Raw genomic sequence first — 55,483 nt, forward strand, 5'->3', positions numbered from 1 at the left:
GGGAATATCCCTCTGGGAGTAGCTGTCGCGTTGCCGAATCCAAAAATTCACAAGACCATCGATCCTACGCGGTCGTGCTTAAATGTCTGGTAGCGTTGTTTAGCGGGAAACCAACGCTACGGCCTCAGCTTCACAAGAGCATTGTCCGGCCGCTGCTATCGCCTACCTGCGACCATTATCGGGCGCTTCGAGCGGTCCATGAACCCTGTTGAAATCGGTGAAGGACATTACCGGCAAGGATGCAGCTTTCATCCGATGGCACGGCTCGGGGCCAGCGATAGCGGCAGCGGGGAAGCGCCTCATTGCCACCTTAACGCCACCCATGTTGTTCTCCTTCCCTGAAATATAGCTCAAGTATCCCGGCCCCGAAACGGGGGCGACATATGTGAGTATTGGGTCCTCAGGAAACAAGATGGCGTCGTCCGTGTCGACTATCCGTTCCGTGACGCTGCCCGCCGCATGTCCGATGCCTGATTGGCGAGGATTCGGGCTTCCGTCCGTTTGAAGCTGTCCGGCTGATTTGACTCAGCGCACTATCCACGGCCCCGGCGACGCGATCGGCAAGCATGCCGACGGCATGGCTGGGCTCTAAACGCGCCATACTCCAGTTGCAGTATCGTAGCTTCTTTGCCGTTCGAATTTCTCTCAGTCATGGCTTCGCACGATACCAAGATATGCTGCGAACGACACATCCACGGCGGGCTCAACCATTCGATCTATTCCGGCAAGCCGAAAAGTGTTTGCGCGCCTGCTATTCCTCCGAGCGGATGACTGCCCATGGCGATCATCGGCTCGGTAGTTTCTGCCTCGAACACTGTCGACGCGAGCACCGTCCGTCCCAACGGCTTGCACAGCCCTTCGATGCGGCTGACAAGATTTACAGCCTTGCCGATCGCGGTGAAGTCCAACCTGCCGGCAGTGCCGATGTTCCCCCAGAGTATCTCGCCGACATGCAGGCCAATGCCATATCCGAGCTCAGGGCCGCCATTGCGGCGCCGAGTTTGGTTGAGATGATCTATCCCGGCGCGCGTGGCCTTCACGGCGCGTACCGCAGCGTCACATGCGGCATTTGCATCGCGCTCGCCAATCGGGAAAATCGCGAGGACGCCATCACCTATAAACTTGAGAACCTCACCACCAAATGCGTGCACCGCGCCCGCGACGCAATCGAACCAGGCATCAAGTACCAATACGATCTCGTCTGCATCATGAACCTCGGATAGATCGGTGAAACCTCGAAGGTCCGCGCACAGAAGCGCAGCCCGTATCGTCTCTCCCTTTACTCGACGAGAATGACCGTTGAGCACATGTGCTGCACTGCGCTTTCCCAAATATGCTTCGAGCAATGCGCGTTTCGCGGACCGTTCTGCGAGTGCGGTCATCGGAGCCGCAGCAAACCGGGAGATTTGCCGCAGCAGCTCTGACTGCGCCTCATCCGGAGTATGATCGAACGCCCACACCAAAGTCGGTGCGACACCGCCCGCTCGCTCGTCGAACACCATCGCCCGCGTCGTGCCAAGCCACTCCCGCAGCACGAGCCGGGGATCGGCATTCTGGCGGTCGGCGCCTATGCCCAAAGCCTCGACCACTTCATTCCCAGGCGCTCGCCAGAGCCAGATGCGGCGTGAAATGATCGGGTCGGGAGCATCCTGCGCCAGCGCGCCGGCGATGATCGGCAGGCCGTCTTCCATCAAATGCGTTGAGAGCTGCAATAGAAGTCGCCCACCGTCGCCAATATGCGCGGCGTCGTCCAGAAGGAATGAAAGCGAGTTTGCGAGAAGCATCGGCAGAAGGTCACTCGGCACAGGCTTATGCTTACGCCTCGAACATCTTCTTGCAACTCCCCACATTCGCTTCAATCATGCACGGTATTCGATGCGGATGTGACCTGGAGTGAGCGATGGCGGAATCGGTTTACACAGAGATTGAGGTCGCCGCGCCACAAGCGACCGTGTTCGCGCTTTTGACGGATCCGGACCAGATCGTGCGATGGATCGGGACCGAAGCGAATTTGGATGCATCGCCGGGCGGTCTGTTCCTCGTCAATGTCGGTGGTCGCCATATGGCCCGCGGTGAGTTCACCGAGGTGATCCCGGTCCACCGTCTTGCCTACAGTTTTGGCTGGGAAGACAACGAGACCGTGCCGCCCGGCTCCAGCCATGTCGAGATCGACCTGATCGCGAGGGATGCGGGGACACTGATCCGCTTCACGCACAGCGGACTGCCGAACGCAAAGGAGCGTGACAGCCACCGAAGGGGATGGGAGCACTACCTCTCACGGCTGAAGATCACTGCCGATGGGGGACATGTCGATCCCGACGTGCCGATGAAGAATATGTGATTTTCATCTAAGGGCCGCGGATGCCCGTAATCCGAACCAGGCGCGGCATGCGTCAACGAGGCCCCTTTGACCTGCCGTCGCCAAACCGGCCGCTCGGGAAACCCAGCGACCTGCGGGCTGCCGCACCATTACAGCTGCCGGCGACGGATCGTTTCGGCGAGCTCGGCGAAGGCGTCCGCGATCCCGGTGCCGCTCTTGGCGCCTGCGTGGAGTTCTTGAAACTCAGCGCTTCTGGCGCAACGCCTCGGATTGAATTAGCATCCGTTCATCAAAGCTCCGGCCGCACTCCTGCAGGATGCGGAATGCGGAGCGCAGGCGAGCGAGGCCGGGCGCGGTCACATGCCGGGCGCTGATCCAAGCGCGACTGGGCATCCGAACTTCCGTTCGGCGGCAAGACGGCGTGGCCGGGAGGAGTCAGATGCAGAAGCTGCAATCACAAGGCGTCCATCACATCACGCTGGTCGGCGCCGATCGCCAGAGCTCCATCGATTTCTGGGAAGGCGTGCTCGGCATGCCTTTCATCTTCGAGCAGCCCAACCTCGACAAAGCCAGCGAAAGCCATCTTTATTTCGATCCGGGCGACGGCCGGCTGATCACCGTCTTCACCGACGAGAGCCGCACGCCGGTCAAGCGGCGCACGCCAACCGATACGGGCTGCGTCCATCACATCGCTTTCGCGGTGTCGCGCGTCACCTTTTTGCAGGCGGTCGGCCGGCTCGACGAGCGCGCCATCAAGCACAGCGGCGTCAAGGATCGCGGCTTCATGGACTCGATCTACTTCGAGGATCCGCTCGGCCTGCTGATCGAGCTCGCCTCCTACCGTTTCGAGCCGCCGGCGGGCTTCACCCATGCCGACGTGTTGATGCAGGCGCACAAGATCCGCGTCGCGCGCGGCGACTACGCAATAGCCGAGGTGCATCTCGCCGACGCGATCCAGGCGCTTGTCGAGCGCTCCCGCGCGACCTTGTCGGAAGACCGCGCTCCGAAAGATCCATACTGACGACAGGCCAAACAAAGGGAGGACACAATGGCAAAGACGACAACGAAGAGTGCGAAGAAGCCGGCCGCCAAGGCCGCTCCGAAACCAGTTGCCAAGGCCGCGACAAAGCCTGCAGCCAAGGCGTCGAAAGCGTCCGCCAAGTCGGCAACGAAAGCCGCCGCAAAACCTGCAGCCAAGGCATCCGCGAAGTCCGCGCGGAAGGCCGTAGCGAAATCAGCGAAAAAACCCGCGCTGATGCTCAGCATGCTGAAGCCGAGCGTCAACAATATGAGCGTACGGGTGTTTGCGCGCGCGGCCGGGCTCGACCATTCCGAGACCGACGTATGGGGCCACACGCGCTCGCCTGAATACATGGCGCGAAACCCGGCCCATTTGACGCCGATGATCGAGGACAAGGGCCTGCCGAGAGGTGTCTTGTGGGAAAGCTGCGCCATCATGCAGTACCTCGCCAACAAGCACGGGCTGGAGAAACTATATCCCAAGGCGCCGGCCAAGCGGGCAATGATCGACAGCGCCATGTTCTACCTGATCGGGACGCTCTACCCCTATGTGGCGCGCGCCACCTATCCTGCACTGAATTTCCCGCAATATGCCGGCGAGGTCGGCCACAGCGACGCTCATCCCGACAAGAAGTCGGAAGCCCAAAAGGCCGCTATAGAAGCGATAGCCGAGCCGCTGGAGGTGTTTCACAGCTTCTTCAGGAACGGCAAGCCGTTCATCGGCGGCAAGAACCCGTCGATCGCCGACATCCGTCTGGCGGCGACGCTCGAGTTCCTCGCCGTCATCGACTATGCGCTGCCCCAATGGGCAAAAGACTATATGACGGCGATCGAGAAGAAGCTCGGCAAGGCCTATGCCGAGCCGGCCGGCGATGTGCGCGGCTATATCGCCTATGTGCGGTCGCAGGCCAACGCCTGAGGCACGTGCAGGCCGGCGATCGTCCGTACGTTCTGCAGGAGCCGGTAACGATCTGGGGTAATTCTTTTTTACTCTCCCCTGTTTGCACGATGTGGGGAGCTTAAGGTTTCGTTAACCGAAACCCTTTCTACTGTATCCACCTCCAGCCCGCGACCACGGATGTACTGGCGCGGATGGAAAGCAAAGGTCGGCTGCTCGCCGGCCTTTTGCTTGTTGCAGCCCTGCCGAAGTTGCGGCCGACGGCGCTTCACGACGCCTGCATGGCTGATGAAGCGCGTTGCTGGCACCTTGTCATCGCCGATGTCGGCCCTACCATCGAAGTTAGTCACGTCCTCGAGGGCGGTTCAAGGACAGAGGCCCTGTCATGAAAAGCATTGCTGGAATGGTGGTGATTGCAGGCGCCATGCTGGCGGGCACAGCCGGTCAATCGAATGCAGCAACGCTCAACTCCATGCCCGAGGTCGGGGCTGCCATCCAGGCGTGCTGGACCCCGCCAGCGAATGCCGGGAACTCCACCGTCACCCTGAGCTTCAGCTTCAGGCGCAATGGCACGCTGATCGGCCGGCCCAAGCCGACTGCCATCCGCGTGGCCGGCGACGAGAAGGCGCGGCAAGCTTTTGTCGATGCGGCGATTGCGGCCGTGGACCACTGCCTGCCGTTGAGCCTTTCACCGGCGCTGGCTGAAGGCATCCCGGGCAAGGTGTTCACTCTGCAATTCAACTCGCCCAAACAAAAACAGCCTGCAACGCGGGTGCAGGCTTCGCCTTGATCTTTTCCGACAACCGGATTCTACTTTTCGGGATCTAGCGCATGTCGAGCAAAAGTGTGCAGCGGTTTTGCGACAACGACATGCATAAAACAAGAACCTAAGCGCGTCGCATGAGGCCCGGTCGACCGCGATGCGCTTTAGTGGCGGCTTCGTCTGGCCTCGACATGTCGCGCCAGTTCCGGCATTTCGAAGACATAGTCGCTCCAGGCCGATTCCGGAATCTGGCCGGCGAGATAGCACTCCAGCAAAAGCCTCTGCTCGTGGTCGAGCGGCCTCGGTGTGCGTTCATGGTCCAGCCCAAGTGAATGGAACAGATTCCTGGTCAGGCCCGCGACAGTGAAATGAATCGACATTTGCGGTCTCCTCCTTTGGCCGCTCAACGCCGAACTTGGGGCTAAGGTTTCAGCAACGGCCGGCCGGTAACGCCGGATTGATCGCGGTGCGGAACCGGCCGGGTGCTTCAAACTTCGCCGTGGCGCGAGTTCGCCGGCGTTGCTGCCGGTTCGTCTCAATCTTGAAATAAAAATGTAATATTGAATTTACGCCAGTGGATATAATACACTAGAACTAAAGTCTCTGGTGGCGGGGCGGTCTACTTCAATTAGGTAAAACTGATTTAGCCAGTACTTATCCATAGTCGACAAAGAAATCCTGTTCTCGGCGCAACAAGGACAATGGTCGCTCCAATGACACGCTTCTGGCTTCTCACGATTCTGATGCTGGTGTCGGCAATAGCCGTTGCGCTCGGCACGTCCTCCTCCTATGCGGATAGCTGCGGCGCGATCAGGAGCCAATTGCTTTCGGCGGGGCGTGGCGCCGGGACCAGCCCCGAGCTTGCCCAACTACGCCGGCAACTCGCCGCGATTCAAAGGCTGGAGAGACAGCGCCGATGCACGGCGAAAACGGCCGGGTTCTTCTTCAACCCCTGCGCCGACCTCGTAAGCAGCAAGGCGGAGGTGCAACGGCAGATCGCCAGACTGTCGAATTCGGGCAGGGACACCTCCGGCCTGAAGGCCAGGTTCGTCGCGCTGGGCTGCGCCGCCCCCGCTGCCAAGAAGCAGCAGGCGCAGCAAGACCAGCCGCCGGCGCAGCAGCGCACAGCACCCAAAACCCAGTCCGCAGGCGCAACAATGGGTGGCAATCGGATGCTGTTTTGCGTTCGCTTGTCGGACGGATATTTCTTCCCCGCGCCAAAATCGCAGTTCGCCAAGAACGACGATCTGAAGGAAACGGTCGATCAGTGCCGCTATATCTGCGACGATGCCGGCGTCGAACTCTATACGCTGAGCGATGCCACCCGCGAGACCGAAGAGATGATCGCGCTCGAGACGCAAAAGCCCTATGTGGAGCTTGCGACCGCCTTCAGGTACCGCGACGACGCGAACTTCAAGGCCTGCGACGTCAAGCGCTATTACCAGCGCGTCGCCGAACTCAGGGCACGAACCGTGACACCGGCCAACATGAGCAACGCCATCATTCCGTTGCCGACGGCAAAGCCGGATTTTGGCAGCGTCGCGGAAATTCCTGAATCCGGGATCGAAACCGCCGGTACCGCTCTCGCAGGGGCAAAAACGCCGGTTGCCGAGGTGCCAGGGGCTGCCCAGCATCAGTCGGTCGAAAGAGCGATCGGCGCGCGGCCGGTGAGAGTGGTCGGGCCGGCCTTTTTCCCGGCGGACTGACCAGGGCAGGCGATGTCCCGAGACGGCGAACGGCTGGCCGGATAGCCGCTTCAAGGCCTACAGCCGCACGTATCGACCGACGGCCGGTTGGTTATTCGCAGACCATGCGGGCCCGTTTGCCGGGCAGGCTGACATTCCTGCAGGTGAGCGGCTTCGCCGGCTCCGATGACAGCATGGGCGGGTTGGCGACGACCTTCCTTCGTGGCGCTGCAACGGAAGCTGCGCTCCTGCGCACCGCCGGCCTTTTCGGCGTTTGAGGCGCCACAGGAAAGACATCGGTCTCCAGCTGCGACTGTTCGGCTTGCGCCTGCGGAGAAGGCCGGTCCCAGAAACGGCGAACATCGAGCGGCTTGGGAATGATCACGGTGCCGTCATAGCTGCGCGCGCAGCCGGTTCCCAGAAGCAGCGCCAGGCACAGGAAGACAGGCAGAATCCGTCGAAACATCAGCAACACCCCTGCAAGCTTATAACGCTGCTTCGGCCCAACCGACAACCGGCGGAATAGTGCAGAGGGAGTAGGTAAGGTGAAGTAGAAATCGCCGCACTTCCAGTCGAAGGCCCCGCTCGAAAGATCGATCGCCGGGTCGGGCGCGGATGGAGGTCCAGCGCGAGGCGAATTAAAACCTTGCGATTCGTCACCGCTTCCAGCGTAAGGCCATGGTGCGATCGCACCATACCCAATGGCGCGCTCAGTCGCGACAATGGGATATTCGAAGTTCCGCTCCTCCAGTTACGGGCGGGAGCAGCGACCGCCGGCAAGAAACAGGGTCAGATTTACCCCAACGGACCTGTTTCGGCGATGGCGCGGCCATGACACGTTCTGGCTGCATGCAACGCGCTCCCGTCCGGCTTTTTTCTTCTCAAGGTCAGTGGCTGCTATCGTCGAGCGGACAAAGCCGGCCGGAATTCACGCAAGCTGCTGATTCCAGCGGCAAACCGCGGCCCATGCCGACAAAGCCCGCGGCCGTTCCTTCTTAACCCGGCTGGACGACGTTACCGGAGCGACATGAAACTGTCATGCGACTGTAATAATCGGGGGCTATTGGCCTCAGCGGGCGCCGGAGGAATGGCGCCGAGAGACCATATTCCGAACAGGAGCAGGCCACATGAGACATTTCATCCGCTCGGCGGCCGTTGCGATTGCAATGGCTGCGGCGACGACTACCCTCACCCTGTCCGCCGCGCTCGCCGCGGACATCTCCGGCGCCGGCGCCACCTTCCCCTACCCGATCTATGCGAAGTGGGCCGACACTTACAAGAAAGACACCGGCATTGGGCTTAACTATCAGTCGATCGGTTCCGGCGGCGGCATCAAGCAGATCAAAGCCAAGACCGTTACCTTCGGCGCTTCTGATGCGCCGCTGAAAGGCGAAGAGCTTGAATCGTCCGGATTGGCTCAGTTCCCGATGGTGATGGGCGGCATCGTTCCCGTCGTCAACCTCGAAGGCATCAAGCCGGGCGAGTTGGTTCTCGACGGCCCGACGCTGGCCGACATCTTCCTCGGCAAGATCACGAGCTGGGATGACGAGGCGATCAAGAAGCTCAATCCCGACGTCAAGCTGCCTTCGCAGGCGATCGCGGTCGTTCACCGTTCCGATGGGTCGGGCACGACGTTCAACTTCACATACTACCTCGGCGACGTCAGCGCGGACTGGAAAGAAAAGGTCGGCGTCGACAAGGCCGTGGAATGGCCCGTGGGCATCGGCGCCAAGGGCAATGAGGGCGTTGCCAACAACGTCTCCCAGACCGGCGGCGCGATCGGCTATGTCGAATACGCCTATGCCAAGCAGAACAAGCTCACCCACACCGATATGATCAACAAGGACGGCAAGAAGGTCGAACCCACCGCGGCGGCATTCTCGGCGGCAGCGGCCAATGCCGACTGGAGCTCGCAGCCGGGCTATGGCGTCATCCTCGCCAACGAGCCGGGCGCCGAGTCCTGGCCAATGACGGCGGCGACGTGGATCCTCCTGTACAAGAAGCCGGACGACGCGGCGACCACCGGCGAAGCGCTCAAATTCTTCGCCTGGGCATACGACAAGGGCGACGAGATGGCCGGCGAGCTGGACTACGTTCCGATGCCCGACAAGGTGGTCGAGAGCGTCAAGGCCATGTGGGCCAAGGAAGTCGTCGGCAGCGACGGCAAGCCGCTCTACTCGGCTATGTAATCTCCTCCAGGGAGGGCGTCGACGGCGCCCTCCCTGTTGCCTTCAATCGCGAGGACCCAATGACCATCGCTTCCGATGCCATGCTATCATCTGCAGCCCGGGCCAGGGAAGCTACGGTGCGGCGCTTCGCGCTCACAGACGCCATATTCCGCGGACTCACCCGCGCTTCCGCAATTCTTGTGCTGGTCATCCTCGGTGGTGTCGCAATCTCGCTGTTTGCCGGCTCATGGCAGGCCCTGTCGTCCTTCGGGTTCTCTTTCCTGACGACTGAAAGCTGGAATCCGGTAACGGAAAAATTTGGCGCGCTGGCGCCGATCTACGGCACGCTGGTCACGGCGGCCATCGCCATCCTGATCGCGGTTCCGATCGGCATCGGCATTGCCGTGTTTCTCACCGAACTCTGCCCGCGCCCGCTCAGGCGCCCGATCGGCATAGCGGTCGAGCTGTTGGCCGGCATTCCCTCGATCATCTACGGCATCTGGGGCCTGTTCGTGTTCGCGCCGTTCCTGCAGACGACGATACAGCCCTTCATCATCAACATCTTCCACGGCGTGCCGGGACTATCCAGCCTTTTCGCCGGCCCTCCTTACGGCATCGGCCTTCTGACCTCGGCGCTGATCCTCGCCATCATGGTGCTGCCCTTCATCACCTCGATCACCAAGGACGTCTTCGATACGGTGCCGGCGGTGCTGAAGGAATCGGCCTACGGCATCGGTTGCACGACCTGGGAAGTGACCCGGCGCGTGGTCATTCCCTATACCCGCATCGGTATCATGGGCGGCGTCATGCTTGGCCTCGGCCGCGCGCTCGGCGAAACCATGGCGGTGACCTTCGTCATCGGCAACGCCCACCGCATCAGCGCCTCCCTGTTCGCGCCGGGCACGACCATCTCGGCGACCATCGCCAATGAATTCACCGAGGCCGACGGCGATCTCTACACCTCTTCCCTGGTTTCGCTCGGCCTGATCCTGTTCGTCATCACTTTCCTGATCCTTGCCGCCGCCCGCTATATGCTGATGCGGATCGACGCCCGTACGGGAGCCTGACCGATGTCGACATCCTCATCGCTCCACAGCCGCCGCAAAGCCAGAAATTCGGTGATGATGGCGCTTTGCGTCGTCGCCGCCGGCATCGGGCTTGCCTGGCTGGCGCTCATTCTCGGTGCACTGGTCTATAAGGGCACAGCCGGGCTTTCGTTCGCGGTCTTCACCGAGATGACGCCACCGCCAGGCGAGGCCGGCGGCCTGCTCAATGCAATCGCGGGCAGCCTGCTGATGACGATCATCGCCGTTGTCGTCGGCACGCCGATCGGCGTGCTGGCGGGAACCTACATGGCCGAATATGGGCGTTTCTCGCGCATCACCACCGTCGTGCGCTTCATCAACGACATCCTGTTGTCGGCGCCGTCGATCATCATCGGCTTGTTCGTCTATGAGTTGATGGTGCGGCCAATGGGGCATTTCTCGGCCATAGCCGGCGCCGTTGCGCTTGCCATCCTGGTCATTCCGGTGGTCGTGCGCACCACTGAAGACATGCTCAACCTGGTGCCGAACGCGTTGCGTGAAGCCGGCGCCGCGATCGGCGCGCCGCGCTGGGTGGTGATCCGTTCGGTCGCCTACCGCGCCGCATTGTCCGGCATCGTCACCGGCATATTGCTGGCGATAGCACGCATTTCCGGCGAGACGGCGCCGCTGCTCTTCACCGCGCTCAACAACCAGTTCTGGAGCAGCAATATCAACGCGCCGATGGCCAGCCTGCCGGTGACCATCTTCCAGTTCGCTCTCAGCCCTTACGAGGAATGGCAGCAACTGGCGTGGAGCGGCGCACTCATAATCACCCTGACGGTTCTGGGCTTGAGCATCCTCGCCCGCAGCCTTACCGGACGCAGAGAGGACAGATGACACAGATGTTGTCCGCGGACATGACGATGACCGAGACGGTCGCCGAGAAGACGAAGATCGAGGTCAAGAACCTCAACTTCTACTACGGCCAGAGCAAGGCGTTGAAGGACATCACCTTGTCGCTGCCCGAGCGCAGCGTCACTGCCTTCATCGGCCCTTCGGGCTGCGGGAAATCGACGCTGCTGCGTGTGTTCAACCGCATCTACGAACTCTACCCGAAGCAGACAGCCGAGGGCCAGGTGCTGCTCGACGGCAAGAACATTCTCGACCGCTCGCAGGACCTCAATCTCCTGAGGACCAAGATCGGCATGGTGTTCCAGAAGCCGACGCCGTTCCCGATGTCGATCTACGAGAACATCGCCTTCGGCGTCAGGCTTTATGAGAATCTGGGCAAGTCCGAAATGGACGGCCGCGTCGAACAAGCGTTGAAGCGGGCCGCGCTGTGGGGCGAGGTCAAGGACAAGCTCAACGCCAGCGGCTTGAGCCTGTCAGGCGGCCAGCAGCAGCGGCTTTGTATTGCCCGCACCGTGGCGGTGAAGCCGGAAGTCATTCTGCTCGACGAGCCGGCTTCGGCACTCGACCCGCTGTCGACCGCCAAGATCGAGGAACTGATCGACGAATTGCAAGCCGACTACACGATCGTCATCGTCACCCACAACATGCAGCAGGCGGCGCGCGTATCGCGCCAGACCGCCTTCATGTATCTGGGTGAACTGGTAGAGTTCGACCGGACCGAGAAGATCTTCACGTCGCCCCGCGAGAAGCGCACGCAGGATTACATCACCGGCCGCTTCGGCTGAGCCGTTCCGATCACGCATATGAGGACAGGACCATGGGCGAACACACAGTCGCTTCTTTCGACGAGGATCTCGAGCAGATCAGCAAGCTGATCCGCGACATGGCCGACCTCGCCGGTTCGATGGTCGGCGGGGCGACCAAGGCCCTGTTGAATTCTGACAACGTGCTGGCGCAACGCGTCGTTTCCGACGATGCCATCATGGATGCGCGTCAACGCGAACTGGACGACCGCGCCATCACCCTGATCGCCAAGCGCCAGCCGATGGCCCACGATCTGCGCCATGTCGTCGGGGCGATCCGCATGGCCGGCGATCTCGAACGCATCGGCGACCTTGCCAAGAATATCGCCAAGCGTGTGAGTGCGGTCGGCCTTAGCGTCACACCGCGCGACCTATCGCATTCCATCGATGCGATGGCGCAGCTGGTGCTCATCCAGGTGCAGGGCGTCATCGAGGAGTATGCTGCAGGCGATGCGGCCGCGTTGGCCAAGCTACGCGCCGCCGACGAGCGCATCGACGTCAAATATACGTCGGTGTTCCGCGAACTGTTGACCTACATGATGGAAGACCCGCGCAACATCACCGCTTGCACGCATCTGCTGTTCTGCGCCAAGAATCTGGAGCGGATCGGCGACCATGTCACCAACATCGCCGAAAATGCGTATTATGTGCTGACCGGCGAGCAATTGCCGGTCAATCGTCCGAAGCAAGACGAAACGACAATGTCCGCACCGGCGACATGATGGGGGTGCCCAGCCGATGATCGCACCACGCATAATGGTGGTGGAGGACGAGGAGCCGTTGGGTGTGCTGCTCCGCTACAATCTCGAATCCGAAGGCTACCAGGTCGAGGTGGTGACACGCGGCGACGAAGCCGAGATCCGTTTGCAGGAGAATGTGCCCGATCTTCTGGTGCTCGACTGGATGATACCAGCGGTTTCCGGCATCGAGCTCTGCCGCCGGTTGCGGGTGCGCCCCGAAACCGAACGGCTGCCGATCATCATGCTGACCGCGCGCGGCGAGGAGAGCGACCGGGTACGCGGTCTTTCGACCGGCGCCGACGACTATCTGGTCAAACCGTTTTCGACACCGGAATTCATGGCCAGGGTCAAGGCGCTGCTGCGCCGCGCCAAGCCGGAAGTGCTGTCCAGCGTGCTGAAGGTCGGCGACATCGTGCTCGATCGCGAATCGCACAGGGTGTATCGCAAGAAGACCGAGATCCGGCTCGGGCCGACCGAATTCCGGTTGCTCGAATTCATGATGCGGCATCCGGGCCGCGTCTTCTCGCGCAGCCAGTTACTCGATAATGTCTGGGGCGAGACGATCTATATCGACGAACGCACCGTCGACGTGCATGTCGGGCGGCTGCGCAAAGCCGTCAACAACGGCCGCATGCCTGATGTCATCCGCACCATCCGCGGTGCCGGCTACGCGATCAGGGAAGATTGACCCGCCCAGTCAGGCTACGTTCTTTCTGACGCCGGGCCTCATTTGCGCGCCCGGCGCGAAAATCTGCTGGTCGACGAAGCTTAACGCCCGCATTGCACAGCCTTCGCGGATCAGCGGCAATTCGTTCGGCTCGGTATCGAAGGAGATCGAGCCCGAATGCTGGCCGCCGGCGGTCTGGGCGATGGCCTTCCGCAAGGCCGGCTCGATCAGATCAAAGGCGGCGGCACTGGCGCCGACCATTGCGACCGGTGCCGGATCGATCAGCGCGAACAGCGAGCCGAGACCGAAACCCAGCGCTTCGCCGGCCTTGCGGTAGGCTTCGCGTTCCGGCCCGTCCTTCTCGCGCGCCCGAACCGCCAGCGCGCGCATGTCGGCGTCGCTGACGTCGGCGACCGGTTGGCTGTCTTCGCTCATCTGCGTGGCGTTGCGCCAGATGGCGTAATTGCCGGCATAGGCCTCGATGCAGCCGCGCCGCCCGCAACGGCAGAGCGCGCCGCCCGGACGATGGATCATGTGGCCAAACTCGCCGCCCGAGGAATGCGTGCCGGTGAACAGCTCGCCCTTCAACACCAGCCCCATGCCGATGCCGTGCGAAAGCAGGATGGCGATGAAGTCGTCGCGATAGCGATCCGGATCGCGCCAGCGCAAAGCCACCGCCATCATATTGCAGTCGTTCTCCACCGTGGCCGGGATGCCGAATTCATCTTCCAGCATGTCGGCAAAGGCGATGTCCGTCTGGGGCGTGATCGGCGACCACAGCATGGCGCGTGCAGGGGAGTCGGTAATTCCCTGAATCGCCAGGGCGATGCGGGCGACACTGCGGACGTCAAGATCTGGATCGTCCAGCCGGCGCCGGACGATGGCCATGCATTCGCGGATCAGTTCGTCGCGCGGCATGGTCAGCGTGTCCAGCCGGCGCTGTTCCTCGGCGACCACCTGCCCCGCATAGTCGATGATGGCGGCCGACAGGAAATTCAGCGACAACACCACGGTCAGCACCGCCGCCGCTTCCGGATTGAGGGCGAGGCCGACCTGCGGACGACCGCGTTTCAACGAAACGGGTTCGCTTGCCTTGCTCTCGGCGAGGATGCCTTCCCGTATCAGGTCGGAGGAGATCGCCGATATGGTCGAATGGCTGAGGCCGGTGGTTGCGGCGATCTCCGTACGCGATGGCTGGCCGGCCCGGCGCACGGCCGAGATCACCATCGCCCGGTTGCGCCGGCGCAAATCGTCATGGCGGATTCCGACCGACATCGTTTTGCTTTCCTCCCGGTTTGCCGCGGCCGCTCATGAACCGGAAGCCGTCGGTAATGCCGACAAATAGTGTCGGATGAGGCAAATAGTGTCAGATGCAGGTGGCGCTGTCATCGTTTATTCCGAAGCTCGAAAAAAGTCGCAGCAACATCAAAATCCATCAGAATCGATGTTGACAGCAGCGGGAGATCGGGCCAGTATTTTTTCGAGGCTCGAAAAAATTAGCGCCTCTAAGCTGGCCTTTGGGGCCAATTGGTCACGCCGTACGCGGCGCAGGGAGGATATGATGAAGAAATTCACGACCGCCATTCTGGCGGGTGTCGCCATGACGCTGGCGCTTGCGTCGGTGGCGCAGGCTAAAGACAAGGTCATCGGCGTTTCCTGGTCGAACTTCCAGGAAGAGCGCTGGAAGACCGACGAAGCCGCAATGAAGGCGGCCATCGAGGCTGCCGGCGACAAGTATATCTCCGCCGACGCACAGTCCAATCCGGGCAAGCAGCTCACCGACGTCGAGAGCCTGATCTCGCAGGGCGCCAACGCACTGATCATCCTGGCGCAGGACGCCTCGGCGATAGGGCCGGCCGTGCAAAAGGCGCTGGACGAAGGTATTCCGGTTGTCGGCTACGACCGGCTGATCGAGAACAAGGACGTCTTTTACCTGACCTTCGACAACAAGGAAGTCGGCCGCATGCAGGCCCGCGACGTGTTCAAGGTGAAGCCGGAAGGCAACTATGTCTTCATCAAGGGCTCGGGCGCCGATCCGAATGCCGATTTCCTTTTTGCCGGTTCGATGGAAGTGCTGAAGGACGCCATCGACAGCGGCAAGATCAAGAATGTCGGCGAGGCCTATACCGACGGCTGGCTGCCGGCCAACGCCCAGAAGAACATGGAACAGTTCCTGACCGCGAACGACAACAAGGTCGATGCGGTGGTCGCCGCTAACGACGGCACTGCCGGCGGCGTCGTCGCCGCACTGACGGCGCAAGGGTTGGCTGGATCGGTTCCGGTCTCGGGCCAGGACGGCGACCACGCCGCGCTGAACCGCATCGCGCTCGGCACACAGACGGTCTCGGTGTGGAAGGACGCGCGCGAGCTCGGCAAGAACGCCGCCGAGATCGCCTCGCAATTGGCCGACGGCAAGCAGATGACCGACATTGCCGGCGTGAAGGATTTCACCACGCCCGGCGGCAACACCGTAAAGTCCCTGTTCCTGACCCCGGTCGCCATCACCAAGGACAACCTCAACGTCGTCATCGACGCCGGCTGGATCAAGAAAGAAGAGGTCTGCGCGGGCGTGGCGGCGGGCGCTGTTCCGGTCTGCAACTGATCCGAGTTTCCGAGAAGTCCGAACGCCGCGGCCGCTTGCCGCGGCGTTTTTTCAAGAAAGAATTGTTTTTCCGCTTCCGGCGGATAACTTCTAGGCTGCTTCCGGCATCCGCGGCAGACGGCAACCCGGCGGGAGAAACATCATGACCGACACGACTTCCAACACGCCGGTCGACAGCTCGACGGCAGACCGGGCGCGGGAATCGGAGGCCGGCGTCGTTGCCCGATTTCTCAAGGCAACCGAACTCGACACGCGCATGCTCGGCATGGTCGGCGCGCTGCTGGTCATCTGGGTCGGGATCCACATACTGTCGGGCGGGCTCTTCCTGACGCCGCGCAATCTCTGGAACCTTTCGGTGCAGACCTCGTCGGTGGCGATCATGGCGACCGGCATGGTGCTGGTCATCGTGATGCGTAACATCGATCTTTCCGTCGGCTCCGTGGAAGGCGTGATCGGCATGGTGATGGGCGTGGCGCAGGCCGAATTCCTCGTCCGCATCATGGGATTTCAGCTTGGCAGCCCCTGGCTGTGGGTCATCGCACTGGCCGCCGGCCTGGTGCTCGGCCTGGCTATCGGAGCGTTTCAGGGTTTCATCATCGCCTATCTCCAGGTTCCTGCCTTTATCGTGACGCTCGGCGGATTGCTGGTCTGGCGCGGCATGGCATGGCTGATCACCAGCGGGCGCACCGTTGCGCCGCTGGACAGGACCTTCCAGCTGATGGGCGGCGGACCACGGGGCTCGATCGGCGCCACCTGGAGCTGGATCGTCGGTGTCCTCGCCTGCGCGGCCGTTGCCTTCATGCTCTTCAACGGCCGCTCGCAGCGCAAGCGCTTCAACTTTCCGCTGCGCCCTGTCTGGGCGGAAAGCTTGCTCGGCGTGATAGCCTGCGCCGCCATCCTCGGCGCCGTGTGGATCGCCAATTCCTATCCTTGGCCGGTCGGCATCGTACGCCAATATGCCCAGCAGAACGGCATCACCGTTCCCGAGGGCGGGTTGTTCATCGCCCACGGCATCGCCATACCTGTGCTGATGGCCGTGGCCGCGGGCATCGTCATGACCTTCATCACCAGACGCACCCGTTTCGGCCGCTATGTCTTTGCCATAGGCGGCAATCCGGAAGCGGCCGAACTCGCCGGCATCAACACACGCTGGGTCACCATGAAGGTGTTCATGATCATGGGCGTGCTGGCCGCGATCAGTGCGGCGATCGCATCGGCGCGCCTCAACGCGTCGACTAATGCGCTGGGGACCCTGGACGAGCTGCTGGTCATCGCGGCGGCCGTGATCGGCGGCACGTCGCTCGCCGGCGGCTCCGGCACGGTGCTCGGCGCCATGCTCGGCGCGCTTTTGATGCAGTCGCTGCAATCCGGCATGGTGCTGCTCGGCATCGATTCGCCGCTGCAGAGCATCGTTGTCGGCGCCGTGCTGGTGGTCGCGGTGTGGCTCGATACCGTCTATCGCAAACGGGTCTAGTGAGGAGAACGAGCATGGCAGACAGGACCGCTCCCACGGGCACGCCGCTGATCGACATGCGCAACATCTCGATCGCCTTCGGCGGCATTCGCGCCGTCGACGATGCCTCGGTCGATCTTTTTCCGGGCGAGGTGATGGCTTTGCTCGGCCATAACGGTGCCGGCAAATCGACGTTGATAAAAATCCTGTCCGGCGCCTACAAGCGCGATGCGGGCCAGATTTTCGTCAACGGCGAGGAGGCTTCGATCTCCAATCCCCGCGACGCCAAGAAGTACGGTATCGAGACGATCTACCAGACGCTGGCGCTGGCCGATAATGTCGACGCGGCTGCCAACCTGTTTCTCGGCCGTGAGCTGATGACCGGCTGGGGTACGCTCGACGACGTCGCCATGGAGGCTGAGGCGCGCAAGGTGATGGGCAGGCTCAATCCGCGCTTCCAACGCTTCAAGGAGCCGGTGGTAAAGCTTTCGGGCGGCCAGCGGCAGTCGGTTGCGATCGCCCGCGCCATCCTGTTCAACGCCCGCATCCTGATCATGGACGAGCCGACAGCGGCACTCGGGCCGCAGGAGACGGCACAGGTCGGCGAACTGGTCAGGCAGCTCAAGGCCGACGGCATCGGCATCTTCCTGATCAGCCATGACATCCATGACGTGTTCGAGCTTGCCGACCGCGTCTGCGTCATGAAGAACGGTCGGGTTGTCGGCACGGCGCGCACGACCGATGTCACCCAGGACGAGGTGCTCGGCATGATCATCCTCGGCAAGTGCCCGCCCGGCGCCATCCCAGGGCCGGGCGCCCTGAAGATCGCGGCCTGAACGAGAATTAGCCGGCTAATCACAAGTCGCCAAAATGTGCCAGCAGTCACCATGCTTTGGCCTCCCCATTGTGTTGGCGTCGGGAGTTGCCCATAAAGATGCCGAACCGTCCACGGGACGTATCGGCAATTGAAGAAACTCTTTCCGACCGTAGCTTTCATCGCCGTCGCGCTGATCAGCCTGACGATGGCGGGTTTTGCCTATTTTGCCACCCAGGAAGCCGCCCGTATAAAATTCGAGGCGACGGCGGACGACGCGCTTAACCGGATCGAAAGCCGCATCGACCTGGACCTGTCGCTGCTGCGCTCAACCCGGGCATTGTTCGATGCGCGCAATGGCGGTATCTCGCAAGGCGAGTTCAAGGCTTTCTTCAACGCGCTCGACATCGACAATAATTTCGCCGGCCTGCGCGGCATCGGCTTCCTCCGCCTGGCGAAAACTGAAAACGAGGCGGCGGTCGAGCGCGATATCCTGCACGATCACGGCGCAAGCCATCCGATCTATCCCGACACGAACTTGCCGTGGCGTACGCCCATCGTGCTGTTCGAGCCGCTGGACCCGTCCAATAAATCCAGCATCGGTTATGATATGTTCGCCGGGCCGGTGCGGCGCGAGGCGATCGAAAAGGCGATGGTCGACGACCAGCTGCACGCCAGCGGGCTCGTGCAGCTCGGCAAGGATACGGGTGCCGCGCAGACCTTCACCGGGTTCCTCGTCTTCGTCCGGCTCAATGTCGAAACCGCGCCGGACGCCGTCAACGCATCGAGATCTTCGACTGCCGGCTTCCTCTATGCGGCCTTCCGCTCCCGGGACCTGTTCCAGGCTGCGCTCAGCCGGGCACCTCTGTTGCCGGTCAACACCGAAATCTATGACGGCGCTGTGAACAGTGACAACCTGCTGTTCCAGTCGGAAACGCCGCCTGTTTCAGCCCTTGGCGACAGGCTGCTGATCACCCGCAAGATCACCGTTGCCGGTCGGCCGTGGGTCGTCCTGTTCAGGCCGACAAGTGCTTTCTCGCAACCTTCCTCGCGTGCCATTCCGGTGATGCTCGGATTGTTCGGGCTACTGCTTGCGGGCGCCATCGCGCTGGTGGCCCGCTATCAGGAGCGGGCCTATGAGGCGGTCTCGCTGCTTCACGAAACGACCGAAAAGAGCCTGCTGGAAAAAGACCTGATGCTGCAGGAGATGAAGCATCGCATCAAGAACTCGATCACGCGGGTGCTGGCAATCGCGCGCCAGACAGCATCGCACACCGCCGACGTCCAAGAGTTCTCGGCATCATTTTCGGCTCGGCTGCAGGCGATGGCGGCTTCCCAGGACATGCTGACGCGCTCACGCTGGCAGAAAGCCGATCTCGGCGACCTGCTGCGCATCGAGCTTGGCCAGGTGTTCGGAAGCGAGCTTCCTGAAGGGCTGTTGTCGGGACCGGAGGTTCTTCTCGACGAAAAGACGACGCAGGCACTCGGCCTCGTCTTTCACGAACTGGCGACGAATGCGCTGAAGCATGGCGAAACCGGCAATTCAGTCGGTGCGCTCAAGGTCGACTGGTCGCTCGAAGGCCGCGGCGGAGCCCGGACATTGGCTCTCAACTGGCGCGAGGCCGGGCAGAGGAAGCTCGAGACACCGGCGAAGAGCGGTTTCGGCACCAGACTGATCGATCTCAACGTCACACGCGAGTTGCGTGGCACAATCAGGCGCGATTTTCACGAAAACGGCTTGAACGTGGAAATCAAGGTTCCGCTGCCGGCTTGAAACGCCGTCTCGTGAGCCGCATCGCGACAGCGCTTTGGAAGTGCAAACGCGGAGACAGGTGGTCTGCCTCCGCGTTTGCTGTTCGCCTGGAACTCGAAACTAGTTGCAGCGAGCTGTGTAGATCCGGCCGTGACGATCTCTGTATTGGCAGTAGCCATTTTGCAGGCGGCGAACCAGCAGACCGCCAATCGCACCAGCGCCAGCGCCGATCAAAGCGCCCTTGCCGCCGCCGACAGCGCCACCAATAAGCGCGCCGCCCACAGTGCCGATACCCACGTTCTCTTCCGTGGTGGTGCAGCCGCTGACCGCAACCACGGCAACCATGGCAATAATCATCTTCCGCATGGAGTCATCCTCACTTTGTCCTCACTTTAACAAGCTCCAGCCGCCATCTAGCATGAAAGTGCGGCCTCTGCGCGCACGATTTCATTGTTGATTAAGATAGTCTTTTCGGACGTGCGCCGTTCGATGCTACCACGAACTCGGAAATCTCCAAGGACGCATCGAGCGTGGCGTCGGGATGCACATTCCAGATAATCCTGTCATAGCCGTCCTCGAGCGCAGGATCGACGGCAAGACATTTGGCGCCGACATGTTGGGCTTGGCCCTGCCGGTCGATGACCGCGAACGGGGGCGCGCCGCCGTGCACTCGGCCGCGGTTTCAAAGGAATCAAGCAGAGGCGAGCTCGATCAGATCAACTGGGACGCGGCGGTCAGGACGATCGCGGCCATAAGCGCAAAGGCGGCGAAGCGAAGGGGCAAAGCACGAGGCGCGGGCGCTGCGGACACGTCGGGATCCTGAAAACCGCCCATCGAGACGCGAGCGGCCTGTTCCAGTCTGTTCAAGTCGGCAGCCGTCAAGGCCCATTCCTTTCATATTGTGCCAAACTCAATCAATGTCCGCTGAATCGGCACGTTCGGACAGGATCGGACTTTATGGTGAACAGTCCGTTAAGGCGGGGTGATGCAGCCAGCCTTCTTCCTGCGGCCGCCGTTCGTTCAATCCGTCTCGAAATTGCCGTGAGGAACGACAAGACGGTATTCGAGGCGGTTCCCGGTGATCTCAAGTGTCGCCGTTCCATTCAACGAAGTGGGCACGACGCGTTCAAGTGCGACGCTGCCAAAACGCTTCTCGCTGCGTTGATTGTCGTTGGCTCCGATCACTTCGGCCCATGTCAGCGACAGCGCAGGCTCGCCAGCGGAAGCGGCCGTCAGATCGGCCGTCACCTCGACGAAACCATCGCTGCGCGACAGCGCGCCATAGCTGACCGAATTGACGGCGAGCTCATGCATGGCCAAGCCGATGTGCAAGGCAGCATTGGGATTGAGATATGGATTTGCGCCGCGGAAACGCAGGCTGTGCATGGGGTCCGCGCCGTACCTTCCGACCTGACCGGAAACCAGCTCGCGCAGCGCCGCTCCCCGCCAGTTGGATGACGTAACTAGGTCCTGCGAGGAGGCCAGCGACTGCAATCGGCCCCGGAAACGCGTCAGGAAATCGTCAATGCTGCCGGAATAACGCCCCGTCTGGGTGGCGATGCTCTGGATGATGGCCAAAAGGTTCTTGGAGCGGTGACTGACCTCGCGCAGCAGCGCCTTCAGCGTCTGCTCCCGGCGTTTCTGCTCGGTTGTTTCGACCATGGTGGTCACGACGCCCTGCACCGCGCCGGTCTCGCTGCGGTCGGCGTCGATCCATACCTGAAACCAGCGGGCGCCATCATCGGCCGGCACGCTGAGTTCGAGATGTTGAGGATTGCCGGAGACGATGACGTCGTGCTTGGCGGCGCCGATACGCTCTGCCTGCGCCGGCGGCAAGATGCCGTTGTTGTCGGAGGCATCAGAGGTCCATGGTGCGCGCATGTTGCGCGCCCACACCGTCTTCATCTCGCGATCCTGGTATAGAACGGAAATCCCGGCATTGTGCAAGGCGTGGAGAAGGGCTCGGCCAAGCTGCATTCCGCTTTCGGCGGGATGCAGAGCGATGATCTCATCCCTCTGGCCGCGGTCTTTCATTTTTCCGACTCTGGAACGCATCGGTAATTTGCTCAACCCACGTCGGGCTGAACGGCTCACGGAAAAATGGGTTCCAAAAGGAGCTTCGGATCGAGCCCTAAAAAGCGGTCCGCCGAGCGGCATCCCGTTGGAGGACACTGCCCGGCGGTGGCTGGAAACCGTTTGAGGGGTGCGGCTTCCAGTGTTCGCTTGAATGGCCGCTTGGCATTCACGCCCGTCTGATCAGGCCGGCAATAAGCGATATGATCAGGAAGGCGAGAAAGATGAAGAACAATATCTGCGCTATGCCGGCCGAAGTGCCAGCGATGCCGCCGAAACCAAGCGCACCGGCGATGATCGCCACGACGAGAAATACGAGCGCCCAGTAAAGCATGATCCATCTCCTTCCAATGCTGCGGTGAAAACGTGATTCGCCTCCGTTTGTTCCACCATTTCCCGAAAAAGACGATGCTGAAAATCGTTACGGCCCGAATTGCTGCGGTGTGTGCGAAAAGGTTCTCGTCAGGTTCGGCAGCAGTTGGCTGTCGTGTGTTAAGTCGGCGTCACGCCCCCATCCGGTCCAAGGGGAGTGGCTATCCCACACCCTGGCGGCCGCAACTCGGTCGCCAGCTGTTTTATGCCGCGGCCTTCGCGTGCCGGTCAAAGAACAGGGCCTGGCTGATAAGAGCCTTGACCATATCCGGGTTGAATGGCTTGGTGACGAGGAAAGCCGGTTCCGGCCGCTCGCCGGTGAGCAACCGCTCGGGAAAGGCGGTGATGAAGATCACCGGCACCGAGGTGGACGACAGGATTTCATTGACGGCCGCGATGCCCGAACTGCCGTCGGCGAGCTGAATATCGGCAAGCACCATCTTTGGCCGCGCCTTGCCGAACATCGCCACCGCCTCCGCGTGGGTGCGCGCTGTTCCGACGACGCGGTGGCCGAGGCTTTCGACCATTTCCTCGATATCCATGGCGATCAGCGGCTCATCCTCGATGATCAGCACGTCGGTTGCCACCTGACGGGAGATCTCGTTGCTCGCCTGAGCGAGAAGTTCTGAGAATTCCTGTTCGTCGACGTCGAGAATCTCCGCCGCCTCGTCTTCGCTGAAGCCTTCGACGGCGACCAGCAGAAAGGCCTGGCGGGGACGAGGCGCGATTGCATTCAGATTGGCCGCGGCGCGCTGCTCCCATGCCGATTGGGCATGCTCCTGCGGAACGCGAATGGCCACCGAGGTGAAGAGCTTGGCAAAGACCTTGTAGAGTGCGATGCGGTCGTTCGATGCGTCCGGAAAGATATCGACATCGGCAATGATGGCCTCGAGCATTGCGGCGACCAACGCGTCGCCGCTCTCCTGCGATCCGGATACCGCGCGCGAGAAGCGGCGCAGGAACGGCAGGTGCGGAGCGATGGTTGCTGATAGGCTCATATCGGACGTCTCCCTCATATGACGTGATTACATGTTACAGCTAAAAACGGTTCGCAAGCCCAAAGTTAAAAACGCGGGTTGTGCGAAAAAGTTCCGGTCATGCGGAACTAAGTATGCGGGCTGGCGTTTAGGGCGGGGTTGGGCAACCAGACGAGGCTGCCGCTTGCCTTGCGTTATGTGTTGAAGGGCGGCTTAAGGCTGGGACAAAGGGCGAAATGAAGAACATGACGAAAGCTACCACGGCTGGCGTTGGCAACGGGCGCCGGGCTGCTTCCCGCGACCCGCTTGGGCCGAACTCGGAAATCGGCCGCAAACTCAAACAATATTACGACGAGCTGGTCTCCGACAATGTGCCGGATCGCTTCGCACAACTGCTCAGCCAGTTGGAAAAGGCCGAACCTGTACAGAAGAAGGACTGAGGCATGGCGGCCGTCTCCCAGGGCTTCAAGACCGACTTGCTCGGCTCGATCCCGAGCCTGCGGGCTTTTGCCGTGTCGCTGACGCAAAATGCCGACAAGGCCGACGACCTGGTGCAGGAAACATTAGTCAAGGCCTGGGACAAGCATGAAAGCTTCCAGCCCGGCACCAATCTGAAGGCATGGCTGTTCACGATCTTGCGCAACGAATTCTATTCGCAGATGCGCAAGCGCGGCCGCGAGGTGCAGGACAGCGATGGCGTCATGACGGCCAGACTTGCCGTTCATCCGGCCCAGCACGGCCAGCTTGACCTCGAAGACTTTCGCGGCGCGCTCGAGTTGCTGCCCGAAGACCAGCGCGAAGCCATTATCCTCATCGGCGCATCGGGCTTCTCCTACGAGGAAGCGGCCGAGATCTGCGGCTGCGCCGTCGGAACGATCAAGAGCCGCGTCAGCCGCGCCCGCACGCGGCTGCAGGAAATCTTGAAGATCTCCGGTGAAGACGAGTATGGCCCGGACGCAATTTCGGCTCAGGTAACGGGGTCGACGGCAGCGTGAAGCGTGGGCGTGTTCGAGCCGCTCCGCGCCCTCAGCGCCTGCAGGCCGCTGCCACTGCCTCGACGAGATCGTCTCCCGAATAGGGCTTGGTGACCAGTCTGACGCCGGGAAAGGATTTCTTGATCTCGTCCATATCCGACTGGCCCGAGGCGAAGACGAACGGGATGCCAGCTTCACGCAGCCGTGAAGCAAATTGAAGCGTCGAAACGCCGCTCAGCATGAGGTCGACGATGGCCACGTCGAACTGCGCGGCAACGTCTTGCTGTTCGATCTCAGTCAGATCACGGGCGATGACCACATCGAGCGCGCCGTAGTCGCGACAAAGCTGCTCGATATCCATGGCAATCAGGAACTCATCTTCCAGGATAAGAATCCGCAAACCGTCAAGCGATGGGCCCACGCAGCAATATCTCCTTAAATGCGCCTCTATCTTCAAACCGGGGAAAGTCATGATCGCTATTTGGCATGCTGTCATTTAAAAAAGACATGCCGGCGGATGCGTCGGCCGCGGCCCTTGCAAGGCATTTGCAACGAGCGCTGCCGGAGATAGGGTTAGAAGAGGTTCGTGCCGGAACCTTGGGGTCTGTTGGGCGTTTTCGACCGAGCAAAAGCAAGGAGAGTGAAGCAATGGCGACTGCCGCAGGAAAGGCCGCGAACGAAGCCCGCACGAATTCCGATATTGAGGCCGACATCGCACAACTGAAGGCCGACATCGACCAACTTACCAAGCTGTTGGCCAAAACTGGCGAACATGGCTACGGGGCTGCGCGGCGCGCCGCCGCCGAGGGCGTCGAGCAGTTGCGAACCCAGGGCGAAGCAGCCTTCGACAGCCTGCGCAGCAACGCCAAAGACATCGAGGCGCAGCTGATAGCCCATATGCGCGAAAAGCCTGTGACTTCGCTGGCGATCGCCGCAGGCGTCGGGTTCCTCTTCGCACTCCTCGCGCGCCGCTAGTTCTGCACGCATGGGAATGCTTGCATCGCTGATCTCGGGCCTCGCCTCGGGCGAAACCATTGCGGCGATACAACGCGCGCGCGTCGCTGCGATGGTCTATTCGGTCGCAGCACTCGCGGCGCTGTGCGGCCTCGGCTTCCTGGTCGGGGCAGCCTATATCTGGACGGCGGCCCGCTATGGACCGATGGCAGCGTCGTTGAGCTTCGGGATCGGCTTTCTGGCAATCGCCGGTCTCATCCTGCTCGTCTACCGGATGTCGGCCGGCTCGCGCGCCAGACGCCGGGCGAAGCGACGCAACGCCGACATGAAGGCGGTCGGCATCGCCGCAGCACTCGCCGTGCTGCCGGCGCTGCTCAAGGGCAAAGGTGGCGTGGCGAAGGGCGGATTGGGCGCCATTCTCGGCCCGGCGATAGCACTCGCAGCCTACGCCATCTACCGCGAGAACGTGAAGCCCGACTCCGACGATCCGGATACCGGCAAAGGGAAATAGTTCGGAAGCGGATAGTTCGGCCCAAACGATTCTGGCGCCCGGTCGAAAAATCCTCGCGTCACAAATCGTCGAGCGGCATCGATATTTCCGCGATTACGCCGTCGGGCCGGAATTCATGGGTCACCTCGCTGGAAATGACCTTGGCCAGGCTGCGGCGGATCAGGATCGAGCCGAAGCCATGGCGTTCGGGCGGCGCAACCCGCGGGCCGCCGCTTTCACGCCAAGCCAGCAACAGACGTCGTGCACCCTTCCTGCCTTGCACCTTCCAATTGAGATCGACCTTTCCGGAAGAAACCGAGAGCGCCCCATGTTGTAGTGCGTTACTTGCCAGTTCATGCAGGATCAGGCCGAGTCCGACTGCCTGGTCGGGTGAGAGCAGGACATCGGTGCCGGAGATCGCCATGCGCGATTGTCCAGCGGTTTGAAACGGCTTTACTTCGATCTCCACCAGCTCCCGAATGCCGATGCCGCGCCACTCGCGGTCCGACAGCAGGCTGTGCGCAACGCCCAGCGCCTGCAGCCTGGCGCTGAAAGCTTCAAGGAATTCGCTTGGCTGACGGGCATGGCGAACGGTCTGCGTCGCCAGCGCCTGTACGGTTGCCAGAGTGTTCTTGACGCGGTGATTGAGCTCGCGCAGCAACAGCCGTTGACGTTCGTCGCCAAGCTTGCGTTCGGTGATATCGTAGTTGACGCCGAAGATCAGCGTCGGCTTGCCCTCGCCGTCGCGCTCTATGACGCGGCCGCGCGTTGCGATCCATCGCGGCGGTTCGAGGCCTTTGACACGGTATTCGCCAAAATAATCGTCGCTGCCGGTCAGCGCGTCGCGAAAGCGTGTTTCGGTCTGATGAACGTCGCGCGGGTCGATGGCGGTCAGGATGTCGCGCGCTCTCAGCCTGTTCGACTTGGGCAAGTTGAACAATTCGGACAGCAGGACATCGCAGTCGATCATGTCGCTGCGGATATCCCATGCCCAACTGGCGAGCGAAGCTGCATCGAGCGCAATAGCGCGCCGCTTTTCCTCTCGAGCCAGTGCGGCCTCAGCAATCGCTGCGCTGCGGGTTGCATCCTTCAGCGTGAACAGGCTCGCGGCGAGGCCAGCTAGCGCCGACAGTTGGTCGAGCTGGACAGAAGAGGGACGTGCGTGCGGCTTCCGGTCGAGCACGCAGAGCGTGCCGATCAGTGCGCCGTCGACTACGATCGGCACGCCGGCGTAAAAGCGGATATGATGCTCGCCGGTGACCAGCGGATTGGCTTTGAACCGCGGATCCGTCGCCGCGTCGGCCACCACCATCGGCACGTCGCCGGCTGCGATGGTATAGGCGCAGAACGATGTCTCGGTTGCGGTTTCGGTCTCGTTGAGGCCGATACAGGACTTGAACCACTGCCGCTCGGCATCGACCAGCGTGATCAGTGCGACAGGCGTTTGCATCGCCGAAGCGGCAAGACCGCTGATACGGTCGAAATCAGGGTCGGCAGCCGTATCCAGCGCGTCGAGGCCGTGCAGCACGGCAAGGCGGTCCGCAGCGCCCACCACATGGCGAATATCGACCGGCAGGCCCGGCTTTGTCTGGCTATTGTCGTCCACTACGCCCCCAGTGGCCGGCCCCGCTGATTGATCAGGCCAACCGGCCCGTTTGCCGCCTTGTCGAGCCGGAACTTTCGCAGCGGGGAGCCGTTACCAGCCAATGCCCTGCTAGCTACGCCTGCCGGCGCCAAATATGGAGCCAGACCATGCCAAAAATCGTTCCTGAAAACAAAGCCCGTCAAGGGCGGCGGGGTCAGCATGTCCTTCGTATCCTGATCGCCGCGCTGTTGCTGGCTTTTATCGCCTGGGGCGTCGCCGAAATCTACGGCTGGATGATCGAGACGCCTAAGACCGAGCAGGGCAACACACCCAGCGGCTAGACTCTCTCCATCTCTCGTGCCAACCCGCATCACGCAACCCCACATCACGCTACCTCACGTCAGGCAACCTTTGCCTCGGCGGCGCGCGCCGGGACGAGAACATTCAACGCGCGCGGATGGATTTCGACGGTCGTCTCGCGATCGAGCTTTACCAGTTCGCCGTCCATGACGGCCTGAACTTTCCTGTTCGTCGAATGGATTTTCAAAACGGCGCGGTTTGCCTGATGGATTTCGACATGCTCGTTGCCGCGCCATTTCCCACGGGCGACGTCAAAGAGGAACCTGATCAATTCGCCGCGCCGCCGTGCCACGGTGACATAGATGCCCAGCACGCCGCCTGCCGGATCGTCGGCATAGGGCAGGTGGCCCTCGCCGAACAGATTGTTGGTGATGCCGATACCGGTGATCCGGGTTCTAATCTCGGCCTCACCGACCGTCAGCGTTACGTTCATCGCCGGTGGATTGTTGATCGTTGCCCAAGCGGCTCGCACCGAGGCACGCATCTTCCCCAGCCGCGAGCCGAATTCCATCTTCTGGCGCAGTTGCACCATCCTGGCGTGCATGCCGATCGAGAATTGATGCACGAAAGGCCGGCCGTTGGCTGTTGCAATGTCAATCGCCATCACCTCGCCGTCCGCAAACGATTTCAGTGCCGCATCGAGGGTCTGCGGAATACCGAGGCCGCGCGCAAAAAGGTTCATTGTGCCAGCCGGCAGAATTGCCAGCGCCTTCTCCCCGTTCATCAAACGGGCTGCCGCGGCCGAAATGGTGCCGTCGCCGCCGCCCGCCAGCACGACGTCGATGCCGCGCCTGGAAGCTACGCCGTCCAGCGTGGCGACGATATCCTTGCCGGCGACGATTTCGATATCGATCGAGTGGCCGGCAGTCTCAAGCGTGCCGCGCATCCGGCTGGCGAAGGCCTCAAGATCGATGGTGCGCAGGGTGCCCCCGTCCTTGTTCAGCACCGCTGCAAACCGCATGGCCGTTCCATTTTCCAGCACCTATCGGACCGGGGCGGGGCCCCAGCCGGGAGTGGAACGGGGCGGCCGAGAAAATGTTCCGTTCGACCAGCGCGGCGAATCCGAGAACCATTGACATCGCACAGGGTGCACCGCGGGTTTTTTCGGAACAACAGTGTGGTCACAACGTTGTGAACATGCAGAAGACGCTGCGCCCGCAGTGACGCCAGGCGGGCAGGGCGTGCACGAAATCACCGACGAGGAGACACTAAGATGATCCGCACCCTTTTAACCACGACAGCAGTCGCAACATTGATTGCGACGGGTGCATTTGCGCAATCGGCGACGACCCCGGCGCCGGCGCAACCACCCGCCGCCCAGGATACCGCTCCGGCGATACGTGCCGAGGGCAGCCTTGCCACCAACATCATCGGCGAATCCGTCTATAATGGCACCGGCGACGATGCCCAGAATATCGGCAACATCAGCGACGTCGTCTTCGACGAGCGCGGCGAGGTAAAATCCGTCGTCATCGGCGTCGGCGGTTTTCTTGGCATAGGAACCAAGAACGTCGCTTTCGACTACAAAAAGATGCAATGGGCCGAAAGAAATGGCGACCGTTGGCTGATAGCGCAAACGACGAAGGATGAGTTGACGGCTCAGCCGGATTTCGACCGGAGGCCTTACGATCCGCCTCCGCCACCAGCTTCGGCGGATAATGCGGCGCCTGCCGCCCCTTCCACCAGCGCGCAAAATACAACCCCGGCGCCTGCCGCGCCGGCTGAGCCAGTGAAGCGCGCCGAGGGCAATCTCGCCACCAATATCATCGGCGAGACCGTCTATAACGGCACCGGCGACGACGCCCAAAACATCGGTGACGTGAACGACATCGTCATCAACAAGGAAGCCAAGGCGCAATCGCTGATCATCGGTGTCGGCGGCTTCCTCGGCATCGGCGAAAAGAACGTCGCCTATGATTTCGACAAGGCGCAGTGGGCCGAGAGGAACGGCGATCGCTGGCTGGTCGCGCAAACGACCAAGGAAGAGCTGCAGGCACAGCCGGACTTCAACCGCAAGGCCTATGATCCGGCCCCGGCAACCACTGCGTCGAACGATGCCGCGGCTACTGCGCCTGCCACCGTCACGCCTACCGTGACGGCCAGCAACACCGCGACGACCAGCAACACTGACCAAGCCAGTAAAACGGCTCAAAATGCCCCGGCGCCGGCGCCCACGGCTAATTCCGCGGCCGACCAGACCAAGACCGGCTCGATCGACAAGTCGACGCTGACTGAAATGCCGATAGGCGAAATCCGGGCCGAGGATCTGGTTGGAACAACCGTTTACGGCGCCAATGATGCCAATGTCGGCGAGATCGGCGACGTCGTGCTGAGCGGCGACAAGAAGGTCGACGCAGTCATCATCGACGTCGGCGGCTTCCTCGGCGTCGGCGAGAAGGAGGTGGCAGTCGGTATGGACAACCTGAAATTCATGACCGACAAGAACGGCAAGCGCTATCTCTACACGAACTTCACCAAGGAGCAGCTCGAGGCGCAGGCCGCCTATGACAAGGGCAGCTATGCGCAAAACCGCGACAAACAGCGCATGATCATGCGGTAAGCTGCATCTCAGTCGACAGGTAAGCCCGCGCCGGCAACGGCGCGGGCTTTCTCATGTCGACGCAAAAGGCAGGCCCGCGACATGGCCGGTAACGCCGTCATGCGTCAATTCGGCGAGCGCCAGCGACTGGTCGAGATGCTCGGCCCGCCAGGCAAGGAGCTTTTCGGCAAGTTCCAGCCGCGCCGGCCGATAGGCTGGGTCGTCCGCGACGCTGGTCACCTCGCCGGCGTCTTTCTCGAGGTCGAAGAGCAAGGGCGGCAGGCCACCGCCGAAATGCACATATTTGTACTTTTCCGTACGGATGACGGCGAGATTGCACTGGCGTTGACCGATGCCAAAATACCGTTCGGCATCACCATCCGCGATCGAGCGGAAATCGAACTCCCAATGGGCCGCGTCGCGCCAGGCGTCCGGCTCCGTCGCGTCCAGGAAAGGCGCCAGCGAGCGGCCGTCGAGATGCGGCAGCACTTCGCCGCCAGTGAGCTCGAGCAAGGTCGGCGCCAAATCCACCGCCTCGGTGAAGCGGTCGACGCTGCTGCCGACAGCCTTTCGGCGGCGCGGATCGCGAATGATCAGCGGAATATGGAAGCTGCCGTCGAAGAAGCCGCCCTTGCCCAGCATGAAATGGTCGCCCATCATCTCGGCGTGGTCGGAGGTCAGCACGATGACGGTGTCGTCCCATGCATCGGCCGCCTTGACTGCTTGCCAGACCCGGCCAAGCTGCGCATCGCTCTCCGAGATCATGCCGTAATAAAGCGCCCGAATGCGGCGAAAATTATCGTCGCCCCAGTCGCGCACCTTGCCCTCCGAGCCGGGCCGGAATTTCGACCGTTCCTGCCGGTCAAGTTCATAGGCGAGATAAGGGTGGCTTGCTGCTTCGGCCTGCCAGCTTTCGGCGCGGTCAAAAGCTGGACCGATGGCCAGATCGTACATGGCGTTGTAAGGCGCTGGCACGATGAAGGGTGGGTGAGGACTGATGAAGGAAAGGTGCGCGAACCACGGCGCATCGCGCTCCTGTTCGCCGAGCCAGCGGATAAATTCGCCGGCCAGGAAGGCCGACGGCGTTTCGTCCTTCGAATAGACGGGCGGGGCGTTGCTAACCCCGCCGTCGTTTTCCGGGATTTCACCCACCGGGAGATGGATGTCGGGGGAGCCGGCGCCGGCATCGACGCCGCGCGCCTTGAGCCATGACAGCCAAGGCTTCTGGTGCTCGGGCAGAAGCTGACGTACGGTGAAGCCGGGCAGCACGCCTTCATAGCTCTTCAGCTGCGGGTCGCCAGGCGCCAGCGTACGCGGATCGCGTGCCATATCAGTATAGCCGAACAGCGTCGGTTCATAGCCGAGGGCACGCGCCCGGAGCGCTATGTTGCCGTGGCGGGCGTCGAGCGGTGTGCCATTGCGGCAGACACGATTGTTCATCTGGTAGAGGCCGGTGTAGAGGCAGGCGCGAGCCGGCGAGCAAGGCGCGGCGCCGCCATAGTGCTTCTTGAAAAGAATGCCCTCTGCAGCCAACGCGTCGGCATTCGGCGTTCTTACCACCTTGTGGCCAGCAGCCGATAGGCAGTCGCCGCGCCACTGGTCGCAGGTGATCAGGAGAATGTTGGGGCGTTTTCCAATCAACCGCTATATCCTCATGCCGGCTACGTCGCTCATGGAGCGCAATTTCGGCGAATATGCAAGCCGGTCCAGTTTGCCGAATGGTGAACAAAACCTGTTTGATCGTTCACTTTAACAGCACAGTCCATTCTGTGTTTGCCATCTTTGCAGCCAGGAGCCGGATCCTCATATTTGCGTGGACAGCGGCAAGGGCCGCACCAGTACAAGGGAAGGAGCAGAAACATGCTCGACCAGGTCAAGGGCCTGCATCACGTCACCTCGATGGCCAGCGACGCGCGCCAGAACAATGAATTCTTCACCGGGACGCTCGGCCTGCGGCGGGTCAAGAAAACCGTCAATTTCGACGCGCCCGACGTCTACCACCTCTATTACGGCGACGAGGTCGGCATGCCCGGCTCGGTGATGACCTATTTCCCCTTCCCCAACATCGGCAAGGGCCGCCATGGAGTCGGCGAAGTCGGCACAACCACTTACTCGGTGCCCGAGGGCACGCTCGGCTATTGGGAGAAACGGTTTGCCGAGCAAGGTGTCACAGGGCTTTCTCGCGAGGAGACGTTCGGCGAGAAGCGTCTTGCCTTCGCCGGTCCCGACGGCGACGGTTTTGCGCTGGTCGAGGACAGAGCGGACAGCCGAGCGCCCTGGGCCAAGGGTGGCATTCCCACTGACGAGGCGATCCGCGGCTTTCACTCAGTGTCGCTCAGGCTGAAAGATAGTGGCGCCACCGAAGAGCTGCTGAAATTCATGGGTTATGAGGAGGTCGACAAGTCCGGCAATGTCAGGCGGCTAACGGTGAAGAACGGCAACGGCGCCGATGTCGTCGATATCGAATCGCTGCCAGGGGCCGGCTTCGCCAATCTCGGCGCCGGCTCGGTCCACCATGTCGCCTTCGCCGTCGAGAACCGCGCCAAGCAACTCGAAGTGCGCAAGGCGCTGCTCGATACCGGTTATCAGGTGACGCCGGTAATCGACCGCGACTATTTCTGGGCGATCTACTTCCGCACACCGGGCGGCGTGCTGTTCGAAGTCGCTACCAACGAGCCCGGCTTCGACCGCGACGAGGACACCGCCCATCTTGGTGAGGCGCTGAAGCTGCCGTCACAACACCAGCATTTGCGGCCCTATCTCGAGCAGCATCTGCAGAAACTGGAAGACTGAGGGCAACGTCGTGAGTAAGGATTCGTATATTCACAAGGTGCTGCCCGGTTCGCCTGATGGACCGCTGCTCTTCGTCTTCCATGGCACCGGCGGCGACGAGGCCCAGCTTCTGTCGCTTGGACGCGATCTTGTGCCGCAAGCGACGATCGTCGCTCCGCGCGGCGATGTTTCGGAACAAGACGCTGCACGCTTCTTTCGCCGCGCCGGCGAGGGCGTCTACGACATGGGCGACCTCACGCGAGCGACAGAGAAGATGGCCGGCTTCGTCAAGGCACATGTCGAGGCGGCAAAGCCATCTTCGGTGCTCGGCCTCGGTTACTCCAACGGCGCCAACATCCTGGCCTCGGTGCTGTTTGCCGAGCCGTCGCTGTTCGACGCAACGGTGCTGATGCATCCGCTGATCCCGTTCGAGCCGGAGGTCAAGGGCAGCCTTGGCGGCAGTCACATCCTGGTCACCGCCGGCAGGCGGGACCCGGTCTGTCCGCCTAATTTGACGGTGCGGCTCGAAGCCTATTTGCGCGCCGATGGCGCCGATGTCACAGTCGAGTGGCATGACGGCGGCCATGAGGTGCGGCCGAGCGAGATCGAGGCGGCGCGGCGGTTGTTCGCCGTGGCGCCGGACGAAAGGACCGCAAGCCATGTCTGACCTATTGCCGGAGATCGAACTGGAGGACCGCGGCTCGAAGGGCCGCTATCTCCTGCGTGGGCCGGGCGGCGCCGAGGCGGAGATGACTTTCACCAAGATCGGCGAGCACCAGATCATCATCGACCATACCGAAGTGCCGGATGCATTTCGCGGCCAGGGCGCGGGGCTTCGCCTGGTCACCCGTGCCGTCGAGGATGCGCGTGCGGCGGGCAAAACGATCATCCCGCTTTGCCCGTTCGCCAATGCCCAGTTCCGTCGCCATCCGGAATGGGCGGACGTGCTGAAGCGGTAAGAGACAGCCATCGATGAATGACAGGAGAAAGGGTGCGCGGCTTTACCGCGGGCCTCTTCGGCCATTGGAGGCGTACAAACACAGCGGCAACATGCGGGATTTGCGAAGAGCGCCCGTCTTGCCTAAGTATTGCCAACAAACCGGCTCGCCGTCTGCGGCCCGACCACTTCAACCGAATGGCCCTCCATGACCGAATCCGATCTCGTTCCCGTCTTCGACGGCCACAACGATACGCTGCTCAGGCTCTACCAGTCGAAGGATGCGGACGTCGAAAAGCTGTTCGTCGAGGGGACGCCGGGTGGCCATATCGACCTGCCGCGCGCGAAGAAAGGCGGATTTGCCGGCGGCATGTTCGCGATCTTCCCGCCGCCTGTCGAGAAATCCAAACGCGGCTCGGTGCCGCTGGCGCCGAGTGACAGCGAGCCCTTGCCGCCCGAGGTTCCGCGCGCCGATGCGCTCAACTCCACCATGGCGATGGCCTCGATCCTGTTCAGGCTGGAGCGGGCTTCGGCGCTCACCGTTTGCCGCAGCGCCGGCGACGTGAGGAAGGCGATGACGCAAGGCTCGATCGCGGCGGTGTTCCATATCGAAGGGGTCGAGGCGATCGATCCTGAGCTCACCCTGCTTGACGTCCTCCACGCAGCCGGCCTGCGTTCGCTCGGTATCGTCTGGAGCCGTCCCAATGCCTTCGGCCACGGCGTGCCGTTCCGTTTTCCGTCGTCGCCCGATACAGGGCCAGGGCTGACCGATGCCGGCAAGGCGCTGGTGAAAGCCTGCAACCAGCTGAAGATCATGATCGATCTTTCGCATCTCAACGAAAAAGGTTTTCGCGACGTCGTCGAAATCAGCGATGCACCGCTGGTCGCGACCCACTCCAACGTGCACGCGATTTGCGGCCATTCGCGCAACCTCACCGAATGGCAGCTCGGCGCAATCCGCGACTCGGGCGGCATGGTCGGGCTGAACTTCGCCACCGGGTTCCTGCGTGAGGACGGCAGGATGAACGCCGACACCAGCCTCGACATCATGGTGCGCCATGTCGATTCGCTGCTGCAGGCGCTGGGCGAAGACGGCGTTGGCCTCGGCTCGGATTTCGACGGCGCCATGATTCCTGCCGTGATCGGCGACGTTGCCGGCCTGCCGAAGCTGCTCGACGCGTTCGCAGCACGCGGCTTCGGGCGCGCGTTGATCGAGAAGATCGCCTATCGCAATTGGCTCAGTATGCTGGAAAAGACCATCGGCTAGGGCACCCAAAAGTACGCTCCGCTCCGGTTCTCGGAACCCACAATTTTCGACTCGGCCTGACCTGAATCTCAACACGCCCCAGGGCGAGTTATTCAAAACCTATGCGTTTAAGCCAGTCCTGGCCAATGCCGCGATCGCGGATGATCGGCAGCGGATCGGTCGAGTCCAGCCTCGCACAAATGCGGTAGACCTCCAGCGTTTCAGCGCTCATCTCGCCGCGTTTGTAGAAGAACATGGCCGCGGCATAGCGGGTGCGGCCCGACCATTTTTCGCCGAGCGGCGTGTTGACCAGCTGCCACTGTTCGGCGGCTTCGGCGTCATCCTCATGACGTTCGGCTTCGTCGGACATGCTCAGAAATCCGCGGGCGGATTGGCGGTGCGGCGGTCGAGCCTGACGAACGGCCGCGCCACGATTTTGGCCCGCTTCATCAGCTTCTGGTACTGCAGCTCGCGCATGGCGTAGATCTCGACCCAGAGGTCGTCGACGATGGTCTCGCCGAACGGCCGCGTCAGCGAGGCGATGGCGATGTTGCGCTTGGCCATTGGCGACCACATGGCGGCGCTGACCAGCCCGACCTCCTGGCTTTTCCTGTGGTAGACGATCGCGTGCTCGGCCGGGAGATTGCCCTCGATCTGCAACCCGACCAGGACATGGCGAAGACGCTTCTTCGCCCGTGCGTGGAGTATTGCGCGGCGGCCGTTGAAATGACCCTTTTCCAAGTCGACCATGAAGCCGAGGCCGATCTCGTCCGGCATGCGCAGGCGATCGGCGCGGATGGCATGCTCGGCGGTGACGAAATCTGCATTGGCGACGATCAGCCCGGCTTCGAGCCGGGCGCGGTTCAATGCGGCGTAGCCGATGGCGCGGATGCCGCGCAGCTCGCCCGCCGTCATCAGCCGATCCCAGAGGCTGAGCGCCTTGTCCGTTTGCACGAACAACTCGTAGCCGAGATCGCCGGGGAAGCCGGTGCGCGAGATGGTGATGGTGACGCCGTCATGCGGAAACTCGGCGAGGTCGAATATTTTCAGTTTTTCTATACCTGCAAAACCTGCATCGCGCAGCACGGCAAAGGAGGTCGGGCCTTGCAAGGCGAGGCCGGCGACGGTTTCGGTCTCTTCTTCAACCGCCACGTCGAAGCCAATGGCGCTGTCCAGAAGCCACGGCAGATGCCGCTCCTGCGAGCACAGCCGGAACCGTGTCGGCGATAGCCGAAACAACGTGCCGTCGTCGAGGACAAAGCCCTGATCGTCGCACCAGGCGGTGTAATTGACGCGGCCGGGCTTCAGCCTAGTCACGTCGCGCAATGTCAGGCGGTCGAGGAAGGTCTCGGCATCCGGTCCCTCGATGCGGTACTTCGTCATCGGCGAGATGTCGAACAGAGCGGCCTGGCTGCGGATGGCGAAATATTCGAGATCCTCGTCCCATAGGGAATGTGGGGCGCGATAGCCGGCCCAATTGTACCAGTCGTTCGTCTTCGCCAGCGCATCAATGCGCGCCTGGAACGGCGTGTCGAGGCGCAAACTGCGGAAATGGGATTGTGCCGCGATGCGGGCATCGGATGGGCCAATGGGCTGATGGTTCATCACGGCGTTCTTTCGCCGTGGAGCACGGTCTTGGCTCGTTGCACCATGACAGCTACCCCCTCACCGTAATGATGCGCCTTGCGGCATTCAGGCCCGGCACGCCGGAGACCCCGCCGCCCGGATGCGAGCCGGCGCCTGCAAGGAACAGCCCGTCCACCGGCGTGTCGTAGCCGGACCAGCCGGAGATCGGCCGTGACATCAGCATCTGGTCGGCCTGCAGTTCGCCGTGGTGCCAGTGCCCACCCGGCATCCGGCAGCGCGCCTCGATGTCGGCCGGCGTCAGCAGGTCGGCATGGAGCACGCTGCCGCCGATTCCCGGCGCATAAGCCTCGAGTTCAGCCATCAAGACTTTGAGGAATTTCGGCTTGCCGACGCTCCAGCCCTCTTTCAAGGCATAGGGGGCGTATTGCACCACCGCGGACAGCACGCAGGCCCCCTCGGGCGCGAGCGAGGCGTCCGACAGCGAGGGCAGCGTGATCTCCATCACCGGTTCGGGTGAGAACTCGCCATATTTCGACGGGTTGAAGGCGCGCTCGACATGATCGGTCGAGGGCGCGATGACGAGACGGCCACGGTGGCCGGCGGCATCGACGCCGACGAATTGCGGTGGCTGGTCGAGCGCCAGATTGAGCTTCGCAGCATCGCCCTTCATGCGGATATTGCCGACCTTGCGAACGAAGCCGGTGTCGACTTCACGCGGGCCGACAAGGTCGACCATGGTCGTCGCCGGGTTGATGGCGGACACGACCGTTGTCGCGCGGATTTCCTCGCCGCTGTCGAGCAGCACGCCGACGGCGCGGCCCTTCTCGACGATAATCTTTGCCACCGGCGTCGCGGTGCGGATGGTCACGCCGGCCTGTTGCGCCGATGCGCGAATGGCGGCTATGACGGCGCCCATGCCGCCCTTCGGCAGCATCTGCGCGCCGGCGGAACCGCCGGTCTCGCCGGCCAGGCGGTAATAGAGACCGAGCAGCGAGGTCGGCGAGCGCGGGCCAAGATGGCTGCCGAGCGTAGCGTCGAAGGCAAGCAGGCCCTTCAGCCGGTCGTCGGCAAGCTGCTCGTCGAGCAGGTCGGCAACGTTCATCAACAGCACGCGCAGGAAATCGCGCATGTCCTCCTTGCCAAGCTTCTTCAGCGCCAGTCCGGTTTGGCCGAGCGCTGCCGTGTTGGCGAGCGACATGGCGCCGAGATCGGGCGGCCGGCGTGACAAGAACAGCTTCAGAATGCCGGCGTAGCGCAGCAGCTGTGCCCGCAACTCCTTCCAGGCGGACTGCTCGGCAGGACTGGTGCCGGTCAGCACCTCGCCATAGGCGCCATGCAGGAAAAGCGGCGGACCGCTTTTCGCCAGCACCACCGACGGCGCGAAGTCGCCGCGTGCGACCTGCAGCCCGTGCTTCTCCAGCTCCAATACCTTCACCACATCGGGGTGCAGCCGGTTCAGCAGATGGGCGATCGACGAAACACGAAATCCGGGCGCGAATTCCTCCGTGCGCGCGGCGCCGCCGACCTCGCCGGCGGCTTCCAGCACCAGCACCTTGCGGCCGCTCTTCGCCAGAACGGCGGCGGCGACGAGGCCATTATGGCCGCCGCCGATGACGACAACATCCCATTTGTCAGATGACGTCATGGGCCGGGCTCATATGCTGATTTGGCTTGGCGAGATCACGCAGGATCTCGGCGGCGGCATTGCGGCCCGGCGCGCCCATGACGCCGCCACCGGGATGGGTCGAGGAGCCGCAAATGTAGAGTCCATCGACCGGCGAGCGGTATTGTGCGTAGCCCGGCACGGGGCGGTTGAACAACAACTGGTCGAAGGTCAATTCACCCTGGAAGATATTGCCTTCGGTGAGGCCGACCTCGGCCTCGATCTCGCGCGGCGTGCGCACTTCCATGTGGACGATGCGGTCGCGGAAGCCCGGCGAATAGTCCGATATCTGCGCGATCACGCTTTCGGCAAAGCCGTCGCGGTCGGCGTCGGTCCAGCCGCGGCCGTCCACCTTCGGTGGCGCATATTGCACGAAGCAGCTCATGAAATGCTTGCCGGGTGGAGCCATGGTCGGGTCGAGCGTCGTCGGGATCACCATGTCGAGGAAAGGATCGGCCGACCAGCGCCCGGCCTTCCAGTCGTCATAGGCACGCTCCATGCGCTCGATCGAATCGGTGAAATGCATGTCGCCACAATAGACGGGCGAATCCTTCGGCAGCGCCGGGAATTCCGGCAGTGAATCGAGCGCGATGTTGACCTTGCCTGACGAGCCGCGGATCTTGAAATTCCTGACCCGGCGCAGGAAAATCTCGGGCAATTCCTTTTCCTCGACCAGCTTGAGGAAGGTGCGCTTCACGTCGGCGTTGGAAACCACGAGCTTGCCGTATATTTCCTCGCCGCCGGCCAGCACCACGCCATTGGCCTTGCCGCGCCGGATCAGCACATGGTCGACCTCGGCGCCGGTACGGATGGTGCCGCCCGAAGCCTGGAAGGATGCGGCGAGCGCCTCGGTGACCGCGCCCATGCCGCCGCGCGCATAGCCCCAGGCGCCGACCGAGCCGTCGACCTCGCCCATATAATGATGCAGCAGGACATAGGCGGTGCCGGGCGACATCGGCCCGAGCGCGGTGCCGATGATGCCGGACAAAGCGAAATTCGCCTTGATCACGTCGGTCTCGAAATATTCGTCGAGAAAGTCGGAGATCGACATGGTCCAGAAGCGCAGCGTCAGCGCCATTTCCTCCGCAGTGAGCCCCGTGAACTTCTTGCCGAGATAGAGCAGTTCGCCAAGGTCGCGCGGCCGCAGGCTGGTCGGGTCGGGCGCCGTGCGCATCAGCAGCGGCTGGATGAAGCGGCACTGCCGCGTCACGTCGCGGGCATAACGATCATAGGCCTCGGCATCGCGTTTGGAGAACCGCGCGAATTCGCGCCGGTGGGCATCGTGGTCGCGGTAGTTGGCGAGATAGTCGCCATCGCGGGTGAACACCGCGCCGCCCTCATAGGAGATCACCTGCAGGCCGAAGCGCGGCAGCTCGAGGTCGCGCATGATCTCCGGGCGGAACAGCGAGCAGACATAGGAGCAGTTGGAATAGAGGAAGCCGGGCGTCAGCTCGCGGCTGGTGGCGGCACCACCGACCCAGTCGTTCTTCTCGACGACCAGCACGTCGAGCCCGGCACGCTGCAGGTAGCAGGCATTGACCAGCCCGTTATGCCCGCCGCCGATGACGATCGCGTCCCAGCTCTTCACTTTGGCCCAGCCTTCATCGTGCCCGACCTTCTTTTCGTGTGATGCGCCCCCAATAAGCCGAATTTCGCACGAAGACGGTCATCCTGTCCAGCCATATTGAATGAATGTTCAACAAATGATGTTGCGTTTTCGTGTTTATGCGCTAGGCTTTGGCTCATTCGAGGATAGCCTTGGGACCAGGGTTTGATGATCGAAACGGCAGAGGCCGAACCGGAGTATGACGACACCGCCATCCGCTTCCTCGAGGCGCTGTGGGGCGACGGCTATTTGTCGCCGGGTGGGCCAGAAGAGGTCGACCGGGTCGTCGAAGGGCTGTCGCTTGCGGGCAAGACAGTCCTGGACATGGGCTGCGGTTCCGGCGGCATCACGCTGCATCTCATCGAGCGTCACCGCGCGGCCCACCTCACAGGCTTCGACGTCGAACGGCCCGTGATCGAGACGGCCAGGAAGCGGGCCGCTGCGCGCGGGCTCGCGCGTCGCGCCGATTTCATCCAGGCGGCGCCAGGACCGCTGCCTTTTGCCGACGGTGCCTTCGACGTCGTATTTTCCAAGGACGCGCTGCTGCACGTGGCGAACAAGGATGCATTGTTCGCCGAGATATTCCGCGTCCTGAAGCCTGGCGGCGTCTTTGCCGCGTCGAACTGGATGATCTCGCATGATGGCGAGCCGTCGCCCGAGATGAAGGCCTATGTCGCCGCTGAAGGCCTGTCCTTCGCCATGGCATCGCCGGCCCGCTATGTGCAGGCGATGCGCCAGGCCGGCTTTGCCGACATCACCGTGCGCGACCGCAATCCCTGGTATCGCGAGATCGCGGGGGAGGAGCTGAACCGCTTGAAGGGGCCGCTCTACCCGGTGGTCGCGGCTGCCGTCGGCGCGGCCTATGTCGACAAGAATATACGAACCTGGGAAGCCATGCAGAAGGTGCTTGACACAGGCGAGCACCGTCCCACTCATCTTCGCGGCCGAAAGCCGGTTGGCTAGCCGGCGATGCTGGAGACCATCAATCCCATGAAGACAACAGAGGCGCGCGAAGCCCTCCTCGAGGCGACGCGAAAGAGCGACACCGAAAAGCGTGGCCGCAAGGCGTCGAAAGAGACCAGGCAGCTTCAACTGATCGAAGCGACGATCGATTCACTGGCCAAGCGCGGCTATTCGGATACGACGATGGCCGACGTTGCCGACGGTGCCGGCCTGTCGCGCGGCATCGTCAATTTCCATTTCGAAAGCAAGGAGAAGCTGCTCGTCGCGACTTTGCAATACATGTATGACGAGTATTCGGCGCATTGGCGCAGCGCCTTGCAGAAGGCCGGCGATGATCCCGCCCGCCAGTTGCAGGCATTGGTCGCGGCCGATTTCGACCGCTCGATCTGCAACAAGCGCAAGCTGGCGGCCTGGTGTGCGTTCTGGGGCGAAGCCAAATCGCGGCCGACCTATCAGGCGCTGAGCAGCGCACGCGACGCCGTCTATCAGAACATCTTTATCGACCTTTGCGCGACGCTCAAGCAGAGCGGCGGCTATTCTTATGAGCCGCAGGTGATAGCGCTGGTGCTCAGCGCCATGCTGGAGGGACTGTGGCTGCGGCTGATGATGGGCACCGAAGACACCACGCGCGAGACTGCGCTGCAGGCCGCGAACGCGTTCCTGTCCGCGGCATTTCCCAAGCATTATCCGTGGCCGACAGCCGGCGGTGCCAAGCCGGCGTGAAACAATCAAAAGAGGATGGAACAGCAATGAAGACAATGACGCGACGCCCGACGCTGACATTGACGCTGACATTGGCATTGGCCGGAGCGCTCGCCGCTTCGGCGGCGGCGCTGGCTGCGGACAGGGATCTCGTCGTGTTCGACTGGTCTGGCTACGAGGAGCCCGGCTTCCATCCGAAATATGTCGAAAAGAACGGCGATTCGCCGACTTTCACCTTCTTCGGCGACGAGGACGAGGCGTTCGAAAAGGTCCGCTCCGGTTTCAAGGCCGATCTTGGCCATCCCTGCTCGCAAAGCGTGGTGAAATGGCGCGAGGCCGGCCTGCTGCAGCCGCTCGACACCTCGAAGATATCAGGCTGGAAAGACCTCAATCCCGGCATAATGGCGATGAAGGATCTCGCCACCACCGCCGACGGCAAGGCCTGGTTCATGCCTTGGGACTGGGGCAACACGCAGCTGACCTACAATTCCGACAAGATCGATGCGAAGGACGTGCAGTCGTTGAAGGCCTTCGCCGATCCGAAGTTCAAGGGCCGGGTTTCCGTCGGTGACAATGTCGACGACGCCTACGCGCTGGCCAGTCTCGCCATCGGCCTGAAGGACTGGACCAAGATGACGGATGACCAGTTCAAACAGGCATCAGGCTTCCTGCGCCAGGTGCACAAAAACGTCCGCTCCTACTGGACCGACTCAACCGATATCGTGCAGCTGTTGAGCGGCGGCGAGGTCGATCTCGCATGGGCCTGGAACGACGCGACGGTGCAGTCTGTCGCCGCCGGCGTGCCGATCAAGGCCAAGAAGGACACCGACGAGGGCATTTCGACCTGGGTCTGCGGCTATGTGCTGTTCAAGGATGCGCCCGGCAATGCCGACAAGGCCTATGATTATCTCAACGCCGTCAACGATCCGGAAGTCGCCAAGGTCCTGGTCAAGGACTGGGGCTACGGCCAGGCCAATGCCAATGGCATGGCCGGCGTCGACCAGGTGGTGCTAAAGGAGAAAGGCTATGACGACGTGCAGAAGTTCGTCGACAAGACGCTGTTCCAGTCGCCGGTTCCATCCGATCTCAAGCTCAAGATGATCGCCGAGTTCGAGAAGATCAAAGCCGGCTATTGAGCTCTCCTCGCTTGGCCCGTCTGCCCACGGACATAGCGGGCGGACGGGCTCGCCAAAGCTCCCGAATTCTCCTAACGTCGCCGCGGTGTTTCCCGCGATGAGGAGCTTTGCGCCATGAATTCCGTGCTTCGCCGCCTGGCCATCGCCGCGGCCTGCGCAATCGGCGCAGGCACAGTCGCGGCACTTGCGGCAGGCGGCGGCGACCTCGTCGTGTTCGACTGGTCGGGCTATGAGGACCCGCTGCTGCATCCGGCCTACACCGCCGAACAAGGCGCCGAGCCGACCTTCGCCTTCTTCGGCGACGAGGAAGAGGCCTTTCAGAAAATGCGGGCCGGCTTCAAGGCGGACATTGCGCATCCCTGCTCGCAAAGCGTGGTGAAATGGCGCGAGGCCGGCATGCTGCAGCCGCTCGACACCAGCCGTATCGCCGGCTGGAAGGATCTCAATCCCGGCATCATGGCGATGAAGGATCTCGCCACCACCGCTGACGGCAAGGCCTGGTTCATGCCTTTCGACTGGGGCAATACGGCCCTGCTTTACCGCACCGACAATGTGACGCCGGATCAGGCGCAGTCGCTCAGGATCTTTGCCGATCCGAAGTTCAAGGGGCGCGTTACCATTGGCGACAATGTCGACGACGCCTACGTGCTGGCCAGCCTGGTCATCGGCCTCAAGGACTGGAACAAGATGACCGACGCGCAGTTCAAGGACGCCTCGGCATTTCTGCGTGACGTGCACAAGAACATCCGCTTCTACTGGACCGACGACACCGATATCAATCAGGCCTTCTCCGGCAACGAGGTCGATCTCGCCTGGGGCTGGAACGAGACTTTCGTCACCCTCAAGGGCCAAGGCGTGCCGATCGCCATGAACCGCGATACCAAGGAAGGCCTGTCGACATGGGTGTGCGGCTATGTGCTGATGAAGGACGCACCGGGTGATCTCGACCAGGCCTATGATTTCCTGAACGCTGTCAATGCGCCTGCTGTATCCGACTATCTGGTCAAGACGTTCGGCTATGGCCATGGCAACGCCGCTGCCATGGCGGCGATCGATCCCAAGATCCTGGCCGAGCGCGGCTTCGACGATCTCGACAAGTCCCTCGACAAGACGCTGTTCCAGCAGCCGGTGGCGCCGGAGCTCAAGCAGCGGATGATCGCCGAATTCGAGAAGATCAAGGCCGGCTATTGACGTCCGAGATCGAACGAGCCGAGGTGGTCGTCGTCGGCGCCGGCTTCACCGGCCTGTCGGCGGCGCATGAGCTGAACAACGCTGGCGTCGATTTCGTGCTGCTCGAAGCCCGCGACCGCGTCGGCGGACGCGTCGAAGCCATGCCGAACGGGCTCGGCGAGCGCATCGACAGCGGCGGCCAGTTCCTGTGCGAGGACATGCCCGAACTGATGGCGCTGGTGCGGGCACGCGGCAAGACGCTGGTCGGGACGCATTTCGCCGGCGAATTCATCACCCAACCGCGGATGAGCGAGGCGCAAGCCGAGCGCACTTATGGCACCGCCATGCGAATACGCGAGCGGATGAACGCGATTGCACCGGACGATCCGGCCATTGCCGGTTTGACCGTCGCGGCATGGCTCGATCGCCAGAATGATCCCGATGAAGCCAAGGCGGTCTTTCATTCGCTGATCGAGGGCCTTTGGTGCCTGGCAATGGAAAGGCTGCCGCTGTGGTACCTGATCGACAACGACCGCCGCATCACCAACGAGGTGTCGGAACTGCAGTATTTCGTGCGCGAAACCATGCATTCGCTGGCAGACGACCTGGCCCGCGACCTCGGTGGTCGCCTGCGGCTGAACACGCCGGTCAAGACCATCGAGCGTCGAGCGGAAGGGGTTCGCGTCGTCTCGGCCGCAGGCTCAATCGAGGCGCGAGCGGTGCTGGTCGCAGTCCCGCCGATGATGGCGTCGAGACTGGATTTCGTACCGCTGCTGCCGGCTGCGCTGGAAGCAGCGCTCGGCGTCTGGCAAAGCGGCGCGGTAATCAAGATGCTGGCGCGTTATCCCACGGCCTTCTGGCGCGACAGGGGCTTGAGCGGCATGGTGATGTGGCGCGATCCGCACGGGCTTTTTGCCTGCGACGCCGGCAATGACGACGGTCATCCAGCACTTGTCGTCTTCATCGGCGGGCCGCTGGCCCGGCGCTGGCGCGAACTGGGCGAGGCGGAACTGCGCGCTAAGGTGACGTCAAAACTGGAGCAAGCGCTCGGCGCCGAGGCGGCCGGCTTCTCCGATCTCAGCTACCGTGACTGGACGGACGATCGCTGGAGCGGTGGCGGCTACAGCGACCTTATCGTCGATGCGACGGCAACCAATGCCGAACGCATCATCCGCGCCGGCGCGCCGCCGGTCCATTTCGCCTCGTCGGAGCTGTCGCCGTCATTCCCAGGCTATGTCGAGGGTGCAATCGTCGCCGGGCGAAAAATGGCGCGGCGGTTGATCGAGGAGATCTGAGCGGTATGAAAACGGTCTCGAAGATCGTACTCACCGGTGCGGTCATGGCAGTTACAGGATTTGCGGCTGGCTATTATTCGGCGCCCCACCCAATCGAGATTGGTGAACTCGACAATACCTTAAAGAAGGTCTGCGAATACTCGGCAAGCTCACTTAAAGCTGACCTTCAGGGCGGCTGGCCGATCAACTCATTTGCTGTTTGGAAGTCCGGCGACCGTGCGCATTATCACGTGCTTAGCCAATTGGGTAATCTCAAGTGCGGGTTCGACCCGGAGCTTACAGTCGTCTATTTGCAGAACCATGGATTGGTCGACATTGATGATCTTAAAATGCTGCTGGAGGATTCAAAGAAGGCAGGCGACAATCGATTAAGTGACTATCTGTCCGCCGAATTGGAGGTGAGATAGCGTCAATCTGCCATCGCCACCAAGGCCTCTGGGTCGTAGGCGAGGCGGATCGTGGTGCCGACCGGAATGTCGTCGGCGCCGAAGTCGTTGGTCTCGGTCACCGACAACGGCTTTTCCAGCCCTGGTATCTCGACGATCAAATGGGTGATCTCGCCAAAATAATGGCGCTCGACCACCTTGCCGGCGACCTCGAATTTTGCCGTCGCATCGTCCCACAGAACGCGCAGGCGCTCGGGCCGGATGCCAAGCGTCGCGGCGGTGCCATTGCGCACAAAAGCTTTCGGCTTGTCGGTCTTGACGCGGCCGAAGCCCAGCGTGTCGAGCACCAGCGAGGCGCCGTTCTCCTCGACGATCTCCGCTTTGACGAAATTCATGCCGCCGAGGAAGTCGGCCACCTGGCGATTGACCGGCCGCTGGTAGATCTCCTTCGGCGATGCGACCTGCGCAATCATGCCGCCGAACATCACTGCGATGCGATCCGACATCGCCAGTGCCTCATATTGGTCGTGGGTTACCAGGACAAAGGTGATGCCGACCGCCTGCTGCAGGCGGCGCAGTTCGACCTGCATCTGCTCGCGCAGCTTCTTGTCCAGCGCCGACAGCGGCTCGTCGAGCAAAAGCACTTTTGGGCGCATCACCAGCGCGCGAGCCAGCGCCACGCGCTGGCGCTGGCCGCCGGAAAGCTCGGTGGCGAGCCGCTTGCCGAGGCCGGTCAGCGACACCTGGGCGAGGGCTTCCTCGACGCGGCGCCTTTCCTCCGTGCCGGCCAGCTTCAGCCGCTTCAAGCCATAGGCGACGTTCTGCTCGACATTGAGGTGCGGGAAGATGGCGTAGTTCTGGAACACCATGTTGGTCGGCCGGCCGTTGGCGGGGATGCCTTCCATCGGTTGGCCATCGACGGAGATCGAGCCGCTGGTCGGGTTGTCGAAACCGGCAATCATACGCAACAGCGTGGTCTTGCCGCAGCCGGACGGGCCAAGCAGCGAAAAGAATTCGCCCTCCCTGATGGTCAGCGAGGCGTCGTCCAGCGCCTTGAACGAACCATAGCTGCGCGTGACGTTGCGGATCTCGATCATAGAGCGCTCGATTTGGGGCCGCTCAGGCATGGAGGCCTCCCTCGTTCTGGGTGCGTCTGGCCGCGCGGCGGCGCAGGATTTCGGCGATGGTCATCAAAAGAAACGAGGCAACCAGCAACAGCGTGCCCAGCGCCAGCACGCCGGGCAGTTTCGCGGCGAAACGCAACTGGCCCCAGATATAGATCGGCAGTGTAGCCTCGGTGCCGGTCAGGAAGAAGGCGATGAGGAACTCATCGAGCGAAATGGTGAAGCAGACGAGCAGGCTTGAAATGATCGCCGGCGCCACCATCGGCAGCGTCACCCGCCGAAACGTGCCGAAGGCGCTCTCGCCGAGATCGGCGGAGGCTTCCTCCAGGCTGCGGTCGAAGCCCTCGAAGCCGGCGGTCAGCACCGTCATCGAATAGGGAACGCAGACCAGGACGTGGCCAAGCACGACGGTGAACAGCGACAGGCTCAAACCGAGTTGCAGGATCACCAGTAGCAAGGAGATGGCAACGATGATTTCGGGCAGTACCAGCGGCGCCATGATCAGGCCGTTGATGGCGCGGCGGCCGGGATAGCGGTAGCGGGTGATCGAGCGCGCGGCGAGGATGCCAAGAACGGTCGACAGGATGGAGGCCGATACCCCGACGACCAGGCTGTTCCAGGTGGCGTCGAGCAGCGCCGGCGTGCGCGGCAGGTCGTGGTACCATTTCAAGGTGAAGCCGGAGAGCGGGAATTTCGGCGTCGCGGCGGTGTTGATGGAGAAGATCGGCAGGAAGATAACCGGCAGATAGAGAAACACGACGTAGAGGAACGCATAGGCCGGCAGCAATCGGCCCGGCAGCAAGCGGCGCATCGCCGTCATCGCGCCGGCCTCATCGTGCCAGCCGCTGGGCGGCACGGATGATCAGAACCGTGGCGCCTGCGATCAGCGTCACAACCAGCATCGTGGTGACGGAGAGTGCAGCACCCAGCGGCCAATTGGAGGCCTTGCCGAATTGCGCCTGGATGGCATTGGCGATCATGACGCCGTCCTTGCCGCCGACAAGCTTCGGCGTGACGTAATCGCCGACCGTCGGGATCATGACGATCAGCGCTGCCGAAATGATACCGGGCGCCGAAAGCGGCAGCGTCACGCGCAGGAAGGAACGGACAGGGCCATCGCCGAGGTCCGTGGCCGCCTCGACCAGCGTGCGGTCGATTTTTTCCAGCGAGACGAAGATCGGCAGGATGGCGAAGGCTGCCCAGGCGTGGGTCAGCGTGATGATGACGGCAGTCGAATTGTAAAGCAGCGCGGTCGACGGCTCGTCGATGATGCCAAGGCCCATCAGGCCGGAATTGAGCACGCCATTATAGCCGAGGATGACCTTCCACGACATTACCCGCAGCAGATAGCTGGTCCAGAACGGGATGGTGATCAGGAACAGCCACAGGCCCTTGTGGCGGCCGCCGTGGAACGAGATGAAATAGGCGATCGGATAGGCGAGCACGACCGTGAAGAAGCTCACCGTCAGCGAGATGTAGAGCGAGCGCCACAGCAGGTCGCGATAGATCGGCTCGGTCAGCGCAAGGCGGTAGTTTTCAAGCGTGAAGGTATGGTCGACAGTGAGGTAATTCTGCGTCCAGAAGGAGTGCGCGATGACCGCCAGGATCGGCAGCACCAGAAGTATCAGCGCATAGACGAAGGTCGGGCTGATCAGGGCAAGACCCTGAACGGGTTCTGATTGCAGAAGGGCGTTTCGCCTCGCCCGCGTCATGCCGAAAGCGGGCGACCCTTCCGCGGCCACCATCATTGCAGGCCCTCGGGCAGGGTCTCCGGCGTGATTTCGGTTGCTGGCGCGGACTGTCCTGCCATGCGGCATCCCATTGCTGAAACCGGCTATCTGTTCCCACTTTATGCCCAGGGCGCAATCGTGCTCCGAGCTTGCCGGCTTTCTTTCATCATGCGCGCATCGGCGGATTGAAATCAAGCGCTATTTCTGCAATATTGATTGAACGGCCATTCAAAATGAACGAAGAAAGCCGAGCTTTCCTGGAGCGTGAACCAGCTTCGTGTCCGGTGAAATTGCGGCATACAATGCGAGGCGAAGATGGCGGCGGCAAGAGACATCACTTCGACCGAAATGGCTGGAGCCGGCGCTCAGGATGCCGTCGAACTGGCCAAGCGCCATCTTGTCCAGCCCTGGCCGTTCGCCGGCTCGGTCGGCGCGGAGGCACGCGCCCTGATCGGCGCGGGCGAGGGCATCTACATCACCGATGCCACCGGCAAGCGGCTGATCGACGGACCGGCGGGCATGTGGTGCATCAATGTCGGCCACCGTCGCGAAGAGCTCGCCAAGGTAATGTACGACCAGGCGATGGCGCTGTCCTACAACACGCCGTGGTACACGATGAATGCGCCGTCGGCGGAACTGGCCATGCGAATCGCCGGCCACGCGCCGGGCGATCTCAGCCATGTTTTCTTCACCACGGGCGGCTCCTCGGCGGTCGAGACGGCGCTGCGCTTTATGCAATTTTACAACAATGTGCGCGGCCGCCCGGAAAAGAAGCTGATCCTGAGCCGGGGCGGCGCGTATCACGGCTCGACCTATCTGTCGGCCTCGCTTAACGGGCGTCCGCGCGACCGTGACTGGATGGATGGCGCAGACGAGCTGGTCGTCAAATTGTCCTCACCCGATCCGTTCCGCCGTCCGAAGGGCATGAGCGTTGCCGCTTTCACCGATGCGCTGGTCGCTGAATTCCGCGATATGGTCGCCCGTGTCGGCGCCGACAGGATCGGTGCTTTCGTCGGCGAGCCGGTGCAGGCGTCGGGCGGCGTCATCGTGCCGCCGGAGGGCTATCTCCAGCGCATCCGGACGATCTGCCGCGACAACGACATCCTCTATATTTCCGACGAGGTGGTGACCGCCTTCGGCCGGCTTGGCCATGTCTTTGCCTCCGGCGAGGTGTTCGGCATCGAGCCCGACATGATCACCTTTGCGAAAGGGGTGACCTCAGGCTATTTCCCGCTCGGCGGCGTCATCCTTTCGGAACGGCTGCTGGAGGAGCTGCGCCGCTCGAACCATCCGGACGCCATGTTCGGCCATGGCCTGACCTACACCAGCCATCCGGTCGGCTGCGCGGTGGCGCTGAAGAACCTCGATATTCTGGACGAAAGCGTGCTGGCCCATACGCGCGAGGTCGCGCCCTACTTCCAGGCGCAACTGAAGACGCTGGAGGAATTGCCGGTGGTCGGTGAGGTGCGCGGCATGGGGCTGATGGGCTGCGTCGAATGCGTCGCCGACCGCGACAGCAAGGATCCACTGCAGCTCGACAAGGATGTCGGCAAACGCATCGACGCGCATTGCCACGAGCTCGGCCTGTTGGTCCGGCCGCTGATTAACATGTGCGTGATGTCGCCGCCATTGATCATCACGCGCGAGCAGATCGACGACATGGTGTCGATCCTGCGCGAAGGCATTTCGCGCACGATGGACGATCTGCGCCGGGAAGGCGTCTGGCGGGGATAAGCGTTTATCGCCGGCAATCTCGCCATTGCTGACAGCGGTCGTTCGCGCTTACGATGTACGGCAGGGCCTCGATCGCCTGCATCTGGCCGCATCTCTGGGAAACAAACATTGACCGACCTATCGGACCTGTTCGGCCTCGCCGGCAAAACCGCTTTCATCTCCGGATCGAGCCGCGGAATCGGCTTTGCCATGGCGAAGGCGCTGGCGAGCGCCGGCGCGACGGTGATCATCAATGGGCGGGACGAAGACCACGTTCAAAAGGCACTCGGATCGTTGGCCGAATCCGGTATCCAGGCGATCGGCTCCACCTTCGACGTGACCGTGGCTGAAGACGTCGAGCGTGAAATCGGCAGGCTGGAAGCAGAGCGCGGCCCGATCGATATTCTCGTCAACAATGCCGGCATGCAGCACCGCGCGCCATTCGCCGATTTCCCGCTCGACATGTTCGACAGATTGATGCGGACAAACCTTTACAGTGCATTCTATGTCACCCGGCCGGTGGTCCGCTCGATGATGGCCCGCAAGACCGGGTCCATAATCAACATATGTTCGGTGCAAAGCGAACTGGGGCGTTCCTCGATCGTGCCATACACGGCATCGAAGGGTGCGATGAAAATGCTGACCAAGGGGCTTGCCACCGAGCTTGGCCCACACGGCATCAGAGTCAATGGTATCGGCCCAGGCTACTTCCGGACAGAACTGAACGAGGCGCTGGTGCAAGACGCCGAATTCTCGCGCTGGCTGGTCGGGCGCACACCGCTGGCCAGATGGGGCGAAGTCGACGAACTGGGCGGCGCCGCGATCTTCCTGGCATCCAATGCATCGAGCTTCATGACGGGCCAGATCATCTATGTCGACGGCGGCATGACCGGCTCGGTGTGAGCGCGGGCGTCGCGGTCGCTGTTGGGGCACGATCAGGGCGCCGCGCCGCCATCCTTTGGCTAGCTTCGGCGACCCTCATCTCGACACGTCCAGCGCTGCTGAACATCCTTATACGATGGCCCGGTCCCAACCGCCATAATGCGCGGCGCTGCGCGTGCCGCGCGGCAGGCTGAGCCCGACCAGCAGCGCTCCGATCGCCAGATTGGCTAGGCTCGCCGCCGCACCGCCGGCGAGGATAAAGGGAGAGAGGGCGATCCAGGCTCCAAGCGCGATGTTCAGAAAGCGGACGGCGCGCGCCACTTCGGCCATCGCAGTAACGGCGACCATTATGACCAGGCAGCCGGTGACATGGTCGCTGAAGTAGAGCGGCGGGCTTGTGCCGAAGGCGAGCGGCGTGATCATCAGCAGGGCGCCGGCGAGGGTGCTGGCGACTAGGGTCCATGGGAAGTTCACACCGCCGGTGACGAAGTCCCGCGCCAAAGCGAGATAACGCGAGACGAACAGGCCGACAAAGGCGAGGCCGATTATGGGAATGCGCTGGGTGAAGAGCGAGGGCGAATAGCTCCAGCCGAGCGGCCGGTCGTCATCGGCGGCAAGGGCACGCCGGCTGATACCCGGCGTTGGCGGGACCATCACCGCGAACGCGACGATCAGCATGCCGGCCAGCGTGTCGGTCGCGTAGGCTCCGGCGCTGGTGGTCCAGAACAGGAGCGGCGCGAACATCACCCAAACCCCGATCGAGGCGGTGATCCATTGCAGTCCGCGCCAGCGCCGGCGCATGCCTACAAGCGCCAGCGACAGGATGGCGAGGCCGGATACGATCTCACTGATGCCGAGCCTTCCGTCGCGCGTCTCCGGCGAGGCGATCTCATGTCCGAGCGCCGGCGGAATCGGTGCTGAAGCGGGATCGAACAGGCCGAGCGTGAAGGGCGCCGCCACGAGCCACAGTCCGATGGCAACATTGGTCAGTGGCGCCCAGAGCGTTGCGGCCCGGTGGCGTTCGGTTTCCACCTCGACCTCGTCGTCCGAGCGCTCGAGCGGACGCCGCAGCCTTGCGGCGGCCTGGTCGAGCTCGGGCGCGGAAGCGGCGACCGCCGACGGTTCAAGCTTGTTCTTCTTGTACCAGTCGGTGGGATCCGCCTTCAGCCGCCGGATCATTTCCGGCAAGGTAGCGGTCAGGCTGTGCCGCGGCTTCCAGCCAAGCAGCCGCCTGGCGCGGGAGATGTCGATCTCGTAGTGATCGTCGGCGTTCTCGATCATCCATAGCTTGATGTCGGTCTCCTGGTCGAAAACCTTCTCCTGCATCCAGGCGCCGAGCTTCGTCACCTCCTTGGGCAGGGACAGGTCCGCCAGATCTCGCCATGCAGGAGCCGCCCAATCTGCTTCTGCATCTCGTCGTAGGACGGCGTCTGCTCTTCGCCGATCAGCAGTACGGTCTCGTCGGGAAGCTCGCTGCGCCGGTCGACGGTGCGCACTACGGCGTCGACGAGGTCGTCCAGGTGCAGGTAAGGCTGTCCGGTGGTGATGTCGCCGGTGAAAAGATAGGCGGTCGGCATGCGCTCGAAAATGCGGGCGATCTGCTGGGCGATGAAGGCGGCGTGGCAATCCTCGTCATAGACACCCGCCAGTCGCAGGATCGCAACCTTGATGTCGCCGTGCTCCTTCAGGATCAGTGTCTCGGTCTCGGCCTTCGATCTCGGATAGGCCCAGGCCGGATCGATCGGCGATCGCTCGTTGATCTTGGCGCCCTTCACCGGGCTCGGCGCATGCACCAGCAACGTGCTCGAAAACACGAACTGCTCCGTCTCGAGCCCCCTCAGCGCGTTCAGCAGCCGGCGCGTTCCCTCGACGGTCACCGCGCCGTATTTCGGATTATCCTCGCCGGTCGTGTCGTAATAGGCCGCGAGATGGATCACCGAGGCAATGCGGCCGCCACTCCGTTCGCGCACCTCGGCCAGCGCCTTCGCCGCGCTCGTATCCGAGGTAAGGTCGATCTCGATCGTCTCGACGCCGGGCAAGGACCGCCTGGCAACATCAAGGCCGATGATGTCGTGGCGCTCCGTCAGGCCGCGAGCGATGGCCTGGCCCAGAAACCCGCTGCTGCCTGTGATCAGGACGGTGGGACGGGTTTTGCCGGTCATGGCGAATCTCCTTGGCGGTAGCGAGATGAAAGGGGCCAAATGCTTTCAGTCGCACACTCGGAACCATGTTCGTTGAGAACGGTTCCCGATGAGGTGGCATCACGGAATGGATGCGCGCGGCGATCCGTCAGACCGACTGCCATTCGCTCCGGCGGATTGCATTCGTGCACAAGTGCAGGACGACTGCCATTGGCCTACCGGTCGCGAAGTGCAGCAGTCAGAATGTCGATCAGCAGCTTGCCGCAGCGACGATCTGGATCGCGGTCGGGATCATAGATCGTCACCTCCATCCCAATCACGCGTGAATCATTGCACCATGTGCGAAGAGCTTCGACGGCTTCGTCGGGCAAGACACCGCCGGCTTCCGGCGTATCGACAGCCGACATGATCTCGCTGTCCAGCACGTCGACATCGAAGTGAACGAATACACCCTCGACGTCCTGCCCTGCGACCGCGTCAAGCGCTACGCGTGCAGCATCGGCGACGCCGCGCCGCCGCACTTCAGCCAAATCCATCCGGTGAACATCGGTGTCGAAGACGGCCTTGGACGTGTAAGTCGCGGGGTCCTGCACATCGCGATAGCCAAACGCGACTACATCGGCCTCACGGACCAAAGGAGTGTGCTCGCCGAAATCGGTCAGGAGCTTCGGTCCATGGCCGGTCACGAAGGCCAAATCCATGCCCGCGGCTCCCTTTGAGGGCGAGGTATCCGGCAATTTGAAATCCGTGTGCCCATCGAAGAAGATAAGGCCGTAGCGGCCACGACGCCGTAGCGCTAGCGCGGGGCCAAGCAACACGCTGCAATCGCCGCCGAGTATGAGCAGGAACCCTCCCGAGTTCAGCTCCTCGCCGACGGCTTCGGCAAGCGTCTCGGAATACTGGCGCAGCGCCTGGGCATTGCGCACGCCCGTCGCAGGGTCCACCTCAGGCCGATAGGGCGGAGCCCGAACCGTGCGCAACGGACCGGCGCCCAAACGGTTGGCGAGACCAAGCGATTGAAGTACCTCCGGCGCCTTCCATGCGCCGGGCTCCGGCTCACCCTCCTGCGGCATCAGCCCAAGATTAGAGGGCGCGCCGAGCAAAGCGATATGTCTCGCCTGAGGGGTGGTTCGTGGCATTGTCGTGCTGGCTACTGAGGACATGATCAGAGTTCTCCGCGTTGTGGGCAATAGGCATCTGCTCAAGAAACAGGCTGCGCTTTCCTCCCGGTCTCCCGTCGGCTTTGCCGCCGAGTACCTCCGGGGCCTTGCCGCCGAGTACCTCTGGGTCGGTGTTACGCGTAAGGGAACATTTCGAGCGAAGACGTCGATGTTGTCCCGCAGATGCAGTCACTGATTCGCCTTGGGCAGCGGCACCGTCCCACGCTGCAGGAGCGGAGCTCGATACCGGTCGTTTGGGCCATATCGGGTTTCCTAGAGCCGAACTGCCATCTTTGAACTATGCGTGGTGTGCCCGCGTTCTGGCGGCCTTTTGCGCCGCCGCCTTCCTTCCGCTGGCGCCTTTCGTCTCGGCGGCTTTCTTTGCGGCTGCGGAACGCTCCTCAGCCGTCCGGCGCGAGGCCGCACGCTTTGCCTGCTGCGCCAGCGCCTCGTGCGACGCTGTGCTCTTCGGCTCGTGCTCGAGCGCCTTGGAGACGGCTTTCGAGACCCGCGGGCGGCGTTTCGGCGTGCGTTCGCCCTGGCCGGCCTCATAGGCGTATTCGGCGCTTTTGCGCGTGCTCTCCTTCACCTTGCCCTTTTTGGGCGGGGGCAGGTCTACGCCTGCGCGTCTCGCCTCGGAAAGCCCGATGGCGATAGCCTGCTGGGTCGAGCGCGCGCCGTGCTCGCCGCGGCGGATTTTATCGATCTCCTCGTGCACGAACTCGCCGGCCTGCGTGCTCGGCGATTTGCCCTCGCGCTTGTCCTTTCGGGCCTTCTCGATGGTTTTCTTGTCCGGCATTGTCTTTCTCCCAACTAGGGGTTGCGACAGCCATTTGGGTTGCAGCTGCGCGCTGTTTTACGAGGACCTTAACGCGTTGAGGACGCAAATGATCCCGGGACTGGTGATCCAACCTCCAGCTGTCAGGACGTGGACGCCGATCTGTCCGAAATCAGATGGCGCAAGAACCATCGGCTCGCGAGATCCGCGACTTCGTCCAGCGCTGCCATGGGCGAAGAGCACAAGGCCGCGGGCATCCGGGGCAACGAAAGATTGCCCTCGAGCGTGATAGGGAACATGCACGACGTGCTCGCTATCCCGGTCCATATCCACCTCCGCTATGTCGATCTGATGCCAGGCGCCGGACCCGCACTCGCATGCCCAGCCAATTCCTCTTCGGAAGCGGCAGGCTTGTCGGAAGCGGCAGGCTTGGGCACGGACCTGGCGAGGAGCGCGCGGACCTCTTCATCGCTCGTCTGTGAGAAATCCACGTACCACCGCCCGACACCGAGCAGCGGCTCTGGTGTCGTCGCGCAAACGACCTC

Annotated in this window: 56 protein-coding genes and 1 pseudogene (1 of these 57 cut by a window edge); 33 read left to right on the top strand and 24 right to left on the bottom strand. The window is 62.4% G+C overall.

The features are described from left to right. Nucleotides 1-716: 716 nt before the first annotated feature. Nucleotides 717-1,784, bottom strand: a complete 1,068-nt coding sequence (locus tag NKH05_RS29270; protein ID WP_023720940.1) for an adenylate/guanylate cyclase domain-containing protein — start codon at nt 1,782-1,784, stop codon at nt 717-719. A 116-nt stretch (nt 1,785-1,900) separates the two neighbouring features. Here NKH05_RS29270 and NKH05_RS29275 point away from each other — a divergent pair, with 116 nt between their 5' ends. From NKH05_RS29275 to tolA, 4 genes are all read left to right on the top strand, one after another. Beyond that, on the top strand, nt 1,901-2,341 hold the full coding sequence (locus tag NKH05_RS29275) for an SRPBCC family protein (protein WP_023678521.1): 441 nt from the start codon (nt 1,901-1,903) through the stop codon (nt 2,339-2,341). 418 nt (nt 2,342-2,759) lie between these two features. Next, nucleotides 2,760-3,341, top strand: coding sequence for a VOC family protein (locus NKH05_RS29280; protein WP_023720938.1), 582 nt, complete (start codon nt 2,760-2,762; stop codon nt 3,339-3,341). Between the two features lie 27 nt (nt 3,342-3,368). After that, nucleotides 3,369-4,259: a glutathione S-transferase family protein gene (locus NKH05_RS29285; RefSeq protein ID WP_023720937.1), complete on the top strand. Its 891-nt coding sequence runs from the start codon at nt 3,369-3,371 to the stop codon at nt 4,257-4,259. A gap of 364 nt (nt 4,260-4,623) precedes the next feature. Next, entirely contained in the window at nt 4,624-5,028 is a 405-nt protein-coding gene (gene tolA / locus NKH05_RS29290) for a cell envelope integrity protein TolA (protein WP_023720935.1), read from the top strand. Between the two features lie 137 nt (nt 5,029-5,165). On the opposite strand, the gene NKH05_RS29295 is transcribed toward tolA, so the two are convergent. After that, a complete protein-coding gene (locus tag NKH05_RS29295) occupies nt 5,166-5,381 on the bottom strand; it encodes a hypothetical protein (protein ID WP_023720934.1) in 216 nt (71 codons plus the stop codon). Nucleotides 5,382-5,714: 333 nt separating this feature from the next. On the opposite strand from NKH05_RS29295, the gene NKH05_RS29300 reads away from it, so the two are divergent. Continuing rightward, nucleotides 5,715-6,707 (top strand): DUF2865 domain-containing protein, encoded by a 993-nt coding sequence (locus tag NKH05_RS29300; RefSeq protein WP_352817760.1) that lies wholly within the window; start codon nt 5,715-5,717, stop codon nt 6,705-6,707. A gap of 91 nt (nt 6,708-6,798) precedes the next feature. Here the strand turns inward: NKH05_RS29300 and NKH05_RS29305 are convergent, their stop codons facing one another. Then, nucleotides 6,799-7,152 (bottom strand): hypothetical protein, encoded by a 354-nt coding sequence (locus NKH05_RS29305; protein WP_352494191.1) that lies wholly within the window; start codon nt 7,150-7,152, stop codon nt 6,799-6,801. Between the two features lie 661 nt (nt 7,153-7,813). Here NKH05_RS29305 and pstS point away from each other — a divergent pair. Genes pstS through phoB form a run of 6 tightly spaced genes read left to right on the top strand, consistent with a single transcriptional unit; the run spans nt 7,814 to nt 13,022 of the window. Then, nucleotides 7,814-8,875, top strand: a complete 1,062-nt coding sequence (pstS, locus tag NKH05_RS29310) for a phosphate ABC transporter substrate-binding protein PstS (protein ID WP_031194537.1) — start codon at nt 7,814-7,816, stop codon at nt 8,873-8,875. A gap of 59 nt (nt 8,876-8,934) precedes the next feature. Beyond that, nucleotides 8,935-9,921 (top strand): phosphate ABC transporter permease subunit PstC, encoded by a 987-nt coding sequence (gene pstC, locus NKH05_RS29315; protein ID WP_502896305.1) that lies wholly within the window; start codon nt 8,935-8,937, stop codon nt 9,919-9,921. A 3-nt stretch (nt 9,922-9,924) separates the two neighbouring features. Continuing rightward, nucleotides 9,925-10,776, top strand: a complete 852-nt coding sequence (gene pstA / locus NKH05_RS29320; protein ID WP_352588338.1) for a phosphate ABC transporter permease PstA — start codon at nt 9,925-9,927, stop codon at nt 10,774-10,776. Next, a complete protein-coding gene (pstB, locus tag NKH05_RS29325; protein ID WP_352494192.1) occupies nt 10,773-11,576 on the top strand; it encodes a phosphate ABC transporter ATP-binding protein PstB in 804 nt (267 codons plus the stop codon). Before pstA ends, pstB begins: the two co-directional genes overlap by 4 nt. A 32-nt stretch (nt 11,577-11,608) precedes the next feature. Next, entirely contained in the window at nt 11,609-12,316 is a 708-nt protein-coding gene (phoU, locus tag NKH05_RS29330; RefSeq protein ID WP_023720927.1) for a phosphate signaling complex protein PhoU, read from the top strand. A 16-nt stretch (nt 12,317-12,332) separates the two neighbouring features. Beyond that, the gene (gene phoB, locus NKH05_RS29335; RefSeq protein WP_031194536.1) at nt 12,333-13,022 is read left to right on the top strand and encodes a phosphate regulon transcriptional regulator PhoB; all 690 of its coding nucleotides are present in this window, start codon (nt 12,333-12,335) and stop codon (nt 13,020-13,022) included. 9 nt (nt 13,023-13,031) lie between these two features. On the opposite strand, the gene NKH05_RS29340 is transcribed toward phoB, so the two are convergent. After that, the gene (locus NKH05_RS29340; RefSeq protein ID WP_023720925.1) at nt 13,032-14,276 is read right to left on the bottom strand and encodes an ROK family protein; all 1,245 of its coding nucleotides are present in this window, start codon (nt 14,274-14,276) and stop codon (nt 13,032-13,034) included. Nucleotides 14,277-14,562: 286 nt separating this feature from the next. Here NKH05_RS29340 and xylF point away from each other — a divergent pair, with 286 nt between their 5' ends. The 4 genes from xylF (at nt 14,563) to NKH05_RS29360 (ending at nt 19,644) form a co-directional block, all read left to right on the top strand. Further along, nucleotides 14,563-15,603, top strand: coding sequence for a D-xylose ABC transporter substrate-binding protein (gene xylF, locus NKH05_RS29345; protein ID WP_352494193.1), 1,041 nt, complete (start codon nt 14,563-14,565; stop codon nt 15,601-15,603). Nucleotides 15,604-15,745: 142 nt separating this feature from the next. Next, a complete protein-coding gene (locus NKH05_RS29350) occupies nt 15,746-17,077 on the top strand; it encodes a sugar ABC transporter permease (RefSeq protein WP_352494194.1) in 1,332 nt (443 codons plus the stop codon). Nucleotides 17,078-17,091: 14 nt separating this feature from the next. Further along, nucleotides 17,092-17,892 (top strand): ATP-binding cassette domain-containing protein, encoded by an 801-nt coding sequence (locus NKH05_RS29355; RefSeq protein WP_023720922.1) that lies wholly within the window; start codon nt 17,092-17,094, stop codon nt 17,890-17,892. A 129-nt stretch (nt 17,893-18,021) separates the two neighbouring features. Next, complete coding sequence (locus tag NKH05_RS29360) at nt 18,022-19,644, top strand: CHASE domain-containing protein (protein WP_352817753.1); 1,623 nt, start codon at nt 18,022-18,024, stop codon at nt 19,642-19,644. A 99-nt stretch (nt 19,645-19,743) separates the two neighbouring features. Here the strand turns inward: NKH05_RS29360 and NKH05_RS29365 are convergent, their stop codons facing one another. The 5 genes from NKH05_RS29365 to NKH05_RS29385 all read right to left on the bottom strand — a co-directional run bounded on the left by NKH05_RS29365 (nt 19,744) and on the right by NKH05_RS29385 (nt 23,066). Continuing rightward, complete coding sequence (locus NKH05_RS29365) at nt 19,744-19,989, bottom strand: YMGG-like glycine zipper-containing protein (protein ID WP_006328050.1); 246 nt, start codon at nt 19,987-19,989, stop codon at nt 19,744-19,746. 345 nt (nt 19,990-20,334) lie between these two features. After that, on the bottom strand, nt 20,335-20,505 hold the full coding sequence (locus NKH05_RS29370; protein WP_352494195.1) for a hypothetical protein: 171 nt from the start codon (nt 20,503-20,505) through the stop codon (nt 20,335-20,337). A 138-nt stretch (nt 20,506-20,643) separates the two neighbouring features. Continuing rightward, the gene (locus NKH05_RS29375; protein ID WP_352515608.1) at nt 20,644-21,678 is read right to left on the bottom strand and encodes a sensor histidine kinase; all 1,035 of its coding nucleotides are present in this window, start codon (nt 21,676-21,678) and stop codon (nt 20,644-20,646) included. A gap of 187 nt (nt 21,679-21,865) precedes the next feature. After that, nucleotides 21,866-22,030, bottom strand: coding sequence for a DUF1328 domain-containing protein (locus NKH05_RS29380; protein WP_023678541.1), 165 nt, complete (start codon nt 22,028-22,030; stop codon nt 21,866-21,868). Between the two features lie 241 nt (nt 22,031-22,271). After that, on the bottom strand, nt 22,272-23,066 hold the full coding sequence (locus tag NKH05_RS29385; RefSeq protein ID WP_023678542.1) for a response regulator: 795 nt from the start codon (nt 23,064-23,066) through the stop codon (nt 22,272-22,274). 215 nt (nt 23,067-23,281) lie between these two features. Here NKH05_RS29385 and NKH05_RS29390 point away from each other — a divergent pair, with 215 nt between their 5' ends. Both NKH05_RS29390 and NKH05_RS29395 read left to right on the top strand, forming a co-directional pair. Continuing rightward, nucleotides 23,282-23,485 (top strand): NepR family anti-sigma factor, encoded by a 204-nt coding sequence (locus NKH05_RS29390; protein ID WP_023720919.1) that lies wholly within the window; start codon nt 23,282-23,284, stop codon nt 23,483-23,485. 3 nt (nt 23,486-23,488) lie between these two features. Further along, nucleotides 23,489-24,040 carry a sigma-70 family RNA polymerase sigma factor gene (locus NKH05_RS29395; RefSeq protein WP_023678544.1) on the top strand — a complete coding sequence of 184 codons (552 nt, stop codon included), beginning with the start codon at nt 23,489-23,491 and terminating at the stop codon, nt 24,038-24,040. A 31-nt stretch (nt 24,041-24,071) separates the two neighbouring features. Here NKH05_RS29395 and NKH05_RS29400 read toward each other — a convergent pair whose 3' ends face one another. Then, entirely contained in the window at nt 24,072-24,440 is a 369-nt protein-coding gene (locus tag NKH05_RS29400) for a response regulator (RefSeq protein WP_352480853.1), read from the bottom strand. Between the two features lie 227 nt (nt 24,441-24,667). On the opposite strand from NKH05_RS29400, the gene NKH05_RS29405 reads away from it, so the two are divergent. Further along, a complete protein-coding gene (locus tag NKH05_RS29405; protein WP_023720917.1) occupies nt 24,668-24,994 on the top strand; it encodes an ElaB/YgaM/YqjD family protein in 327 nt (108 codons plus the stop codon). Between the two features lie 10 nt (nt 24,995-25,004). Then, nucleotides 25,005-25,484, top strand: coding sequence for a hypothetical protein (locus NKH05_RS29410; protein ID WP_023720916.1), 480 nt, complete (start codon nt 25,005-25,007; stop codon nt 25,482-25,484). A 58-nt stretch (nt 25,485-25,542) separates the two neighbouring features. Here the strand turns inward: NKH05_RS29410 and NKH05_RS29415 are convergent, their stop codons facing one another. After that, a complete protein-coding gene (locus NKH05_RS29415; protein ID WP_352855464.1) occupies nt 25,543-27,069 on the bottom strand; it encodes a sensor histidine kinase in 1,527 nt (508 codons plus the stop codon). Between the two features lie 146 nt (nt 27,070-27,215). On the opposite strand from NKH05_RS29415, the gene NKH05_RS29420 reads away from it, so the two are divergent. Continuing rightward, entirely contained in the window at nt 27,216-27,389 is a 174-nt protein-coding gene (locus tag NKH05_RS29420) for a hypothetical protein (protein WP_023720914.1), read from the top strand. A 59-nt stretch (nt 27,390-27,448) separates the two neighbouring features. Here NKH05_RS29420 and NKH05_RS29425 read toward each other — a convergent pair whose 3' ends face one another. Beyond that, entirely contained in the window at nt 27,449-28,369 is a 921-nt protein-coding gene (locus tag NKH05_RS29425) for a diacylglycerol/lipid kinase family protein (protein ID WP_352480850.1), read from the bottom strand. Between the two features lie 252 nt (nt 28,370-28,621). On the opposite strand from NKH05_RS29425, the gene NKH05_RS29430 reads away from it, so the two are divergent. Then, nucleotides 28,622-29,968, top strand: coding sequence for a PRC-barrel domain-containing protein (locus NKH05_RS29430; RefSeq protein WP_352480849.1), 1,347 nt, complete (start codon nt 28,622-28,624; stop codon nt 29,966-29,968). A 51-nt stretch (nt 29,969-30,019) separates the two neighbouring features. On the opposite strand, the gene NKH05_RS29435 is transcribed toward NKH05_RS29430, so the two are convergent. After that, nucleotides 30,020-31,588 carry an alkaline phosphatase family protein gene (locus tag NKH05_RS29435; protein WP_023720911.1) on the bottom strand — a complete coding sequence of 523 codons (1,569 nt, stop codon included), beginning with the start codon at nt 31,586-31,588 and terminating at the stop codon, nt 30,020-30,022. 219 nt (nt 31,589-31,807) lie between these two features. Between NKH05_RS29435 and NKH05_RS29440 the strand changes: the two genes are divergently transcribed. The 4 genes from NKH05_RS29440 to NKH05_RS29455 all read left to right on the top strand — a co-directional run bounded on the left by NKH05_RS29440 (nt 31,808) and on the right by NKH05_RS29455 (nt 34,923). Further along, nucleotides 31,808-32,740 carry a VOC family protein gene (locus tag NKH05_RS29440; protein ID WP_023720910.1) on the top strand — a complete coding sequence of 311 codons (933 nt, stop codon included), beginning with the start codon at nt 31,808-31,810 and terminating at the stop codon, nt 32,738-32,740. A gap of 10 nt (nt 32,741-32,750) precedes the next feature. Next, a complete protein-coding gene (locus tag NKH05_RS29445) occupies nt 32,751-33,386 on the top strand; it encodes an alpha/beta hydrolase (RefSeq protein ID WP_352480848.1) in 636 nt (211 codons plus the stop codon). Further along, the gene (locus NKH05_RS29450) at nt 33,379-33,678 is read left to right on the top strand and encodes a GNAT family N-acetyltransferase (RefSeq protein ID WP_352476216.1); all 300 of its coding nucleotides are present in this window, start codon (nt 33,379-33,381) and stop codon (nt 33,676-33,678) included. Before NKH05_RS29445 ends, NKH05_RS29450 begins: the two co-directional genes overlap by 8 nt. A gap of 186 nt (nt 33,679-33,864) precedes the next feature. Continuing rightward, nucleotides 33,865-34,923: a dipeptidase gene (locus NKH05_RS29455; protein WP_352480847.1), complete on the top strand. Its 1,059-nt coding sequence runs from the start codon at nt 33,865-33,867 to the stop codon at nt 34,921-34,923. Nucleotides 34,924-35,011: 88 nt separating this feature from the next. Here the strand turns inward: NKH05_RS29455 and NKH05_RS29460 are convergent, their stop codons facing one another. Genes NKH05_RS29460 through NKH05_RS29475 form a run of 4 tightly spaced genes read right to left on the bottom strand, consistent with a single transcriptional unit; the run spans nt 35,012 to nt 39,740 of the window. Then, nucleotides 35,012-35,272, bottom strand: a complete 261-nt coding sequence (locus NKH05_RS29460; RefSeq protein ID WP_023720906.1) for a hypothetical protein — start codon at nt 35,270-35,272, stop codon at nt 35,012-35,014. Nucleotides 35,273-35,274: 2 nt separating this feature from the next. Next, complete coding sequence (locus tag NKH05_RS29465) at nt 35,275-36,507, bottom strand: aminomethyl transferase family protein (RefSeq protein WP_352855466.1); 1,233 nt, start codon at nt 36,505-36,507, stop codon at nt 35,275-35,277. A 52-nt stretch (nt 36,508-36,559) separates the two neighbouring features. Continuing rightward, nucleotides 36,560-38,134, bottom strand: a complete 1,575-nt coding sequence (locus NKH05_RS29470; protein WP_353026715.1) for a phytoene desaturase family protein — start codon at nt 38,132-38,134, stop codon at nt 36,560-36,562. Next, entirely contained in the window at nt 38,121-39,740 is a 1,620-nt protein-coding gene (locus NKH05_RS29475) for a phytoene desaturase family protein (RefSeq protein ID WP_352494202.1), read from the bottom strand. The genes NKH05_RS29470 and NKH05_RS29475 overlap by 14 nt, the downstream gene beginning before the upstream one ends. A 186-nt stretch (nt 39,741-39,926) precedes the next feature. On the opposite strand from NKH05_RS29475, the gene NKH05_RS29480 reads away from it, so the two are divergent. From NKH05_RS29480 to NKH05_RS29505, 6 genes are all read left to right on the top strand, one after another. After that, a complete protein-coding gene (locus tag NKH05_RS29480; RefSeq protein ID WP_352480844.1) occupies nt 39,927-40,721 on the top strand; it encodes a methyltransferase domain-containing protein in 795 nt (264 codons plus the stop codon). Nucleotides 40,722-40,727: 6 nt separating this feature from the next. Continuing rightward, nucleotides 40,728-41,444 carry a transcriptional regulator BetI gene (betI, locus tag NKH05_RS29485; RefSeq protein WP_502913287.1) on the top strand — a complete coding sequence of 239 codons (717 nt, stop codon included), beginning with the start codon at nt 40,728-40,730 and terminating at the stop codon, nt 41,442-41,444. Between the two features lie 26 nt (nt 41,445-41,470). After that, complete coding sequence (locus tag NKH05_RS29490) at nt 41,471-42,559, top strand: ABC transporter substrate-binding protein (protein ID WP_352480842.1); 1,089 nt, start codon at nt 41,471-41,473, stop codon at nt 42,557-42,559. Nucleotides 42,560-42,673: 114 nt separating this feature from the next. After that, nucleotides 42,674-43,750 (top strand): extracellular solute-binding protein, encoded by a 1,077-nt coding sequence (locus tag NKH05_RS29495; RefSeq protein ID WP_352908505.1) that lies wholly within the window; start codon nt 42,674-42,676, stop codon nt 43,748-43,750. Further along, nucleotides 43,747-45,024, top strand: coding sequence for a flavin monoamine oxidase family protein (locus NKH05_RS29500; protein ID WP_352480840.1), 1,278 nt, complete (start codon nt 43,747-43,749; stop codon nt 45,022-45,024). Before NKH05_RS29495 ends, NKH05_RS29500 begins: the two co-directional genes overlap by 4 nt. Before the next feature lie 5 nt (nt 45,025-45,029). After that, nucleotides 45,030-45,431 (top strand): hypothetical protein, encoded by a 402-nt coding sequence (locus tag NKH05_RS29505; protein WP_352480839.1) that lies wholly within the window; start codon nt 45,030-45,032, stop codon nt 45,429-45,431. Between the two features lie 2 nt (nt 45,432-45,433). Here the strand turns inward: NKH05_RS29505 and NKH05_RS29510 are convergent, their stop codons facing one another. The 3 genes from NKH05_RS29510 to NKH05_RS29520 are packed head-to-tail and all read right to left on the bottom strand — an operon-like array spanning nt 45,434 to nt 48,282. Continuing rightward, nucleotides 45,434-46,507 (bottom strand): ABC transporter ATP-binding protein, encoded by a 1,074-nt coding sequence (locus NKH05_RS29510; RefSeq protein ID WP_352481109.1) that lies wholly within the window; start codon nt 46,505-46,507, stop codon nt 45,434-45,436. 22 nt (nt 46,508-46,529) lie between these two features. Next, the gene (locus NKH05_RS29515) at nt 46,530-47,354 is read right to left on the bottom strand and encodes an ABC transporter permease (RefSeq protein ID WP_023720898.1); all 825 of its coding nucleotides are present in this window, start codon (nt 47,352-47,354) and stop codon (nt 46,530-46,532) included. Between the two features lie 10 nt (nt 47,355-47,364). Then, nucleotides 47,365-48,282: an ABC transporter permease gene (locus NKH05_RS29520; RefSeq protein ID WP_352480838.1), complete on the bottom strand. Its 918-nt coding sequence runs from the start codon at nt 48,280-48,282 to the stop codon at nt 47,365-47,367. 297 nt (nt 48,283-48,579) lie between these two features. On the opposite strand from NKH05_RS29520, the gene NKH05_RS29525 reads away from it, so the two are divergent. After that, entirely contained in the window at nt 48,580-49,998 is a 1,419-nt protein-coding gene (locus tag NKH05_RS29525; RefSeq protein WP_352480837.1) for an aminotransferase, read from the top strand. Nucleotides 49,999-50,106: 108 nt separating this feature from the next. Continuing rightward, entirely contained in the window at nt 50,107-50,880 is a 774-nt protein-coding gene (locus tag NKH05_RS29530) for a glucose 1-dehydrogenase (RefSeq protein WP_352494204.1), read from the top strand. 108 nt (nt 50,881-50,988) lie between these two features. On the opposite strand, the pseudogene NKH05_RS29535 reads toward NKH05_RS29530, so the two are convergent. From NKH05_RS29535 to NKH05_RS29550, 4 genes and pseudogenes are all read right to left on the bottom strand, one after another. Continuing rightward, nucleotides 50,989-53,021: pseudogene (locus NKH05_RS29535) on the bottom strand (NAD-dependent epimerase/dehydratase family protein). A 194-nt stretch (nt 53,022-53,215) separates the two neighbouring features. Next, nucleotides 53,216-54,103: an arginase family protein gene (locus NKH05_RS29540; RefSeq protein WP_352855472.1), complete on the bottom strand. Its 888-nt coding sequence runs from the start codon at nt 54,101-54,103 to the stop codon at nt 53,216-53,218. A gap of 355 nt (nt 54,104-54,458) precedes the next feature. Further along, the gene (locus NKH05_RS29545) at nt 54,459-54,959 is read right to left on the bottom strand and encodes a DUF6496 domain-containing protein (protein WP_353026718.1); all 501 of its coding nucleotides are present in this window, start codon (nt 54,957-54,959) and stop codon (nt 54,459-54,461) included. 317 nt (nt 54,960-55,276) lie between these two features. Then, nucleotides 55,277-55,483 carry the 3' portion of a phosphoribosyltransferase gene (locus tag NKH05_RS29550; protein WP_352855474.1) on the bottom strand. The gene runs 528 nt beyond the window's last position, so only the last 207 of its 735 coding nucleotides appear in the window; its start codon lies beyond the right edge, outside the window — the gene reads right to left on this strand; it ends in the stop codon at nt 55,277-55,279.

The organism is Mesorhizobium sp. M1399, from assembly GCF_040317735.1.
In the GTDB taxonomy this organism is placed as follows: domain Bacteria; phylum Pseudomonadota; class Alphaproteobacteria; order Rhizobiales; family Rhizobiaceae; genus Mesorhizobium.

Excerpts from the sequence above, each read along its gene's own strand:
- NKH05_RS29270 (WP_023720940.1), bottom strand. The coding sequence starts at position 1,784 with ATGCTTCTCGCAAACTCGCTTTCATTCCTTCTGGACGACGCCGCGCAT.
- NKH05_RS29275 (WP_023678521.1), top strand. The coding sequence starts at position 1,901 with ATGGCGGAATCGGTTTACACAGAGATTGAGGTCGCCGCGCCACAAGCG.
- NKH05_RS29280 (WP_023720938.1), top strand. The coding sequence starts at position 2,760 with ATGCAGAAGCTGCAATCACAAGGCGTCCATCACATCACGCTGGTCGGC.
- NKH05_RS29285 (WP_023720937.1), top strand. The coding sequence starts at position 3,369 with ATGGCAAAGACGACAACGAAGAGTGCGAAGAAGCCGGCCGCCAAGGCC.
- tolA (WP_023720935.1), top strand. The coding sequence starts at position 4,624 with ATGAAAAGCATTGCTGGAATGGTGGTGATTGCAGGCGCCATGCTGGCG.
- NKH05_RS29295 (WP_023720934.1), bottom strand. The coding sequence starts at position 5,381 with ATGTCGATTCATTTCACTGTCGCGGGCCTGACCAGGAATCTGTTCCAT.
- NKH05_RS29300 (WP_352817760.1), top strand. The coding sequence starts at position 5,715 with ATGACACGCTTCTGGCTTCTCACGATTCTGATGCTGGTGTCGGCAATA.
- NKH05_RS29305 (WP_352494191.1), bottom strand. The coding sequence starts at position 7,152 with ATGTTTCGACGGATTCTGCCTGTCTTCCTGTGCCTGGCGCTGCTTCTG.
- pstS (WP_031194537.1), top strand. The coding sequence starts at position 7,814 with ATGAGACATTTCATCCGCTCGGCGGCCGTTGCGATTGCAATGGCTGCG.
- pstC (WP_502896305.1), top strand. The coding sequence starts at position 8,935 with ATGACCATCGCTTCCGATGCCATGCTATCATCTGCAGCCCGGGCCAGG.
- pstA (WP_352588338.1), top strand. The coding sequence starts at position 9,925 with ATGTCGACATCCTCATCGCTCCACAGCCGCCGCAAAGCCAGAAATTCG.
- pstB (WP_352494192.1), top strand. The coding sequence starts at position 10,773 with ATGACACAGATGTTGTCCGCGGACATGACGATGACCGAGACGGTCGCC.
- phoU (WP_023720927.1), top strand. The coding sequence starts at position 11,609 with ATGGGCGAACACACAGTCGCTTCTTTCGACGAGGATCTCGAGCAGATC.
- phoB (WP_031194536.1), top strand. The coding sequence starts at position 12,333 with ATGATCGCACCACGCATAATGGTGGTGGAGGACGAGGAGCCGTTGGGT.
- NKH05_RS29340 (WP_023720925.1), bottom strand. The coding sequence starts at position 14,276 with ATGTCGGTCGGAATCCGCCATGACGATTTGCGCCGGCGCAACCGGGCG.
- xylF (WP_352494193.1), top strand. The coding sequence starts at position 14,563 with ATGAAGAAATTCACGACCGCCATTCTGGCGGGTGTCGCCATGACGCTG.
- NKH05_RS29350 (WP_352494194.1), top strand. The coding sequence starts at position 15,746 with ATGACCGACACGACTTCCAACACGCCGGTCGACAGCTCGACGGCAGAC.
- NKH05_RS29355 (WP_023720922.1), top strand. The coding sequence starts at position 17,092 with ATGGCAGACAGGACCGCTCCCACGGGCACGCCGCTGATCGACATGCGC.
- NKH05_RS29365 (WP_006328050.1), bottom strand. The coding sequence starts at position 19,989 with ATGCGGAAGATGATTATTGCCATGGTTGCCGTGGTTGCGGTCAGCGGC.
- NKH05_RS29375 (WP_352515608.1), bottom strand. The coding sequence starts at position 21,678 with ATGCGTTCCAGAGTCGGAAAAATGAAAGACCGCGGCCAGAGGGATGAG.
- NKH05_RS29380 (WP_023678541.1), bottom strand. The coding sequence starts at position 22,030 with ATGCTTTACTGGGCGCTCGTATTTCTCGTCGTGGCGATCATCGCCGGT.
- NKH05_RS29385 (WP_023678542.1), bottom strand. The coding sequence starts at position 23,066 with ATGAGCCTATCAGCAACCATCGCTCCGCACCTGCCGTTCCTGCGCCGC.
- NKH05_RS29390 (WP_023720919.1), top strand. The coding sequence starts at position 23,282 with ATGAAGAACATGACGAAAGCTACCACGGCTGGCGTTGGCAACGGGCGC.
- NKH05_RS29395 (WP_023678544.1), top strand. The coding sequence starts at position 23,489 with ATGGCGGCCGTCTCCCAGGGCTTCAAGACCGACTTGCTCGGCTCGATC.
- NKH05_RS29405 (WP_023720917.1), top strand. The coding sequence starts at position 24,668 with ATGGCGACTGCCGCAGGAAAGGCCGCGAACGAAGCCCGCACGAATTCC.
- NKH05_RS29410 (WP_023720916.1), top strand. The coding sequence starts at position 25,005 with ATGGGAATGCTTGCATCGCTGATCTCGGGCCTCGCCTCGGGCGAAACC.
- NKH05_RS29420 (WP_023720914.1), top strand. The coding sequence starts at position 27,216 with ATGCCAAAAATCGTTCCTGAAAACAAAGCCCGTCAAGGGCGGCGGGGT.
- NKH05_RS29425 (WP_352480850.1), bottom strand. The coding sequence starts at position 28,369 with ATGCGGTTTGCAGCGGTGCTGAACAAGGACGGGGGCACCCTGCGCACC.
- NKH05_RS29430 (WP_352480849.1), top strand. The coding sequence starts at position 28,622 with ATGATCCGCACCCTTTTAACCACGACAGCAGTCGCAACATTGATTGCG.
- NKH05_RS29440 (WP_023720910.1), top strand. The coding sequence starts at position 31,808 with ATGCTCGACCAGGTCAAGGGCCTGCATCACGTCACCTCGATGGCCAGC.
- NKH05_RS29450 (WP_352476216.1), top strand. The coding sequence starts at position 33,379 with ATGTCTGACCTATTGCCGGAGATCGAACTGGAGGACCGCGGCTCGAAG.
- NKH05_RS29455 (WP_352480847.1), top strand. The coding sequence starts at position 33,865 with ATGACCGAATCCGATCTCGTTCCCGTCTTCGACGGCCACAACGATACG.
- NKH05_RS29460 (WP_023720906.1), bottom strand. The coding sequence starts at position 35,272 with ATGTCCGACGAAGCCGAACGTCATGAGGATGACGCCGAAGCCGCCGAA.
- NKH05_RS29465 (WP_352855466.1), bottom strand. The coding sequence starts at position 36,507 with ATGAACCATCAGCCCATTGGCCCATCCGATGCCCGCATCGCGGCACAA.
- NKH05_RS29470 (WP_353026715.1), bottom strand. The coding sequence starts at position 38,134 with ATGACGTCATCTGACAAATGGGATGTTGTCGTCATCGGCGGCGGCCAT.
- NKH05_RS29480 (WP_352480844.1), top strand. The coding sequence starts at position 39,927 with ATGATCGAAACGGCAGAGGCCGAACCGGAGTATGACGACACCGCCATC.
- betI (WP_502913287.1), top strand. The coding sequence starts at position 40,728 with ATGCTGGAGACCATCAATCCCATGAAGACAACAGAGGCGCGCGAAGCC.
- NKH05_RS29490 (WP_352480842.1), top strand. The coding sequence starts at position 41,471 with ATGAAGACAATGACGCGACGCCCGACGCTGACATTGACGCTGACATTG.
- NKH05_RS29495 (WP_352908505.1), top strand. The coding sequence starts at position 42,674 with ATGAATTCCGTGCTTCGCCGCCTGGCCATCGCCGCGGCCTGCGCAATC.
- NKH05_RS29505 (WP_352480839.1), top strand. The coding sequence starts at position 45,030 with ATGAAAACGGTCTCGAAGATCGTACTCACCGGTGCGGTCATGGCAGTT.
- NKH05_RS29510 (WP_352481109.1), bottom strand. The coding sequence starts at position 46,507 with ATGATCGAGATCCGCAACGTCACGCGCAGCTATGGTTCGTTCAAGGCG.
- NKH05_RS29515 (WP_023720898.1), bottom strand. The coding sequence starts at position 47,354 with ATGACGGCGATGCGCCGCTTGCTGCCGGGCCGATTGCTGCCGGCCTAT.
- NKH05_RS29520 (WP_352480838.1), bottom strand. The coding sequence starts at position 48,282 with ATGATGGTGGCCGCGGAAGGGTCGCCCGCTTTCGGCATGACGCGGGCG.
- NKH05_RS29525 (WP_352480837.1), top strand. The coding sequence starts at position 48,580 with ATGGCGGCGGCAAGAGACATCACTTCGACCGAAATGGCTGGAGCCGGC.
- NKH05_RS29545 (WP_353026718.1), bottom strand. The coding sequence starts at position 54,959 with ATGCCGGACAAGAAAACCATCGAGAAGGCCCGAAAGGACAAGCGCGAG.